Source organism: Gordonia rhizosphera NBRC 16068 (assembly GCF_000298195.1).
Taxonomy (GTDB): domain Bacteria; phylum Actinomycetota; class Actinomycetes; order Mycobacteriales; family Mycobacteriaceae; genus Gordonia; species Gordonia rhizosphera.
In genome coordinates, this window is the sequence record NZ_BAHC01000121.1 from 1 (window position 1) to 46,696 (window position 46,696).

Below are 46,696 nucleotides of genomic sequence, written 5' to 3' on the forward strand. Positions count from 1 at the left end.
CCGGAGCTGGATTCAAACGATTTGCCACCGCTTTGCACCTTGCGTCGCCTCGAACTGCGGGCGCACGATTATTTGTGGAGTGGCTGCGGCCACGGGTCGTCGGGATGACGACGGGACCTGCGACGGGTCGGCCACCGTCGATGACTCACTGCGGACCATCCGCGTGGAGGCCGTCATGTTCATCCAACTCATTCAAGGAAAAGTCGCCCACGCCGACGCACTCCAGAAGTGTCTCGACCGGTGGGAAGCGGACCTGATGCCGGGTGCGACCGGCTACCTCGGCACCACCTACGGCATCACCGACGACGGCACACTCGTCGCTCTCGCCCGCTTCGAATCCGCGGACGCGGCGCGACGCAACAGTGAGCGTCCCGAGCAGGTCGAGTGGTGGGCCGAGACGAAGAGATGCTTCGGCGGACTGGTCACCTTCATGGACTGCCCGGACGTCATGGAATGGCTGGGCGGCGGCTCCGACGACGCCGGCTTCGTCCAGATCGTGGAGGGAGAGCACTGCGACGTCAGCCGGCTGCGCGAACTACGTGAGAGGACCCAGACGATCGCCGCCGACCGCATCCACGAAGCCCGCCCGGAGATCATCGGTTCTGTCCTGTGCAGCGGCGTCGGTGACTCGTACATCGAGGCGGTGTACTTCACCTCAGAGTCCGAGGCACGCGAGCACGAGCGCATCGAGATCCCCGACGACCTGCGGTCGCTGTTCGAGGAGGAAACGAAGCTGATGGGCGACGTGGAGTACTACGACTTGCACCATCCGCACCTGGTGTCCGCGTAGGCCACAGCACTCCCCCCGTTGTCGGCAGATTGTGTGAATCCAGCTCCGATTGTCGGAGCTGGATTCATGCGATTCGAGGTCAACTCGGGCCGCCCGCCGTCGGCTACAACTGTGGTGCGCACTTATCGGGATCGGTTGTTGGTCTTTCTGCACGAAGTATGATATAAGGCATGGTGTCGGTCGCAGCAATCCTGATGGACGCGGGTGTTCGCGTGATCGGCGGCTCCCCCAAGCGCATCGAGTACCTCCATGACGGACACTCCGTCACTGCGCATATCGCCAGATACGACGCCCTGCCGCGGGCGATTCGTCGCGACGCCGGCCCCGACGAGCGGTTGCTGGTCGTCTGCGCGTCGGCGTCCGACCGGGCCCGGACCGCCGCGCTCGCTCGACCGCACACCGACCTCGTCATCGCCGAGCCCCGCGAAGTCGTGCTCAGCGGCCACACGTATCAACGTGCCGAACGCCCAAGTGCCATTCGCCCTTCGACGGCATACGGCCGCGCGGCGGTCGAACGTGTCGTGGCTTTGTCCACACAACCCATGCGACAGGCAGACATCGCTGCCGCGGCCGGGGTCACTCAGCAGGCAGTGTCAAAGATCCTCGCGCGCAACGGATTGACGGGTGACCATTTGACGGCGCCGGAGCGTGAGCGCGTTCTGGATGGCTGGATGGAGCAGTACCGGCCGACGGTGGAGCAGACGTATTGGTACGGGCTCGAGAGTCCGGCCGACCAGGTGCGAGCCGTTGTCGATTACGCGCGCGAGCTGACCGCGCACACGCAGATCGGCGGCGAGGTCGCCGCGGACCTGACCCGGCCGTGGCGCGTGCCCACCCGCGGCCTGGTCTACGCCGACGAACTGATCGATCTGATGCCGATCGGTCTGGTCGCGGCCGGAGCCGACGATGCGACGCTGGTGCTGCAGGTCAGCGAGGACCGGACGGTCGCGCGCACTGCCCGCTGGTGGACGAATCACGCTGGACCGTTTGGAGAGCTTGGCGACGTTGTGGATCCGGTTATTGCTCTGTGGGACTTATCCACAGGTCGCGACCCGGGCGACGGCGCAGTCGACGAATTGTTTGCTTGGATTGTCACTCATGGGGGTGGCGACCCTTCGTGACGCTCGCAAGCTCGCTCCTCAGGGATCGAGGGGACGCTCGCTCGGGTGAGCGACCGGATGGAGTCCCGCTCCCTGAGGTGCGAGGAGCGCCAGCGACGAGCCACGAAGGGGCCCTTCGCGGCTCGCAAGCTCGCTCCTCAGGGATCGGGGGCTTCGTGCTCAGGGATCGGGCCCTTCGTGACGCTCGCACGCTCGCTCCTCAGGGACCGGGGGACGCTCGGATCACCCAGCCCGATAATCAAACCCCGCAGAATCCAACTGCTTGACCAACGCCGGTTCGAGCACCTCCGCCGCCGTCGCGGTGAGGTGCGATTCGTCGCGGTAGAAGAGGATCTTGTTCCGCGCCGGGAAGCATGTGTTGCCTTCGCACAGAAGGTCATTCACCGACAGCGTGATGATGCGATCCTTGCCGCGACCCTTCGGCATCTCGAGGATCGGTTCGAAACGCGGGTAATCGTCGAAGGCGAAATCGCATTTGTTCCAGTCGTCCATCGCGCCCGACATGCAGTCGGCGATCTGGAAACCCGGGTACGGGGTGTCGGCGATGTAGACGAGCTGTGCACCCGTGAGGCGCAACGTCGTCAGCGTGTCGTTCCACGCCTGCTCGGCGGTCTCCCGTTTCGGCACATACGTCGAGAGCGACGACACGAAGATGATCTTCGGCTTCAGCGCAACGATCTGCTCGAGCGCATCCCGACGCCAGTCGAGGCAGTCCTGCTTCACAAAGGGATCGGGGAGCCCCCGCTGCTGGGGCAGATTCTGCGCTGGGCAGGCGGCCTTGGTGAACTGGTGGATCCGCCAGCCGTGCTGGGAGCCGATTTCGCGGATCGACTCAACCCACTGTTCGGCGTGACTGTCACCGAACAGGACCACCGGCGCACCGTCGTCGGGCCCGAACACGCACGACTGCGACGGCGCCCGATCCCCCACCGGCACCAGGCACGCATTCGGCTCGGGCCGGTCGTCATAGGCCTGGAACGGGTTGGGCACCACTGGCCCCGACATCTCGGTGTTCTCCACCCCGAACACCGACTGATAGCTCAGCGACGCGTTCGCCACGGTGTCCTGACTGGCCACCTTCACCGTGGCGACACCGACGCTCATCGTCGCCACGAGCCCGACGACGATGCCGGTCACCCCCACCGAGGTCGACGCCGAGGCGTTGCGCCGCAGTTCGGTGTTGCCGATGATCGGTTCCTCGAACAGCATCGTCGACGCGGTGGCAATACCCAGCGCCACCACCGACACCGCGAGCAGCGTCGGCCACGACGTGATGCCGGTCGCCTCCTCGAACAGCACGATCGCCGGCCAATGCCACAGGTACCACGCGTAGGAGACCCGTCCCAGAAACCGCAACGGCGGGGTGTCGAGTACACGGCCGACGAACGGGAGACCGGTCCCGGCCATCTGCCCGGAGGCGATGATCAGCGCCGCCGCTCCGGTGGGCAGCAGCGCGGCGGTGCCCGGATACGGCGTCTGCGCGTTGATCGCTATCGCCGCGTACAGCAATCCGGCGAGCCCGAGCCAGCCGATGACGAGCGCGATCGGCGTGTTCAGCTTCGCCGTCCGGCCACGTCCGATCAACGCGGGCGCGACCACGGCCAGCAGGCCGCCGACCCCGAATTGCCATGCGCGGCTGTAGGTCGCCATGTAGGCGGCGGCCGGATCGCGCGGCGTCAGCCAGATCGCCGCGAACAGCGACGCCGCGGACACCAGCCCGACGACGATGCCGACCGACATCCGCATCGGAAGCCACCGCCGCAACGGCGTCTTCGCGACGAGTGCGGCCGCGGCGAAGATGGTCAGCGGCCAGACGAAGTAGAGCTGTTCCTCGATCGACAACGACCAGAAGTGCGCGGCGAGACTGCCGTCCATCGCGCCGGCCAGATAGTCGGCGTTCTGGGCGATGAAATGCCAGTTCGCGAGCTGGGCGGCCGCGGCCAGCAGATCGATCGCCTGCTTGAACACCTTCAGCAGCGGCATGGTCAGCGCGGCACCGATGATCGACACCACGATCACGAGCGCCGCGGCCGGGATGATCCGCCTCGCCCGCCGCGCGTAGAACCCGCGGAAGGAGATGGTCTGGTTCTTCTCGTACTCCCGGATCAGGCCCCGCGTGATGAGGAAGCCGGAGATCACGAAGAACACGTCGACGCCGATGAAGCCGCCGGTGACGAACGGGACGTGCGCGTGAAACAGCACCACCAGCAGCACGGCGACGCCGCGCAGCCCGGCGATGTCGTCGAAGAACCGCGGCGCGGTGGTCTGGCGTCGGCCGTCGGTGTCGTCGCGGCGCGGTGGGGCGTCGGTCACCGTCCCGCGGTGTCCCAGGGAAGCATGATGTCGAACCACCCCATCGCCAGCGCCCCGATGAACAGGATCGCCGACGTGTAGCCGATGACCTCCCACAGGGTGATCCGGTTCCAGTTCGGCCCGATCGGACGCTGGTCGGTGAGGTGGATCGGCTCGTGGTCGTCGGGCAGGGCGTGACGGCGGAGTCGCCGGACGGGCGCGTCGGGCTCCGGCGATCCGGCAGCCTTCGTCGGCAACAGCACCTTGGCGAACTCGTACACGAGCGGTGCGACGAGATAGGTGTAGGCGAGCACGAACCCACACATCATCCAGAACTGCCATAGCCCGTACTCGGCAACATCGAGGATGATCAGCACCCAGAACGCCGCGAGCGATCCGCCGAGCACCAGAAGTCCGAGCCAGCTGATCGACCGCGCCAGCGAATTCGACTTGCCGACGGCACCGGTCGGCACCCAGCCGATCTCCCGGCCGATCAGCTTGTGCCCGATCGCGACCGTGTGCGCGAAGCTGTACGCGATCTGGATGCGCAACACCTCGAAGCGCCATCGGGTGCGTGAGACCAGCGGGAACAGCACCACATAGACCCAGAGCCCGAGCAGGAACGGGACGAGTTGTCTCGGCTGCACGTCGTCGGGGAAGAAGGCGGCCATGATGATGCCGGGCAGGAAGAGCAGGAACACATTCATCGCGGTGGTCAGGTAATAGAGGACGCCCGCCCAGTTCGCGATCATCTGAAGCAGCGACGCCCGACGCCGACGTTCGATCGCCGCATTCGTCAGCCGCGACAGCGACCCCTGACACCACCGGTACTGCTGGTTGAGGAAGCCGGCGAGGTCGGTCGGGCACAGTCCCCGCGACAACACGACGGGCACGTACCGGATCGCGTAGCCGGCCTGCTGCACGTGGCGGCCGGTGTGCAGGTCCTCGCTGTGCTCGATCTCCGCGAAGCCACCGACCTCCTCGAGGGCGCTGCGCCGGTAGACCGCCGAGGTGCCGACACAGTTCGCGGCGCCGATGCGGTCGCGGGACGGCTGCACCCAGCGATAGAAGTACTCCTGCGTGGCGCCGGCGGTGCGCTGGATCCAGTTCATCGCCTCGGTCGTCGCGAACGTCTGCGGGCTCTGCACGATCGCGACCTGCGGGTCGTCGAGGTAGGGCACCAGTTGCGCCAGGAAGTCGGGGCGTGGACAGAAGTCGGCGTCGAAGATGACGATCAGGTCGCCGTCGCTGACGGTGTAGGCATGCCGCAGGTTGCCCGCCTTGCGCAGGTGCCCCCGGTCGGGGCGCACGATGTATCCGAACCCGTAGTCGGCGGCGAGGGACGCGACGCTCTCGCGCGCGGCGTCGTCGAGGACGTGCACGGTGAGCGGTCCGGACCACCGCAGTTCGGCGATGTGGCGGTAGGTGGTGTTGAGGATCTCCAGGCTCTCGCCGCAGGTGGGCAGGAAGATGTCGACGCTGGGCGGCCCGTCGTCGGGGTCCCATTCGGCCACGGTCTCCTGATGCGAACGCCACGTGATCCGGCGTTTGTTGACCCCGGTAATCGTCGAAAATGTGGTTCCGATCACATTTACTGCGAGCACGAAAAGCGCCGGCCACAACAGCCGATGGTCGGTCGAGAATAGAAACAGCGACCACCCGGCAAGGACAAAAGCGGCAATCAGGAACAGCTGCACCCAGCGCATTTGCGGGCCGAGATATTCGTAGATCTGCTCGTCGGTGGGCGCCGAGACGGCCAGCGGGTTGGTTTCGGGCGCAGGCGGTTCGGCCTTTCGACGACGAACCTCCCCGACGGCCGGGGTCACGGCGTCGGGTTCAGCCTCCACCAAAGGCGTGGTTTCCACACCTTGATCCCCCGTGACCACACCCACCGGACAAGAATCCGGTACCGATAACGGCATTGCAAACCCAGAGACGGCCGATCGAAAGCCGAGCGGCTACCGTCATCGGGTGAGAATTCGGTTCGGCCTGATCGGCATTGCCTGCCTGGTGGTGGCGATTGTGGCCACCGGATGTGCGCAGCCGTCGTCGTCGGATTCCACCGATCGGACGACATCGTCGACGGCGACCGACGACGCCCACCAGGGCCGCGGACAGATCGTGCGAACCGAATCCGGCCTCGACGCCTGGGCCGCTGCCCTGCCACGGGGCACCCGGACCTCACGCATCACCTACCGCTCGACATCGGGCCTCGACGACACCGCCACCACCGTGACCGGGGCGGTGTTCGTCCCCTCCGGCGACCGACCATCCGGCGGCTGGCCGCTCATCGCCTACGCACACGGCACCACCGGCATCAGCCGCGACTGCGCCCCCTCCGACCAGCCCGACATGTTCGGCGACCTGCGGGCGGTCCGCGCCTTCCTCGACGCCGGCTACGCGGTGGTGACCACCGACTACCAGGGCCTCGGTGAACGGACCGACGAACCGGCGCCCCACCCCTATCTCGAACCGCGGACCGCCGCCTACAACGTGATCGACGCGGTCCGCGCGGCACGATCGATCGAACCCACGATCGGTGCCACCTGGCTCGCGGTCGGGGCGTCGCAGGGCGGCGCGGCGGCGTGGTCGACGGCCGAGTCGTACGCCTCCTACGGCGAGGGCAGCGGGGACCTTGTCGGCGTCGTCGCGTCGGCGCCGTTGCTCGACGCCCGCTACCTGGTGGACGGCGCACAGACCAAGTCGCTGACCGTCGCGCAGCGCTACCTCTATCCCCTGCTCGTCAATGGCGTCGCGCAAGTGAACCCACAGATCAATCCGGCCGACTACCTGCACGGAATCGACCCGCGCGATGCGGCGGCGCTGGCCTCCTGCGCATCGGGACGGACCGCGCTCGCCCGTCAGCCCGCACCCCCCGCAGCGTCAGCGTTGGTGGCGCCGTCGGCGGCCGCCGACGAACTGACCGCGGTGCTCGGCGAGTACGCATTGCCGCGGGTGAAGACCGAAGTGCCGATCCTCGCGATCTACGGCAGCGAGGATCAGGTCATCCCGGCCGACGTGATGGAAGTCACACTGCAGCGGGGCTGCGCGCTCGGGGATCGGCTGGTCCGGGTGCCACGCGAAGGCCAAGGTCATTCCCTGGATCCGGGCCCGACGATGCCGACATGGATGCGGGATCGGGTCGAGGGCCGTCCGGTCGAATCCGATTGTTGAGCCATTCGGAGGACACCGCGGTAACGCGGACCATGTGAATGCCCGCTATCGTGTCTCCCGTCAGATCCTGCATTGGAGATTTGTGGCGTCGACCGACGAGGCAAGGCAGGCGGGAAGAAGTCGGAGAGATGCAACCAATGTCGAAGGTGGTCAAGCGCGTCTACGGATCGGCGCCATTGTGGGCGTGGATCGTGATGGGCGTCTGTGTCGTCGTGCTCGTCGTCGGCCTGATCATCTCCGGTAACCGCACCGCCCCGACCTCGACCTCGTCGGTGGCCAACGGCATGGCGTCGACGGCGGCCGCACCCGCGACACCGGCCACGGTGGCCTTCATCGACGACGCGAAGGCCAATCCCAGCACACCCAAGACGTTGGTCCTGCTCGGCGACTCCACCGGCGCCGACCGTGACGGCTGGGCCCCGGCGCTCGGGCGCTCGATCAGCCGATCGCTCGACCGGCCCGTCGCCACCAAATACTGGAACACCCAGACCAGGGCCTACGGCGCGATGGTCGGCCTCGGCAACGGCACCAACGGGGCCGTCGGCTTCTGGAACGGCAGCGCCGCCGGCAAGGACGTGGACTACACGCTGCAGAATCTCGACAAGATCATCCAGCCCGATGTGACACCCGATTTGATCCTGCTGAACTTCGGCCACACCGAGGATCCGAGCAAGCCGCTCGCGCCGCAAGTGCAGCCGCTGATCAACGAGCTGCGCCAGAAGTACCCGAACGCCGACATCGCGGTGATCAAACAGAACCCGGCGAAGGGCGCAGATTCGTCCGACCAGCTCTCCGGATACGCCGCGGCCATGGATGCCGAAGGCATCCAGGTCATCGACGTCTACTCCGCCTTCCCCACCGACGAGGCCGCGCTGGCGTCGGTGATGAGCGACGACGTCAACCCCAATGCGGCCGGGCAGCGGCTGTGGACGCGGACGGTGCTCGCGGCGTTCGGATTGCCGGAGGCGCAGTAACCGCATCCGATGCGACAAAGCTGAGCGCTGAGACCGTTCGAGGAGCCTCACAGGTCGCGTGAAGACGCCTCACCTGTCCACCGTCGATCCACATGTGTATTCCTTGTGTCAGCGGTCACTCAGCGTTCCCTAAGCGCATGATTTCTATTGTCCGTGTACGTGAATACTGTTGATCTCGCGGCCACTGTGACATCCTCCGCGGCGATGCCGGGATTTCTCGACCCCGTCACTCTCCTCGGATACTTCGGGCCGTGGGCGTTGGCCGGCCTGCTGCTGGTCATAGCTGTGGAATCTGGCATCCTGTTCCCGCTCCTACCCGGCGATTCGTTGCTGTTCGTCGCCGGAATGGTGATCGCCGCAGGCGGCAAAGACGGGTTGCCGGCATTCGCGTCGCTGTGGCAGGTGCTGATCCTCGCACCGATCGCGGCGATCGTCGGCGCCGAGGTCGGCTACGTCGTGGGCCGCACCGTCGGTACCCGGTGGTTCGGTCCCGACAAGCGGATTCTCAAACAACGCTACGTCGACGAAGCACACGAGTTCTTCGATCGGCACGGTCCGATCACGATCTTCCTGGCGCGATTCGTCCCGATCGTGCGTACGATCACCCCGATCGTCGCCGGAGGCGCGGGCATGAGACACCGAGTGTTCTTGCCCTACAACGTGATAGGAGCTGTCACGTGGGCGTGTGGAGTGACCATGCTGGGATACTGGCTTGGTCAGTTCACGATCGTGCAGAAGCTGATCGAACCGATCTTCGTGGTGATTGTCGTCGTGTCGGTGATGCCGATGGCGGTAGCCGCATTAAACCGGCGCCGCAGATCATCTCGCCCGGGCCCGGTCACTGCCGTCGAAAGTTCCTTCAGCAGTTCGTGATCCACTGGTCGTTCAGATCATCGAGATCCCATCCGCTGCCAGATCTGCCACTGCGCTGCGCCGAACCCGGTCTCGTAGGGGCGCTGCAGGACGAGGTCGTAGCGGCCGGAGGCGCTGAGCTGCTCGGCTAGACGCACATCTAGGTCACCGGTCGGGCCGTAGCGCAGCACGACGGCGTCGAAGTAGCCGTCACGGATCGCCGCCTCGTACGCGGGCAGTCCGGAGAGGGTGGCGCCCTGCGGATCGGAGTACTCGAAGTACTGCGTACCGATCCACTGGTAGGGCTCAGTGACATCGCGCAGGTAGTAGCGGGGCACCTCATGTTCCTCGACAAGATAGCGTCCCGAGTCCGGCCGGACCATGGTGCGCAGCGTCGAGACGACCTCTGCGCTGTCCGGCCAGTCATGAAACTTGTGCACCGACTGAGTCATCCCGTTCCACACCAGCCCGATGCAGAGCGCGGCGACAATCCCGACCCACCACCACGAGCGGGTGCGCAGTAGACCCATCAGCACCACGCCGGCCAGCGGCGCCGCGAACCACAGCCCGAACCCCACATGCTTGTGCAGCGACACCGCCGTCTGCGCGACCATCTGGTTGACCGGTGCGGCCAATCCCGTCGCCAGCAGCACCGCGGCCAGCAAGATGCGCAGGAACCGCGGGGTCGTGTCGAGTGGGACCGGTGAGTTCGTCCGGCAGTACAGGACCGCCCCCGCACCGGCGATCAGCATGGCCAGGCCCACGAAGGCTGCGGCGTCCGACGCCACCTCCCATCGGGTGTCACCACCCGGACTCCGATGCAGGGTCGTGGAGAACATGCCGTCCCAGAGTTGCGGTGCGGCGGCCAGGAACGCCGCCGACAGCGCGGCGACGAGGCCCGTGACCGTCGCCGCGTGGATCAGCGCCGGGCGACGGCCGCGGTCACGGGCCACCGCGATCGCGGTGACCGCGATCGCCGCCGGGACGTAGAGCAACGCGGCGTACTTGGTGAAGATGGCGAGCACCAGGACGGGCGGCATGACCGCCAGCGTCGGGAGGGACGAGGTGGACCAGCGGACGCCGATCCACACGGCGAGTGCCACCAGCAGCAGAGCGGCCGCGTCGTAGGTCGCCAGGCGACCGATGACGAGCGTCGGTTCCGACACCGCGAAAACGAACGCCGCAGCTACCGCCACGGCGGGATCGAATAGCCGGCGGGCGACGAGGTAGAGCAGCGCGGTGGTCACCAGTGCGCAGATCAGGGACAACGCACGCGCGGCCTCGAGGCCTCCGACACCGTCGGCCACCGCCGCGGCCACCGGATACAGGAACGGCGCGCCGGAGAAGTAGCTCGGGTAGTCGTCGTAGGTCGGTGTCCCGTGCAGCCACAGCGCGAGTACCCGATGTCCGGCGAAGACGTACGTCGCCTCGTCCTGGAACGCGGAGTTCGACAGCCGCAAGGTCAGGGCGGCCTGGAGTACCAGGACACCCACCAGGGCTGCACCGGTCACTCGGCCGGTGTCCTCCGCTGCTCGCCGCATCGTCGGACATTGAATCACCTGCGTCGGTCAGGCGGCGCCGACGGTGGTGGAGAACGACGACATCGGCCCGGGCCGCGGCTGTGGACACGAGGCTTTGCCCAACGCAATCGTTGGGTAGAGTTGTGCTGTGGATTCCCAACGCGACCCCGCGGTTCGTGCGACCGCGAAGAAGACCGCAGCCGAGCCGCAAGCCTCGGCAAAGATGACCGCAGTGAAGAAGGTCGGCGCCGCCACCGCGCGGGTGGCGGCCGATGATCCGTGGGCAGCGTTCAGGGTCCAAGCTCTGACCAGCGTCTTCACGGGTCGCGAACTCGCGGATTTCGCCGGCGTCAGTCCGTCTCAACCTTCTCGATGGGCCTCGGGACACGAGCGGCCCGGCCCAAGCGCGGCGGCCGCACTGATCGACCTCGAGCACATCGTGGCGCGAACTCGACTGATCTGGGGCCCCGACGCGGCCCGGGTGTGGGTGACCAGCCCGAATGTCTATCTCGGTGGCGCACTACCGATCGATGTGCTGCGCATGGACGGACCCTCGCGCGTGCTGGAAGCATTGGATGGGGAAATGTGGGGCGGCGCGGCCTGAGCGATGCTGGTCTATCGGGTCTTTCCCTACCTGGATACCGCAGCCCCCGGCCAACCGGGACACCCGCTCTATGAGCATCGCCCTCAGCGCGGTGGCAGGATCGATCATCCCGACTACTACGTCTGGTATGTCGCCCGCCAACCCGAGGCCGCGTGTGGCGAGACGTTCGGCAACATGTCTCTGTGGACCGATGACATGTTCGAGTTCCCGAGCATGCCGGGCGCGCGCAGGGCGCTCGGAACCTACTCTCTCCCCGACGATCTGCGGATCTGCGATCTCGACGATCCTTCTCGACTCGCGGACCTCCGGTTGCGGCCGACGCAGGTCATCGCGCGGAATCTCGCGGCGACGTCGGCGTGGGGGCACCGGATCTGGTCGGAGCGAACACCGGCGATCGATGGCCGAAGATGGAACGCGGTGCAGTGGTGGTCGTTTCATCGGCCGACGTGGACCGTCGTGGCGAGCTGGGAGCGACCGAGGCTGGTGTCCGTTGACTCGCTGGATCTGACGCATCCAGCGATCGCTGATGCGGCGACCGCGCTCTACCGCGTTCTGTGATGGTGGTCCCCGGCTCAGCCGGCGGGCGACGAGGTAGAGCAGCACGGTGGTCGCGAGCGACGACATCAGCGTCTACGGTTTACCACCGGTGGGACCATGTATGGCATGGCCAAAACCACCTTGTACCTTCCGGATGACCTGAAGCGGGCTATCGAACTCGAAGCGCGCCGGCGATCGATTCCGGAGGCCGAGATCGTCCGGCAAGCATTGCGAAAAGCTCTGAGCGGTAACACACCTCGACCTCAAGGTGCGTTGTTTTCAGGCAATGAACCCATTGCTGAGCGTGTCGACGAACTGCTGGAGGGTTTCGGCGAGTGATCGTCGACACGAGCACTGCTGGCCTACTTCGACGCAGCTGAACCGCAACATGAAGCTGTCTCGATGGTGATCGATGCATCCGATGAACCCTTGATCGTCTCGTCGTACATCGTGGGCGAGCTCGACTACCTCGTGCTGACTCGCCATGGCTCTCAGATCGAGCGCATCGTGCTTGATGAACTGACGTCGGGTGCGTGGGAACTCGCCGTCATGTCGCGCGAGCGGTTGTCGGCCGCTTCGGCGATCGTTCGCCAGTATTCCGACGTACCCGTCGGTGTCGCCGACGCGTCGATCATCGTCTTGGCCGATGTGTATCAGACCAGGACGGTCGCCACTCTCGATCATCGACACTTCACCGTCCTCCGCCTCGGGGACGGTTCGGTGCCATTGATCATTCCGTAAACCGGGCTGCCGAAACCATCGCGATCACCCGCGCCCTCCACCCACACCCGGGCCCTCCGCCCCTCAACACCACCCGTGGCAGTATCAACGCGTGGCAACCCCGAAGCAGTGGTTAGAGGGCGCACGTCCGCGGACGCTGCCCAACGCCGTCGCGCCCGTCGTCGCCGGTGTCGGTGCGGTCCAGGTGCTCGGCGATGTCGTCTGGTGGAAGGCAGCGCTCGCGCTGATCGTCGCGATGGCGCTGATCATCGGCGTCAACTACGCCAACGACTACTCCGACGGCATCCGCGGCACCGACGACGACCGCGTCGGTCCGATGCGACTGGTCGGCTCGGGCGCGGCGTCGCCCGGCGCGGTCAAGCGTGCCGCGTTCATCTGTTTCGGCGTCGGCGCGGTGTGCGGGCTGGCGCTGGCGATCACCACCGCGTGGTGGCTGATCGTCGTCGGCGCGATCTGCATCGCCGGTGCCTGGTTCTACACCGGCGGCAAGCGCCCCTACGGCTATATCGGCCTCGGCGAGATCGCCGTGTTCGTGTTCTTCGGTCTCGTCGCCGTACTCGGCACCCAGTATGTGGTCAGCGACCGCGTCGACTGGGTCGGTCTGGTGTGTGCCGTCGCGGTGGGCTCGATCTCCACCGCTGTGCTGGTGGTCAACAATCTCCGCGACATCCCCACCGACACCGAATCCGGGAAGACGACCCTCGCTGTCCGGCTGGGCGATCCGTCGACGCGCATCCTCTTCGGTGTGCTGCTGTTCATGCCGGCAGTGATGACCCTCGTGCTGATCGCGGCGACTCCGTGGGCGCTGCTCGGCCTCCTGGCGTTGCCGCTGTTGTGGGCGGCGCTGCTCCCGGTCCGCCGCGGAGCAATTGGACCGCGACTGATCCCGTCGCTTGCGGTCACCGGTCAGGCGATGCTCGTGTGGGCGGTCCTCACGGCCGTCGGACTGCTGGTGGGATAGCCGCCCAACACGTGAACGGCTGATCGGGGATACTCGCGGAATGCGCGCGCCCGACCTCTTCCACGCATTGGTACTGCTCAATCTGTTGTTTGCGTGCGGGCTGTGGACGCTGCTGCGGCCGAGTCTGCCGGCGGCATCGGCGCTCACCATCGTCTCGACCGCGTGGGTGATCTGGAACAAGCCGCTCGAGGGTGACCTCATCGTCCCGATCATCGAACGTCACGGCGTGACCGAGTCCGACCTCCTGGCGCTCGCGGGGTTCGTGATCGCGGTCTGGGCCGTAACCCGGGTGACTCGCAGGCCGCGTCACCCCCAGCCGGTACAGCCGCGCACTGTCGACACGGGGACGTGGCGGATCGGTCCGCACGGCTGACGGCGATACCCCGGAACAGATCTTCCGGGATACTGGACGGGGTGCGCGCATCCGATCCGTTCCATGCCCTGATCCTGCTGAACCTGCTGTTCGCGTGTGGGCTGTGGACGCTGCTGCGCCCGAGCGTCCGGGCCGCTGCGGTGCTCGCCATGGTGTCGGTGGCGTGGGTCATCTGGAACGGTCCGATTGAGGGCGCGACCCTCATCCGCTTCACGTCAGGTCACGGGATCACCGAATCGGACCTGCTCGCGGTGGTCGGGCTCGTCATCGCAGGGGTGACGGTGAAACGGGTACAGTCCGAGCGGGAATCGTCGGCGCTGGCGCGCGATGAGCGATGACCCGGACACCGCGGTCGCGCCGGGCCGCGTCCAGCGAGTGGCATAACCTCGGGGCGATGTCGCCCTCGGCCCCCGCGGCCATCGGCACCTCGGACTCGGCCGGCATGACCCCGTCGACCCTCTGCGCGACCTCGTTCAACGTGATGTAGCCGTCCTCGATCGCGCGGATGAGCAGCGCGATCTTGGTACCGGCCGGCCGGCCGGCATCCTCGTACTTGCCCCGAATCCGTGCCAGGTGGGTCTGCACGGTGGCGGCGCTGATGAACAGGGCCTGACCGACTTCCCGTTTGGAGTCACAGACCAGCCACTGCGTCAGGACCTCGATCTCGCGGTCACTGAGCAGACTGGGTGTGCGGTGCTGACTGGGAAGGGGGTTCATCACGGCATCTCCTCACTGCTGAACGGGTCGAATCTCAATTCACAAAGATTCTTTGTAAGACGCTACGGACGCGGTCCGACAGAAAACAGCCATATCTTTGGGGGTCCCCCGAACGGGTGCCCCCAAAATATGGGGCTTGTGTCAGCTGAACGATTGAACCGAGCCGGACTGGTCGATCTCCGATCGGGTGCTCGAGCCGTCCGCCCGACGATGCAGCACCGACGCCGCGATCGGCCGATCCGGCGACGACACCCGGACGTAGATCTGACCTTCGTCGGCCCCGTCGAGGACGGTGGTCGCCAGCCCGCTGACCGCCTCCGCCACCCGCGGGTCGATCTGCGCCTCCGCGTCGGCCACGGTCACGTCCGGACGCGAGTCGTCGATGAACACCACCTCGACACCATGGGTGCGCGCCCGATACGCCGGTTCGTCGAGATCGAGCGTCGACATCAGCGGCGCCCGCAACCGATCCCGCAGATGTGCCTCCAACAGCGCACACTCCCGACGTTCCTCGGTCGTCAACTCCTCCCCCGAGGCGATCCGCTCCAACATCGGCCGCGCCAGGTGGTCGAGGGTCCGGACCTGACTCGCCCGTTCCTCGGCGGCCGCGGACTCCGCGGACAACCGCCCGACCTGGGTGATGGTCTGGGCGCGCAACTCGAACACCTCCTTGGCCGCGGGCCGCAGGGTGAAGGAGAACAGTGTGGCCATGATCAGCGGCGCGGCGTCAATGGCGACGACCGAAACAGCGGTACCCAGTGGCGACTGTCCCGTCGCATGCCCCCACACACCGAAGACGACGGCCTCCACGGCAAGGCCGATCCACGGGGCAACGCGTCGTCCGCGCACGATCATGAAGCAGTACACCCCGACCGCACCGGCGTGCGTCCAGACCATCAGCACCGACGTCGCCCACTCCGCCGGGGAGACCGACACCGCACAGACGCACGCGAGCGGACCGGATGCGGTCAACGCGACGGTCGGCCACGGTGGGAGCGGATCGCCGGGCACCACGATGATCGCGACCGCGGCGGCGGACAGCGCCAGACCGCCGACGATGACCGGCCAGATCGCGGACACGCCGGAGAATGTGGACACGATGGCAATCCATGTCGCAGCGAGGAAGCCGCCGAGGACGAACCACGCACCCGGCTGGCGCATCCCCAGAAGGTCGCGGACATCCTCGTGTTGCTGGGTCGGTTCCCCGCTCTGGCCGCCGGTCACCGGGCCCACCACCCCAAACTCACTCGGGTTCCGATTCCCGGGCGCGACGCGATCTGGGCGTGGCCACCGTCGACCTGGCTCATGCGGCCGCGGATACTGACCGCGATCCCCAGCCGGGACGCCGGCACCTGGCCAGGATCGAATCCGACGCCGTCATCGATCACCTCGACCCGCAGCGACGACGGTTCGGCGGTGACGGTCACCGTCGTCGTGGCGTGTTCACCGGCGTGCCGGCGACTATTGCGCACCGCCTCGGCGGTGGCGGCTGCCATCGCCGAGACCGCCCGGGCCGGAAACACCTCGGTCATGTCGGCCTCGAGAACGCTCACCTGCTGTGCTGGGTCGATCAAGGCGACGGCGGCGCGAATCTGACTGATCGCGTCGAAGGTCGTCAGCGTCGTTCTGACCTCTCCGGCGGCCGCCTGCTCGATCGCCTCGAGCGCGGTGCGCGCGCTTTGCGCGAGTTCTGTAGAGGCGCCCTGCCGTGACGCCAGCAGCAACGTCGACATGACATTGTCGTGGGTCAGTGCACCGAAGCGACTACGCTCCGCCGACCGTGCATTCGCGGCCGCGGCCTCGGCGGTCGCCTGATACGCCTGTGCGCGAGTGGCATCGAGGATCGCAGCCGTCCTGATCAGCATCACCGCTGCCGCGACGAACACCATCGAGAAGCCGATCGACCAGGCGATATCGGGAAGAATCGGGCCGTAGACCGTCGCAGGCCGGACCACATGGCTGATCCCCACGCTCGCCAGACAGGCCACCACCAGATACCCGAATGCGACGACCGCACGAAAAGCCAACGCCGCCGCGATCGCCGCAAGTGCGGGGAACTGCGCGAACCAGACCCCGTCGTGCGGACCGAGGAGCTGCCCGTTCCAGCCGATCCACCAGATAACCACCGAGACCAGATACCCAGCGGCTGCCGCAGCGGCGGCCATCTGCATGCGGCGGGCACTCCCGCGCCAGGCCAGCGGCCCGATGGCGATACCGGTACCGAAGGTCAACAGCCACGCCAGCACCGTCGACCAGGTGTCCATCAGCGACAGCGACGCCGCCACCATCGGGATCGTCATCACCGCGTAGGCGACGTAACCGCCGGATACGAACACCGAACTCAGGCGAAGTAACCGACGACCCGCCTGCTCGTCGCGTTCGTCGTGGACTCCGGTCAGCGGCGGACGCGCCGCGATGCGGACAGCCATTCATCCTCGATCACGCGTTGGTGCGGGCCGGTCGTCGGCACCGTCCGGAGCCGTTCGATCATGAAGACATCATCGCGCATCCGTCGGAACGAGGGCGCGCGATCCAACCGAGGTCCGAATCTTCGACAATGCGGCGATTGTCCCGTTTCCCCCGTACCGAACCCTCGTGAGCAGGGATTTTGGGGTCACGGAAACCGGTGATCCCCTATGCGGATTCGTCAGCTGAACGAACGAACGGCGCCGGACTGGTCGATCTCCGATCGGATGCTCGAACCGTCCGCCCGACGATGCAGCACCGACGCCGCGATCGGCCGATCCGGCGGTGACACACGGACATAGATCTGGCCTTCGTCGGCCTCGTCGAGGACGGTGGTCGCCAGCCCGCTGACCGCCGACGCCACGCGCGGGTCGATCTGTGCTTCTGTGTCGGCCACCGTCACGTCTGGGCGCGAGTCGTCGATGAACACCACCTCGACGCCCTGGGTCCGTGCCCGGTAGGCGGGTTCGTCGAGGTCGAGCGTCGACATCAGTGGCGCCCGCAACCGATCGCGCAGATGCGCTTCCAGCAGAGCACATTCCCGACGTTCCTCGGCCGATAGCTCCTCACCCGAGGCGATCCGCTCGAGCATCGGACGGGCCAGATGATCGAGGGTTCGGACCTGGCTCGCGCGTTCCTCGGCGGCCGCGGACTCGGCGGACAAGCGTCCGACCTGGGTGATCGTCTGGGCGCGTAGTGCGAAGACTGCTTTGGCCGTCGGGCGGAGGGTGAAAGAGAACAGGGTGGCCATCGTAAGCGGTGCCGCGTCAATGGCGACGACCGCGACGACGATCCCTACTGACGACTGCCCGATCGTCTGAGCCCAGATGGCGAACACAACTGCTTCCCCGATGAGACCGACCCACGGTGCGGCCAATCTGCCGCGGACACACATGAAGCAGTACACAGCAACTGCACCGCCATGTGCCCAGACCAGCAGTACCGAGGTCGCCCACTCCGCCGGGGAAACCGAGACGGCCAGGGCGCAGGCGACGGGCCCGGACGCGGCCAGTGCGACTGTCGTCCAGGGCGGGATCGGATCGCCGGGTACCTGCATGATCGCGACAGCTGAGGCCGAAATGACCAAACCTGCGATGATGACCGGCCAAATCGACGAAACTCCCGAGAACGTGTAGGCAATGGCAACCCACGTCGCGAGCAGGAATGCCCCGAGCACAAACCACGCTCCCGGCTGCCGCATCCCCAACAGGTCACGAACGTCCTCCCGTTGTGGGCCCGTGGTGCGCTCGCCGTCGATCATCGCGCCCACTCCACGCGAATCCGCGTTCCACCGCCGGGTCGCGAATCGACCTCGGCGACACCGCCGTCGATCTTGCTCATGCGACCGCGGATGCTGACCGCGATCCCCAGCCGGGACGCCGAAACCTGTGCGGGATCGAATCCGAGTCCGTCGTCGACGACCTCTGCGCGCAGGAGGGACGGGCCTGCCGTGATGGTCACCGTCGTCGTCGCCTGCTCGCCGGCGTGCCGACGACTGTTGCGCAGCGCCTCCGCGGTGGCTGCCGCGATCGCGGACACCGCGGCCGCAGGAAACACCGACTCGAAATCGGCATCACCGGGGACCGCCACCGGCTGTGCCGGGTCGATCAACGAGACAGCTGCGCGAATCTGACTCATCGCCTCGAAGGTCGTCAACGTGGTTCGGACTTCGCCGGCAGCGGCCTCCTCGACGGCGGCGAGCGCGGCACGCGCGTTCTGCGCCAACTCGGGCGACGCACCTTGTCGCGACGCGAGCAGCAGGGTCGACATCACGTTGTCGTGGGTCAGTGCGTCGAAGCGGGTGCGTTCGGCCGACCGAGCGTTGGCCGCCGCGGCTTCAGCCGTCACCTCGAACGCCTGAGCACGTGTGGCATCAAGGATCCCGGCGGTCCTGATCGCCATCACCGCGGCAGCGACGAAAAGCAGCGAGAACGCGACACCCCAGGCGAGGTCCGGGATCAGTGGACTGTAGCTCGACCCAGGTCGGACGACGTGACTGATCCACATGCTGCCTGCGCTGGCGACCACGAGGTATCCAAACGCGACGACGGGCCGAAATGCCAGCGCCGACGCGATCGCTGCAAGTCCCGAAAACTGCGCGAACCAGACCGAATCGTGGGTACCGAGGAGCTGACCGTTCCAGCCGGACCACCACAGAGCCACCGTGACGAGATATCCGATCGCCGCTGCACCGGCGGCAAGGCGGATGCGCTGCGCACTGCCGCGCCAGGACATTGGCGCAATCGCGAGGCCGGTACCAAAGGTCAACACGCATGCCAGCACCGTCCACCAGGCGTCCATCACCGAAGCCATCGCCATCACCGACGGGGCGGTGATCACCGCATAGGCGAGGTAGCCGACGGAGACGAATACCGCCATCAGTCGCAGGATCCGAAGACCCGCCTGCTCGTCACGCTCGTCGTGGACTCCGGTCAGCGGCGAAAGCGTCGCGGTATGGGCAGCCATCCATCCTCGATTGCGCGTTTGTACAGATCGGTCTTCGTCGGCGCCGGCCGTCCGGCCGTGGTGTACCGGCTGCGGATTCGGTTGACGTAGTCGGTGACGGTCTCGGCGGAGATGTCGAGTTCCCGCGCGACCCGAGCCGACGACTCCCCTGCCGCATACAGCTCGAGCACGCGGCGTAGCTGCGGGGACAGGTCGACGAGCCCCGGGTCGGAGTCGATGGCCGCGGCCCAGTCGATGCCGGGGACGGTGTCACCCGACAGCGCCCGACGCATCGCGGCGAGCAGTTCCTCCTCGCGGGCGTTCTTGCGGACCACGCCCATCACGCCGGCGCTGGCGGCCTGCCGCACCAGGAACATCTCGTCGCCAGAGGTGTAGACCAACGTCGGGATGTCAGCCTGTCGCAGGGTCTCGATGTTGGTGATCGGCGAGGTGCCGTCGCCGAGCCGCAGATCCAGCAGGGCCAGGTCGAGGTCGCACGTCACCGCGAGCAACGCCGCCACGGTCTCGGCGCCGGCAACGAGTTCCATGTCCGGCTGGTCGTCGAGCGTTGCGCGGAGTCCGCGCACGATCTGCTCGTGGTCGTCGACGACTCCGATTCGCCACTTTCTCTGGGGCTGGTCGGTCATGGCGACCATCATCGCGCATCGGTCGCGAAAATGACGCACGAACCATCCCGGGCCCGAATCGCCATTCTCCTGACGATCGTCCCGTAGTCTCGTGTCTCCGGGTCGAGTGTGGTCCGCTCGGGTGCCGTTGGGTATCACTCGATCGGGTCAACCGGTCGCGGCGAGGTGGCTATCCGGGATCGTGCGTCCGACTGCGTTCCGCGGACGAACGTGCGAACGCTCGACACTGCGGCGTGCCGGATCGACGCGGCGGGGTGTGCACGATCGACGCCGGGGTGTGCACGATCGACACGCGCGGAGCGTTCCGCGGAACGTTCACGACTACGCGGGCAACACGATCTCCTCGGACACCGGCAATCCGTCGACGGGATCGGAGGTCGGCGCCACGGTGATGTCGCGAATCCCGAGGTGTCCGAACAGGACTTCCAACGAGCTGAGCGACCGGATCGGCGCAGCCGAGTGATGCATCGACGAGGCCGGCCCGGTCCGGCGGAAGTACACCACCGCACCACGTGATTGGCTCGACATCAGGCGCAACGCGTCGTCGAGCCGCCGACGGCACGTACACGCCGACGACCCGAACAGATCACCCAGCGGACATTCGGTGTGGATCGACACGCTCACCGGACCGCCGACGGTCATGTCGCCATGCACGAGAGCCAGGTTGTCGGCCGACCCACCGACTGTGCTGAACCCGACGGCGTCGAACATCCCGTACACCAACGGAAGCCGCGCGGACACAGACTCGACGACACCGACCGGCCCGAGTCGCGCCAACGCCTGCAACGCGGACACCGTCACCACCGGATATCCGTATTCCGTTGCGAGCGCGAACACCTCACGACCACGCGCCGGCTCGGCCGGATTGGCCCGACCGCTGAGCCGGGTCAACAGCGCCGCCCCGACACCGCCGGCGGCGACCACCGCATCGACGGCCAGCCGCACCACCGACGAATCCGGACACACCGAGGCATTGACCACCGTGACATGGCCGGGTGAGGCGAAGCGTCGGCCCGGGTGGGCGTCGACAATCGCGGAGATCGTCGACGCCCACCCGGCATAGGTGTCACTGTCGTCCTGTCCCACCAGATCGACCGACAGCAGGTGCGTCGGCTTCAGGTGCGCGGTCTGCAGCTGCGCGGACTGCGCCAACTCACCCGACAATCGGGACCAGACCGCACCGTCGACGGCGACCGACACGGTGCCGCTCCCCCGGGAACACAACGCCACCAAACGTTCCGGCGTCACACCCTCCGCTGGCGCCACGAGATGCCCGCCGCCCGACGCCTCGTCGTCGTTGATGACGACGAGGGCGCCGGCACCGGCGAAGACCTCGGCCAGATCGTCCATCAGAACGCCTCGAACATCAGAACGCGGTCAGGTTCTCTTTGAGCGTCGAGCCGGTGTACTCCTCACGGATCAGCCCGCGCCGACGCAGTTCCGGCGCGAGACCGTCGGAGACGAGCGCGAGGTTGTAGCGGGTGGTCGGCAGGTAGAACAGGAATCCGTCACCACCTGCCTCCTCCATGATCTCGCCCATCTTGGCCGCCACGGTCGACGGCGACCCGATCAGACCCATGTCCTTGACCTGGTGGCTCTTCGCCACGACCTCACGCAACGACTCGTCCTCGTGCCCCTCGAACAGTTCCTTGATCGAGGTGTACTCGCCGTTCTGCTTCGACAGGTCGATGTCGCGGATCTTGGTGTCGGGATCGATGTTGCCGAAATCGATACGGCCACCGGAGGTGTAGGACATGTTCCACAGGTTGTACTCGATCGCCTCGTCGGATGCGCGCGAGGCCAGGTACGCCGCGTGCTTCTCCTGTGCCTCCTCGTCGGTGGCCGCGATCGTCGGGGTGGCGATGAACAGAAACTTGACGTCGTCGGGATCGCGCCCGTTGGCGGCGACGCGGGCGCGCATGTCCTCCCGGTACTTCTTCGCGGCCGCCGCGTCCCGGACGATCGCGATCTGCGTGTCGTCGTACTTGGCGGCGAGCGCGCGACCGGCCGGCGAGCTGCCGGCCGAGCAGACCGGGGTTGAGATCTGTGGTCCGGGAACGGTGTTCAACGGTCCGCGGCACTTGAAGTACTTACCGACGAACTCGATCGGATGCACCTTCGTGTGATCGGCGTACACGCCCGTGTACGGGTCGGCGATCACCGCGCCCTCTTCCCACGATCCTTGCAGCTGCTTGACGACGTCGATCCACTCCATCGCCATGTCGTAACGCTCGTCATGGTCGAGATGGCGTTCGTAGCCGAAGTTCTGGGCGACGCGGTCGGTGACGCTGGTGACGACGTTCATGCCCACCCGGCCCTCGGTCAGGTGATCGAGGGTGGTGAACGCACGCGCCGCCAGATACGGCGGGTACTGGATCGTGGACACCGTGGGGATCACACCGATGTGCCTCGTGGCACTGGTCATCAGCGGAACCAGCGGCATCGGATCGTTCTTGGGCGCCATGAACCCACGACGCAGCGACGTCTCCGCCGACTGCTTGTAGGAGTCCTCCACCATCGACGTGTCCTCGATGAGGATGTAGTCGAAACCGGCCCGTTCCAGACTCGTCGCCATGTCGACATAGATGTCGGGCTTCATCCAATCGGTGGCGTTGCTACCGATCCACGGACCGTCGCCGTTGACCGGACTCCACGCATGGATGCCGAACCCGTCGCCGAGAAACCAACCCAGATGGAACATGTCTTCACCTCTCCTGTAAGAAAACTTCGAAATAGCTCAGGCGGCAGCGGTTTCCACTGTCCTGAAGGCCTCGACCAATTGCCTGGTGTAGGCGTGTGACGGTTCGCCCAGAACCGTCGCGGTATCTCCTTCTTCCACCACGACTCCTGCATTCATGACGAGCAGTTCGTCGGTGATGAACGCGGTCGCCGGCAGTCCGTGCGAGATGAACACCAGGCCCAGCGAATGCGACCGAACATACTGTTTGAGCACGTTGAGCACCACGGCCTGTGCCGACACGTCCAGCGCGCTGACCGCCTCGTCGCAGATCAGGATGTCGGGCCGGACGATCAGCGACCGCGCGATCGACAACCGCTGCCGCTGTCCGCCGGACAGTTCGTGCGGATACCGGTCGACGAGCTCCGCCCCGATGCCCAACTCCTCGACGATCGCGTCGACGGCGTCGTCGGCCGCCGCTTTGTCCATCCCACCGAGGATCTGCGCCGGCGTGCGCACCGCCTCCCGGACGGTGTGGCGGGGATCGAAGGTGGTCGTGGTGTCCTGCGCCACCTGCTGAACCGCCCGCAGGAACTCCAGCCGCAGGGACCGGCGCCGCAACTGCCGCAGATCCCGGCCATTGACCAGCACCTGCCCCGATGTCGGGGTGCTCAGACCGACCAGCATCCGCCCGAGACTTGACTTGCCCGAGCCACTTTCGCCGACAATGCCGACCGAGCGCCCGGATTCGAACATCGCGGTCACCCCGTCGAGCGCCGTCACGTGACGCCCGTACGTCTTACGGACGTCGACGACCTCGATCACCGTGCTCATGCCGCCATCTCGTCGTGCGCGCCAACCGAGTCGAGGGTCGGGAGTTCGCGAAGCCCCGCCGATCCCAGCGTCGGCATGCACGCGAGCAGCCCACGCGTGTAGGGGTGGGTGGCCCGGTCGAGGTCACGGGATGCGATGGTCTCCAGCACCGTGCCGTGACGCATGACCATGACCCGGTCGGAGTACCGCCGCGACAGCGCGATGTCATGGGAGATGAACAGCAGCGCCGTACCCTCCTCCCGACTCAGACTCATCATCATCTCCATCACCGTGATTCCCAACGACGCGTCGAGCGCGCTGGTCGGCTCGTCGGCGATGAGCAGCACCGGTTCGGACGCCAACGCGATCGCCAGCATCACCCGTTGCCGCATCCCACCCGATAGCTGCCCCGGCACCGACGACATCACCCGACGCGGGTCGACGATGCCCACCTGTCGCAGCCGCTCCTCGGCGCTCGCCTTGCGCGCCTTGCGAGATCCGTAGGTGGCACGCGGCAGGACACTCAGCAGCTGATTGCCGACGGTGGCGACCGGGTCCAACGAACTCATCGCATCCTGGAAGATCATCGAGATCCCCTCCCGGCGAATCGGAATGCGATTCGGGGACGACTCAAGCAGCGGCCGGCCGGCCAGCGTCATGATCTGCGCCTGCACGGTCCCGACGGCTGGCGAGATGAATCCGCCGAGAGCGTTGGCGATACTCGACTTTCCCGACCCGGATTCGCCGACGATGGCGACCCGCTCCCGCTCGTGCACCGTGAACGACGTCGGGTGCACCTTCTCCACCCCCTGATAGGAGATGCGCAGGTCGGCGACCTCGAGGAGCGCGCTGCGTTCCGCCCGGGCTGCGAACTCGTCGGTCATGCCTGCAGCTCCGAGTAGTCGATGACGTTGTCGGTGCGGAACGCGTACCCGTCGACTCCGGTGGCGAAGGCGTTGAGCGGCTGGACATATCCGATGTAGATGGTCGGCAGCTGGTCCTGCAGCACCTGCTCGGCACCGTTCCAGTCGGTCCACGCCTCGTGGCCGAGCGGGTTGCCTGCGGAGTTGCCATCGGCGATCGCGGTGTTCAGCGGCGCGTAGTCGAAGTCGGGCCAGTTGATCGGCGACCCCGGGGTGTAGAAGAGCGACAGCACATACGAAGGCGACTGGACGACAGCGTAATCACGGCCGAGAGAGGCCTCGAAGGACTTGTTGGCCAAACCCTCCTGGAACACCGCCGAGTTGACCTCGTTGATGGTGACGTCGAAGCCCGCGGCCTTGGCGGCCGTCTGCACCTGCACGGCGGTCTCCTTGAGGTCCGGGACCGCGTTGTTGACCGTCAGGGTGAACTTCACCGGCGTGGTGATGCCGGCATCGCGCAGGATCTGCAGCGACTTCTGCGGGTCGGTCGTGTTGGCGTGCAGGTCATTTCCGTCCCAGCCGGGCAGGGTCTGGTTGAGGATCGTCGAGATCGGGTTCAGCCGACCGTGATAGACGTTGTTCATGATCGACTCGTAGGGCACCGCGCTGGCGAAGGCCTGACGGACCGCGAGGTTGTCGAACGGCGCCTTGGTGGTCAGCAGCGGGATATAGACGTAGGCGTTGGTCGGGACGTCGAAGATCTGCGCGGCACCCGAATCCGCGAGGTCCACCTGGTCGGCCGGACGTAGCTGGGTGGCGATGGCGGCGTCCCCGCTCTTCACCAGGTTGCTGCGTTGGCCCGGGTCGGCGACGACGCGCTGCACGATCCGCTTGACGGCCGGTTCACCGAGTGCGAAACCGGGGTTCGCCTCGTACACCATCTGCTGACCGGGGGTGTAGCCGGCAAGTTTGTAGGCACCGAAACCGAAGTCGGCGTTGTTCTTCGACCATTCGACCGCATACGGATCCTCGGCCGTCGCGTGCTCCTGCAGCACGGTGGAGTCGTAGATGTTGTACGGCGTGTTCGCCAGGAGCGACAGCATCGTGAATCCGTAGGCCGGGTCGTCGACGGTGATCTGCACGGTCGCATCGTCGATCTTGGTCACCTGCGTGTCGGGATCGGTGATCGCCGGCGAGCTGATGAACGGCACGATGGAGGTGTCCACCTTGAACTTGCGCTGCAGGGAGAAGATCACGTCGTCGGCGCTGAGGCTGTTGCCGGCGACGCTCCGGGCGTCGGTATTCAGGTGGAAGGTGTAGACCTTCTCGTCGGGGCTGACGTCGTAGCTCGAGGCGAGCACCGGTTCGAACTTGAACAGTTCCTGGTGGGCGGCCATCCCGTCGGTGCCGGCGACGTAGGGATTGCGGATGAGGGTGGCGCCGGTGTTCATGAAGAACTCGGCGGATTCGTATCCGGTGGCGCTGGTTTCGTAGCTGAAGCTCTGCGGCTGCGCGGCGGTCACGATGACCACGCCGCCCTCCTCGGCGGCGGGACTGCCACCGCATGCGCTGAGGAACGTCACGGCTGCGGCAACCGCCGCCAAGCCGGGGAGCAATCGGGATTTCAATCTCATCGGACGCAAATCTCCATTCGATTCAGTGATGTGATGTGTTGCTGGTCAGTTGACGGTCAACGTCGTCGTTGCTGGGAGATCAGCGTCGTGACCTTCGACGCCGCCCATACCGAATATGCGAGGGCGAGAACCGGGAACAGCGCGGGCCACCACCGGCCCACCGCCGCGTCGGGGGCGGCGCTGGAGAGCATGTTCCCCCACTCTGCCTCCGGCAACGGAATCCCCACCCCGAGGAATCCCAGTCCGGCACAGAAGATGATCGCCATACCGAAGATCGCCGAGGTGTTCTCGATCGTCGAGGCGATCGAGTTCGGGATCACGTGGCGAAGCAGGATCCGCGGCTCGGACTCGCCGCTCATCCGCGCGGCGGTGACATAGCCGTCGGTCCGGGTGCGTAGCACCTCGGTGCGCATCAGCCGCGCCTGGAACGGCATGAGCACCAGGCTCAATGCGCACGTGATGACCACCGCGTTGCGTCCGAAGAAGGACACGATAACCAGTCCGGCGATCATCACCGGCAGCGCCTGGACGAGGTCGATGATCCGACCGGTCATCGAGGCGAGCCGCCCCACCAGGCCCGACTGCGAACCGTACATACCGGCGAAGGTGCCGATGATCAGCGCGAGCACCGTGGCCAGCGCCGTGACCGCCAGCGCGATCAACACGTCGATCCGGAACGCGGTCAGCGTGCGCGACAGGACGTCGAAACCGTTCGAGTCGGTGCCGAACGGATACGCCCCGGACGGGCTTGTCGACGGGGTCCCGACGACATCGGTGGCCGGTTGCGGCGCGATCCACGGACCGATGACCGCCAACAAGATCAGCACACCGAACGGGATCAGACCGACGTACGGGCGAAACCTTACATACCAACCATTCTCGCGGCCAATCGTGCCGTCGACGGGCCGATCGGAAGCGGTGATCGTCATGCTCAGACCTCCTGGTTTCGGGACGCACGACGACGCGGGTCCAGCAGACCGGTGACCACGTCGGTGAGGAAATAGACGGCGAGACAGAGCCCGGCGGTCACGACCAGGAACGACCGCAACGCGTAGACGTCGGATGTGGTCACCGCGTCGACCGCGTACTGGCCCAGACCACCGAGCCCGAAGAGGGATTCGAGGACGACGGCGCCGCCGAGCAACAGCCCGAACATCATGCCCAGCATCGACACGGTGGCCGGCAGCGCCCGCCGGTAGATGCTGACCAGCACAACACGCCGTGGGGCGCCCGAGGCGATACGGAAACGGGTTGCGGGGCTATCAATTTCCTTGTCGAGCGCGAGGATCGTCGTCTTGACCATTATCGCGGCGTGTGCGAAGACCATCACCGCCACCGGCAGGATCAGATGCGAGACGTAGGAGTTCATCGCGGCCGTGTCACCGGCCAGGAGCGAGTCGAGGATCGGGAATCCGGTGACCTTGGGCGGTGCCATCAGAATCGGGTCGAGACGTCCGGAAGGTGCTGGAACCCAGTGCAGGACAGCGAAGAACAGGTACAGGAACGCGATGCCGACGACATATTCGGGGATCGCGCCTGCGGACCGGGCGTAGGTCGCGAGAACCCGCGAGACCGGGTTGTGGGGCCGGGTGACGACCAGGTGTGAAATGAGCAGGCTCACCACGGTGGCGAAGAACAGGCCGGTCGCCACCAGCTCGAGCGTGGCGGGCACCCGAACGGCCATGTCCTCGGCCACCGGGCGTCCCGTCGCGATCGAGTTCCCCAGGTCGAACGTCGCCAGGCTCTGCAGGTAGTGGCCGAGCTGGGTCAGCCACGGATCGTCGAGCCCGTAGCTCGCGCGAGCCTGTGCGAGCGCCTCCCCGGAGAGCCGTCCGCCCGAGGCCGAAACCAGCGGATCGCCTGGGATGAGCTTCACCAGGAAGAAGGCCAGCAGCACGAAAAGCAGGAAGTTGACGATGGTGGTCACCGCCGACCGGAGAATCCAACCGTAGGACCCCAACCCCGGGAGCAACGCGCCGACGTCGAATCTGGCCACCGATCTCTCTGACTTGCCGATGGCGATGGTGGTGTCTGCAGTCACACGGACCCTCCTGGGTGAACATCTGGTTCTGGTGGCCGGAGCTCCTCGACGAGCCCTCGACCCGAGCCGAGACACGATCGTCATCGGGGTTTGTTTCGGTTTCTGCACCCAGCAGTGACCGATCGATTGCGCGGGTTCACACGACGCCAGCAGTGGCATCCGCGCAGGTCAGAGGAATACATTCGATTGCACGCGCAGATATCCGCCAGTTGTGACGCTGGCGACTTGTCAGGACATGCAAGCTTTGGCACTCCTAACATTGAGGAATCCGAAAGTCCGATCGGGGCGGGCGACGATCTTCGAAGTTGGTAAGGCGATACCGTGGCTTTTTCCCATGCTGCTCAACATCCACGCGCGCACGGCGGGTCGGCGCGTGGCCGTCAGGTCTCGTCGCGCCGCGTCCGTGACCTCCTGCTCGCATCGATCCGCACCGGCAGCATCGACGCCGACGCACCGCTCGTCGAAGAAGAGCTGATGCAGATGTTCGACTCCAGCCGCGGGTCGGTACGCGCCGCGCTCGGTGAGCTGAGCGAGGCCGGACGGCTGGTCCGCCGGCCCCGGGTCGGTACGCGACTGCACCGCAAGGACCTCGGCATCCAGTTGGCGGACTTCTCTGGAACCAACGGTCAATCCGTCGAGATCAAGGTCACCGAGCAGCGCCTGGTCCCCACGTTCCCGCTGGTGAGCGAACGGCTCGACATCCACGACGACCATGTCCGGCTGGTCGAGAACATCTTCATCGCCAACGATGAGGTCATCGGTTTGCGCAATGCCTATTTCTCACCGCGATTCGACGCCGACCCCACTGCGCTGGTCGGCGAACCGCTGACGATGGCGAAGACCATCGCCGAGTTCTTCCGTGTCACCCCCGGCACCGCGTCGGTGTCAATCGGCGCGGAACTGTCCGACGACCGCACGAGCCAACTGCTCGGGATCGAACCGGGCCAATCCCTGCTGTCACGCGACGTGGTCTATTCCACCGCCGACGGACGTCCGTTCCAGATCGTGTTCGACCGGTTCCGCGCCGACCGGGTGCGGCTCGAATCGGACCTGGGACTGTCGGATTGGCCCGATCGACGGTGAGCGGATTCGATCCCGCCACAGCTTCTCCAAGGCTCTGACCTGCGCAATCACCCGTCGGTGTGGTGCGGTTCGGTCGGGGTCGGCCGCGCAATGTCGACGTAATTGTCAGGTGATCGGTCGGTAATTCCCGGCACGCAGGCTCGTCGCGGTCCGGATCACCCTACCGGTGGGGGTGATCCGGTCACCGCCTGCACCGAACACCTGATCACCACGAATGGACAGTGAGCACACCATGACCACTTCGACCGAAATCGATCCGGCCGAACTGCGCAGCGCATTCGGCGCCTTTCCCACCGGTGTCGTCGCGCTCGCCGGGATGACCGGCGACGACCCGACGGTACTCGTCGCATCGTCGTTCGCCGTCGGCGTGTCGCTATCGCCGCCGCTGGTGATGTTCGCGGTGCAGCAGTCGTCGTCGACCTGGCCGCTACTGAAGCAGGCACCTGCGCTGGGAGTCTCGGTGCTCGGCGAACATCACGCACCGGTGGTGCGACAACTCGCCGCCAAGGACAAGGCCAACCGCCTGGCCGGTGTGGCGACCACGGTGCGAAGCAGCGGCGCGGTGTTCCTGAGCGGTGCGCCGGTGAGTTTCGAATGCGCGTTGGAGAGCTCACACATCGCCGGCGATCACGAGATCGTCGTGCTGCGGATCATCGATCTGCTCAACGATCCGGCCCAGCAGCCCATCATCTGGCACAAGTCGTCGTTCATGCGGTTGAGCGCGTAGGACAACGACCCGCACTGCGGTCCGCGGAACGCCGACGACGCCGGGGTCCCCCAGTTCGTCCGCAATCGCGCGTATCGTCCTCGCCAGGCATATTCGCGACTGGAAGCGGGCTGTCATGGGCAGACACTCAGTACCTGACGACGGCACCTGGCCGGGTGACGCGATCACGGTCGATGCGATCACCGGACACAATGCGATGTCGGCCGGTGACGGCGAAAGTCGGCCGCGCCGAAGATATGTCGACCATGGGGCCTCGCACAGCCTCGACGACCGACCGGACGCGAGACCGTTCTCGCCTTGAGCGACACCGCGGGCGACGACGTTCCGCACGTCTATCTCGACCATCTCACCGATCAGCTGGACGGTGAACGCGCACGACAGGTAACGCTGACCGCGCGGGCCGAGACGATCGTGAAAACGGTACTCGCCCTGCTCACGGTGGTGATCGCGGTGTTGGCGTTCGTCTTCGGCGGCGCCGTCGAGTTCCGTCCGCATGCCGTGACCGTCGCGGTGGTGGTCGTCGCGATCCTCGTCGGGATCGGCACGCTCGTCGCCGGTACGTTTGCCCTGACCCTGCCACCGGCCGATGCCGGGACTCGGCTGGACACCCTCAACGGCATGGCGAGTGAGTACTGGTGGCTGACACACGATCCCGGCGATGCCCTGTTCACGGTTGCGCGCCGCAAGTTCGAATCGATCGCGGTGTTGCGCACCGCGAACCGGCAGCGAACGACATTGTGCCGCACGGCTCTCTACGGTCAGCTCGCCACCATGGCGGTGCTGTCGGCGGCGGTCATCGTCGAGATCATCGCCCGTGCATGACTTGGGCGTTCCGCGGAACGTCCTACAGGTCGTCGGCGGTGATCAGGCCGTCCTGGATGGCCCGCGCCACCAGCGCGGCCTTCGTCGGCGCGTCGCGGCCGGCCGCAGCATACTTCGCGCGAATGCGGCCGAGGTGGGTCTTCACCGTTCCCGGGGTGATGAACAGCCGTTTGGCCACCAGTGCCTGGGATTCCGTCTGAAACCAGCTGATCAGCACCTCCCGCTCACGCGGTGAGAGCATCGGCCGGTTCACCGCCTCGTCGCTGTTCATCGCTTTCGCCATCGTCGGCCCCAGATACGGCTGATCGGTCCGCGCGGCGTGGATGGCGGCGATGAGATGTTCGCGCCCTTCGGCTTTCGACAGATAGGTCACCGCACCGAGGTCGAGGCATTCCAGCACCAGACTGCTCCCGGTGTGCTGGGAGAACACGATGACGCGGTACCCGTCCTCGGACAAGCGATGCAGCGCATCAAGATCCGGAGCCCGCCCATCGAATTGGAGATCCAACACCACGACGTCGACGTCATGGTGTCCTTCGTAGAACGAGGCCGGACTGAGATAGGAGCCGGTGATCACGATCGGCGGATCGGCCTGCGCGCACCACCCGGCGATGCCCTCGTGGATGATCGCGTGATCGTCGATCAGCCCGATGTGGATCGGCTCGGTCATCGTGGCACACTCCTCACGTCGGCGGGCAGGGGCAGTTCGAGTTCGACCCAGGTGAGATCACCGGCGACGGCGGGGACGATCCCCATGCCCGCCTCGATGGCGTCGCGCGTGGCGCCCGGACAGTCACACACCACGCTGACCGTGATCGTCTCGGCGGTCGCGGTGAACACGATACGCGCCCGAGACCTCGCCCCCGCCAACGCCATCGACGCGATCGCCAGCAATTCGTCGCGCAATTCCGGCGGGACGTCGGGCAGGGTCGTGCCGGCGTCGACCGTCACCGTCACCCCGCGGTCCTCGGCCTTGCCGATCATCGGCTGCAGTTCCTGCAGCAAGGGGTGATCGGTGTTGTCGGACTGGGCGAACAGCCGACGCAGCCGCGCGCCTTCGATCAGCGCGGCGGCACGCAGTTGTGGATCGGTCGGATCGGTCACCGAATCACGCAGACGCTCCAGCAACGGCACCAACGACTCCGACAGTGCGGCGTAATTGGCCGCGGTATCCGCGGCCAGCGCCCGCTCCTCCGCCTCGGACGCCCATCGTCGAACATGCTGATCGTTCAGCGTTTTCGCGGTCTGTGCCGCAGTCACCAGTGACGTGGTGAACACGAGTGCCAACGCCTGCAGGAGCGCCACGGCGACGAAGCCGTAGCCGATCGAAACCACACTCTCCCGGTCCGGCAACAGGATCAGCAATGATGCCGACCCGATCACCCAGAGCGCCGCCAGCGCCGTGAGGCTGCGAGCGATCGGGAAACGATACGTCAGGGCGACGATCAACCATCCGAGAGTCCCCAGTGCCCAGTCGCTGCCGGAGTTCAGACTCGATGTGGCCAGCAATATCTGCTGGACGGGAATCACCGCGATGGTGGCGGCACAGCACGCCCAGATGATCGACGACGATACCGGGTGGGCGACGGCATACCCGGCGATCGCAATGCATACGACGCAGACAAGCAGGAGCAGCGCTTGGGCCAGTGGGTAATCCGTCTCACCCACAATCGCGCGCGGTGCCTGCGATCCGACGATGACCGTGGCGATCGCGATCAGCCCGTAGCCGAATCCATGCAGCAGTCGTTGGGCCGACTCGACACGGTCGTCGAGTTCGCGACTGCTCTCCGTCGTCGCCCACTGCAGGACGATCGTGGTCCCCGAGCCGGGCCGACTGTTGATGCGGGCCAGACCACCGATGTCGGACATCCGGCCGCGGATGGAGTTGCGCACGCCGAATCGTCGAGCGACGCCGTCGGAGCCGACGTCGAAGCCGATACCGTCGTCGGTGACGGTCACCGACCGTTCCGTCACCGTCACGGTCACCGACGATGCCCGCGCATGGCGATCGACGTTGGTGAGCGCCTCCCGGGTGGCGCCCTCGACGGCGTCGACGATGTCACCGGCGAGCCACAGCTCGTCGACGCCGTCCAGACGCGTCGGCGTCGTCACGTGGCAGCACAGCTCCCGCAGTCGCTCGACCAGATCGACCCGTTCGTCGTCGAGGGGCGACGGCGCAGCGAAAGCGTTGATGGTGGCCAGATCCCGGTCGACCTGCCGGGCCAGAACGTCAGGGTTGGTGGTGGCCCCCTGCCCGACCATCAGCAGCGTCGACGCCGCGGTGTCGTGCATGATCGCGCAGTGCCTTCGCGCCAGCCGGTGCCGGGCGATGGCGACCGACCGGCTGACCTCATCGTCGGCGGACGCGATGAGCATGCCGTCGGTCAGTGTCGCGGCCCGCAAGACAACCCGCCGGAACATCGCGACGAGCAGCCAATCGACAGCGAGGAAGTCGAAGCTGTACACGGTCCACGGGTCGGCAGCGCCCGGAACACGGAGGGTGCCGATGGCCCACGCGCCCGCGGTGACCAGCGCGGCGAGTGCGGACCAGCGTGTCGGGTGGGCGATGCCGAAGGCGATGATCGCCGTGCTGGACACTCCGAGCATCGGACTCACGTCGGTGATGAACGGGGTATCGGAGACGAGCCATGGTGTCTGCAGGAGGTAGATCGCGACCACGGTCACGTCGGCGACCGCCCACCGGACACCCAGACGGCGCGATGCGAGCCGGAAGGCCGACCACAGCGCCATCAACGAGCTCATGACCAGACCGCGCGCCGGCACGGCGGGTTCGATGAACGTGAACGCCGCAACCGCGATGCACACGAAGTGCAGGAGCAGCAGACCGATCCGCTCGGCTTGCCGGCTCAGGACGCGATAGGTCTCGCCGGGTGTGGCGTCACCCGGCGACCTCCGGCCCCTGCTCGACACACGCGTCCTCCGTCACGAAACCCTGTTCCGGGAGGTTATCTCGGGCCGAGAACACATGGGTGTACTCCGTTATGGGGATACCCGCGGTCACAGGCACTTCGGTAGGCTCGCAGGGGTGCTGAATCTGGTCATGTCGGTGGGCTCGGTGCTGCTCAGTGGCGCTGCGGGCGTGGCCCGGGCACCGGTGCCCTTACAGCGGGAGCTGACCACCGAGCTGCGCGAGACGAACGACGCGGCGATCGCGCTCCTCGCCGGGCTGTCGGTGCACCTCGAAGCCGTCCTGCACCACGTGCGGGAGGCCGAGTTCGAATGGTCCGGACGCGGCCACGACCCGACCCGATCCTCGCTGGAGGCATGCGCCCGCGAGCTGGCCGCGTTCAACGCCGATGTCGAGGAGATCGCACGCCACGCCGAGCGCTACCAGGACGTCGCGCGGCGCATCGACGGTGACGTCGATCCGTTCGCGGTGTCGGATCGGGCGGTGGGTGATGTTCAGGACGGCATCGTCGGGGTCGCGGGGCGGATCCAGCGACTGTCACGGTCGACGGCGAACTGATCCGCCGCCGACCGTGACCTGAGCGCTGAGACCTGGGCGCTGAGACCCCTTCGGACCTAGACCCCGGCCTCGATCTCCGGCAGGCTCGCCACCACGGCGGCCCGCAGATCCTCGGCGGTGGTGACCGTGTCGATCACTGCGCGCGACGCGTCGTCGGCGGTGTCGATGATCCCGATCAGCAGATATTCGGGACGCAGCCGACGGTCCCCGCGCTCGCGCGCGAACTCGACGGCCTTGGTGAACGCCTCGCGGGTCGGCGGAGCGAACCGCGGACGCATCCCACGGCCGCGCGGTCCGCGGCGCCCACGTCCCGGCTCCCAGGGGCCCTCGTCGTCGCCGAAGGCTGCCGGCCCGAAACCTCCAGGCCCGAACGGTCCGGGACCGAAGCCACCGCGTCCTCCGGGTACCCCGGGTCCGAAGCCGGGGCCGAAGCCGGGCCGGCCCATGTCCCGGGGGTCGAAGCCTTCGGGCCCACATTCGTCCTGCCACGGCCCACGACCCCGGTGCGGGCCATGCCCGTGTCCGTGTCCGTGCCGGTGGCCTCGGCCGCGTCCGCGGCCCTCGGGTCCGCCGCGTCCACGGCCGCGTCCCCGTCCACGGTCGGGGCGTTCGGCCCAGCCTTCGGACAGGTCCTCGCCGAAGCGGTCGCGGACCGCCGCGCGTACCTTGTCGAGGTCGATGCCGATGCTGCGCAGGGCTTCTCGATCCTCGTCGTAGCGTTGTGCCGCAGACTCCTCGTCGGTGAGGTCGGGAGTCGCGGTGTTGTCGTCGTGCTCGGCGTGGTACTTCTGCGCCGCCTCCCGTGCGGTCGCCAGGGTCAGCCCCTGCTCGGCGAGCAGTGAGAAAAGTGGCGTCCGGGCGTTGCAGAGCATGCCCAGGATGAGGTGGTCGTTTCCGAGCTGCCGGTGACCGAGGTCAGCGGCCTCCTGCGTGGCAAAAGCCAGCAGCATTCTGTCGTCGCGGTTGAATCGCTCAAACATTGTTGTTGTCTCCTTCTGGCCCGCTCGTGCGGGCTTCGCGATGTGCATGTTTCTGGTGCACGGCCTGCCGGCTGATCTGCAGAACCTCTGCGATCGACTGCCAGCTCCATCCGTTCGCACGGGCGTTGGCCACCTGGACGTCCTCGAGACGGTCGGCCAGGGTGCGCAGCGCCCGGACGGCGGCCAGACCCCGGGCGGGATCGTCGCTTGCTGCCGCTCCCGCGATGTCGGTGGGGTTCTGTTCGTCGTGCATGGTGTCAGGTTATGTTGACAATCGCGTCGTGTCAAGAATTATTGACAATGAGAACCCAGCTCCGCCCACCGGAGCCGGATTAATACGATCCGCTACTCGTTGAGAATCGACTCGCTGATGTTCATCCGCGCAGCACGCCGGGCCGGCAGCAGCGCGCCGACGATACAGAGCGTGCACGCGATCGCGACGAACTGCAGCGTCGACGGTCGCGGGGAGAACATGATGTCGATCGACGTCGTCGCCGTGAGGATCTTGTTCGACAGCAGGTGCAACGCGAGGCCGAGCACGATCCCGGTGACCGACCCGATCAGCGCGACGGCGGCGGCCTCGGCGACCACCATCCTCGACACGAACCGGCGCGATGCCCCCATGGCGCGCAGCACCCCGAGTTCGCGTCGTCGTTCGATCACCGACAGCAGCAGCGTGTTCAGCAGCGCGATCGCGGCGGCCAGCGCGACGATCCACTGTATGGCGACCGTGAACGACCCCGCCTGCTGCGCCTGGGCCTGCGCCGCCGCGAGCGCCTCGGCCCCGGAGTGAATGTAGATCGGTTTGCCGCCGGCCAGCTGATGCGAGCCCGCGATCTCCTCGAGCCGCTGCCGGATCTGGGCCTGGTCGGCGGCGGGGTCGGTGGAGACCTGCAGATAGGTGTCGCCGGTCCGGTCGAACCACGTGGCCAACAACGAGTTCGCCATGGCCGCGGTACCGGAGTCGATCGAGAGGTAGTCGACGGTGTCGCGGACGACGACATCGTGGTACCCGGTCGGTGTGGCGAGCGTGATGGTGTCCCCGACCCCCACGCCCAGCGTGCGGGCGAGCATATTCGACAACACGATGCCGTCGCCGGCAAGTATCTGCTGCAACGCTTGCGGATCGGTCTTGCGCATGAACGGGGCGAGCGACTCGGGCTCGAGGCCCTGCACCAGAATCCGCGCCTCCCCGACGTTGACGTTGGCCCACTGTCCGCCGACGACCCGGGTGACACCGGGGATCGCCGATACCTCGGTCTCGATGTCCGGGGGCAGGGCCGGTCCGGTCGGGATCGCGGCCGCGTCCGCCGACGACACGTAGAAGTCCGGATCGGCGAGCCCGTCGAGCGACGACGAGATCGAGCTGACCAGATTGTCCAGCGCTCCCGACGTGCCCATACCGACGGCGATCGCGACCGCCACGGTCATCAGCGTGGCCCACGCCCGACGCGGTGCACGCTCGGTGTTCACCGCCGCCAGCTGTCCCGGCCCGCCGAATCGCCGCGACAGCGCGACGACGCCCGCGACCAGCGGACGGGTCAGCGCATAGCACAGCAGCAGGCCCCCGACGGCGTAGACGACACCGGCCAGGATCGCCGGACGATCGGGCACGCGGGTCGCCACCAGCCACGACGCCACCAGTAGCGCGACGCTGACGATCCCGACGATCCACACGACCCGGCCGCGCTGCGCCGACGCGTCGGCCACCTCGCCGGCGGTCATCGCCTCCACCGGCGACACCGCGAACACCGACCGCGCGGCCAGCGATGTCGCCGCGACGCAAGCGAGGACACAGGCGATCACGGCGATGACCGGCGCATACACCGGCAGGTGATAGCTGACCGTGACGGTCATCGCCTCCATGTTCGCCTGGGGTGCGCGGCTGATCACCCACCGGCCGGCCAGCATGCCCAGCGGCAGCCCGATGAGCCCACCGGCCAGGCCGAGCAGCGCCGACTCCCCGAGCAGGTCGCCGACCATGTGTCCGCGCCGGGCGCCGAGCGCACGCATCATCGCCAGTGATCGCCGGCGGGACGCCACGGCCATGTTCATCGTGTTGAACACCAGGAAGCCGGCGATGACCAGAGAGATGGCCGAGACGAGCAGCGTCGCGTCGCGGGTGACCGAACTGGCCACCTCGGCCTGCTTGGCGCGGAAATCCGGGTCCACGACGACGGCCCGTCCGTCGACGACCCGCGACACCTCCGCCTTCAGCGCCGCGACGTCCGCGCCGGGCTTCGGAACGATGAGGATCGAGTCGAGTCGACCCTCCTGCGAGGTCAGCCGTTGCGCTAGCCCGAGGTAGGCGAATGCGAAGTTGCCGCCGTTGAGCACCGTCCCCTGATCGCCGTCGACCACCGAGACGACCCGCACCGCAACATCGTTGATCGTCAGCTGCTGGCCCTCGTACAGCCCGGTCGCCGCGCCGACGACGAGCCCGTCGGCCAGGTCACGTTCCCCGAGTCCCGACGATCCCTGGTCCGAAACGGCTTGCCGCAGTTCACCGGACAGCGCGGTCGCGCGGAAATCCGAACCCAGCAGCGCGATCTCGTGGCCGTCGACGACGACGGAGTCGCGGATCAGCGGCACCACCGATTTCGCGTCCGGCACCTCTCGGCGGATCTCGCCGGCGAGACCCTCGTCGATGCCGGAGTCCGCGATCGCTGCGACCTCCACCTGCGCGGAACCGGCGATGGCGGCGTTGACCTGACGTACCGACTCGGTGAGCGATCCGAAGGTGCCGAGCACCGCGATCAGCAACCCGGACGCGACGACGACCACCATCAGCGACGTGAGCACCCGCAGCCGGTGGGTGCGGATCTCGCGCAGGTTGAGGACCCGGATCCGCGTGAGCGCGGCCCCGATCGATGCGATCACGCGATCTTCCCGTCGCGCACCGTGATCGTCGTGTCGGCGACGGAGGCGGCGTTGGGGTCGTGGGTCACCATCACGACCAGGCGGTTCGGGGTGTCGTGGGCGACCTCGGAGAGCAGGTCGAGGACCGATTGGCCGGTCTTGGAGTCGAGGTTGCCGGTCGGTTCGTCGGCGAGCAGGATCGTCGGGTCCATGATCAGCGACCGCGCGATCGCCACCCGCTGCATCTGTCCGCCCGACAGTTCGGCGGGTCGATGATTGATGCGGTCACCGAGCCCGACCCGTTCGAGCAGTTCGATCGCGCGGGGTCTGGCCTTGCGCAGCGACTGGCTGTCGAGCAGGCGCGGCAGCGCGACGTTCTCCCACGCCGACATCGTCGGGACCAGGTTGAAGAACTGGAACACGAAGCCGACGCGGTGGCGGCGGAACGCGGACGCATCTTCGTCGTTGAGCGATCCGAGGTCGACTCCGTCGACGGTGATGGTGCCCGACGTCGGAGTGTCGAGAGCGCCGAGGACGTGCAGCAGGGTGCTCTTGCCGGCGCCGGACGGACCGACGACCGAGGCGAACTGCCCGCCGTCGAGACTCAGGTCGAGGCCGTCGAGGGCCCGTACCCGCTCATCACCCAAATGGTACTCACGCACCAGATCGACGGCTTGGACCAGTGGCACCCCCATGACGTCGCGCACAGCGCATAGTAAACCACTGCCGACCGAGACCCGACCGGTCTAGGAGGTCGTCAACGCCGCCGTCCAGTGCCCGTTGGCGAAGAACTCCTCGATCACCGCGGTCGCCTCGGTCAGGTCGAACCCCTGGGTGGCGAGCCAGTCGTCGTCGAAGTAGGTGTTGCCGTAGCGGTCGCCGGAGTCACACAGCAGGGTGACCACGCTGCCGGCGTGGCGGGCGGCGGCCATCTCGGAGACGAGTTGCAGCGCGCCCCACATGTTGGTCCCGGTGGACGCGCCGACCCGGCGGCCGAGACGGTTGCTGACGCAGCGCGCGGTGGCGATCGACGCCTCGTCGGGCACGCCGATCATCCGGTCGATGACCTGGGAGATGAACGACGGCTCCACTCGCGGGCGGCCGATGCCCTCGATCCGCGAACCGATCTCGGAGGTGAGCGACCCGTCGGAGGTCTCATAGGCGGGCAGGAACACCGAGTTCTCCGGGTCGACGACGGCCAGCCACGTGGGATGACGCCGGTAGCGCAGGTAGCGGCCCAGCGTCGCCGAGGTGCCGCCGGTGCCCGCCCCGACGACGATCCACGTCGGCACCGGGTGATCCTCCTCGGCCATCTGCGCGAAGATCGACTCGGCGATGTTGTTGTTGCCCCGCCAGTCGGTGGCGCGCTCGGCCATCGTGAACTGGTCGATGAAGTGCCCGCCGAGTTCGGCCTCGAGGCGCAGCGCCTCGCCATACACGTCACCGGGCCGCTCGACGAAGTGACACCGGCCGCCCTCGCGTTCGATGAGCGCGGACTTCGACGGTGACGTGTTCGACGTCATCACCGCGATGAACGGCACCCCGATCAGGTTCGCGAAGTAGGCCTCACTGACCGCGGTCGACCCCGACGACGCCTCGATGACGGTGGTGCCCTCGGTGACCCAGCCGTTGCAGATCGCGTAGAGGAACAGCGATCGCGCCAGCCGGTGCTTCAGCGACCCGGTGAGGTGCGTGCTCTCGTCCTTCAGGTACAGGTCGACGCCGACCTCCGACCCGGATCGGTCGGTCCAGCGCGACCACGCCGGCAGTTCGACGCGCAGCAGGTGGGTGTCCGCGCTGCGCCGCGCGTCGGCCTCGATCAGCCGGACCGCGTTCTCCGCCCACGACCGGTCGGCACGATGGTCGACAACCCTGGTCGGCTTCATGGCGGCATCAGTTTCCGCGCAGCTTGGCCTGCAGTTCGTCGTGGCGTTGCCGCCGGTCCGCGTCGACGGCGGCGATCTGCGAGTTCACCCGCAGTCGCAGCGACTTGAACAACACCATGCCCAGCGGCAGGGCGATCAGCACGGAGAACACGGCTGCGACCAGAAGCGGGATCTGCACCCCGACCAGGGCGCCCACACCCATGATGACGGCGGCGAGCGCGACCACCAGCCCGAGTCGTGCCACCGTGTACAGCGCCACCGAGAGCGCCACACTGCCGACCGTCGGCGGCTTGCCGGTGCCGGCGCCCTGGGCTGCGGTGATATCGGTTCCCTTGTCCTTGCTCACGGGTCCAGGGTACTGCCCGCGGATAACCCGATCATCGCGTCCCGACGGCACCCGATGCCCGGTTTGGCGCTTTTGCACTCTCTTTACCAATTGCTGACGGTTCGAGTACCCGGGCATTCGGCGTGTATCCATGGAGTCGACCCCGCTATTCATCGTTGCCGGCGGCGACAACACGTCGGCAGAGATCAAGTCGGCAGAGATAAGAGGACACCGTGACCATCATCGATACAGCCAGCACCACCGGCCTCATCACCCCGGGTCTCGCGAGCCAGCACACCCTGACCCCCGGCCAGGTCGCCGCCATGTTCAACGTCAATCCCAAGACCGTCGCGCGCTGGGCCAGTTCGGGGCTCTTGGGTTCGATCCGCACCCCGGGTGGTCATCGTCGTTTCCGCGAGTCCGACGTTGTGGAGCTGCTCAACCGCCGCACCCGCTGACCAGACCCGCCCGAAACGGGCGGTGACCTGATGTCATGGCACCCTCACGCGTACGCTGGTCTGTGTACGGGAGGTTGCCATGACATTTCTGTTTGCGGTGATCGGCATTGCAGCGATCGCGTTCCTGTTGTGGCGCGCGTTCGGCCCTCAGGCTGCCGACGCCGACGAGCGGACCGAGCGTCCGGTGCGACGGCCATCGGGGCCCGTCGGACCCGACGACGACCCCGATTTTCTGCGCGACCTGGACCGTCGTAGCCGCGGCGCCAACGGTCCCGACGGCGACGACGCCTGACCCGACTGCCGACACCCCCCGCAAGGCCGTCTTCCAGCCCAGCGACGCACCGCTGAACCCTACCTCGGGGTAGGGTAATCTCTCTCCATCACGCAGGAGGGCCCATCACCCATGGGCTGTCGGCGAAAGGTGCGCCACATCAACGAATCATGCGGGGGATGATCGCCGATGCCATCCGGTGACCACGGACCGGGGTCGATCTCCGACGACGACCCCAGTTTCGCACAGAAACTGGGGTATCTGTTCGAGCACTCCCGAGACGAGAACGGTGTCCCCTACACCGGCAAGAAGATCGCCGAGCGGGCCAACCGTCTGGGCTACTCGCTGTCGGACGCCTACATCTCACAGCTGCGCACCGGCAAGGCGCGCACGCCGTCGTTCCGCACCGTCGAGGCGATCGCGCGGGCCTTCGACGTCAGCGTCACCTATTTCCTCGCCAACCCCGAGGAGGATCTCGACCGGGTCCGCCAGCAGCGCGACTACGTCGCCCTGCTCGCGACGACCGGCACCTTCCTGTCCGGCGCGGATGTCGGACGGCTGGACCCCGACACCATCGACGTGCTGATCGACCTGCTCAAAGTGGTCAAGGCACGCGCGATCGATAACCCCGACCATACGAACGAGGGGCCGTCAGCCCCGCAGGATCACAGTCCCGCGTAGGAGTGCAGGCCGCTGACCACCAGGTTGATGGCGAACAGGTTGAACAGGAGCGCGACGAAGCCGGCGATGTTGATCCAGGCGGCGGCGTGGTTGCGCCATCCGGCAGTCGCGCGGGCATGCAGGTAGGCCGCGTAGATGACCCACGCGATGAACGACACGGTCTCCTTGGGGTCCCATCCCCAGAACCGGCCCCAGGCCGCCTCAGCCCAGATCGCGCCGCAGATGACGCCGAGACCGAACAGCGGGAACCCGAACACGACGGCCTTGTAGGCCAGCCGGTCAAGCGTGTCGGCGCTCGGAATCCGGTCGACGACGCGGCGCACGCCGGCGACGAATCCGGTGCCTGCAGCGCCGGGGTCCTCGCTCTCCGGGCGACCCCACCGCATCTTGATCAGGTAGAGGATGCTCGCCACACCCGACACCAGCAGCACCCCCGAGGACACCGAGATGATCGAGACGTGGATGGCCAGCCAGTAGGACTTCAGCGCGGGCACCACCGGCGCGGCCTGCGTGTAGAGCCACCGGCCGCCGATGAACATCAACAGACTGACCGGCAGCAGCACGAAACTCAGCAGCGGACGGTGTTCGGGTTTGCGCAACACCACCAGCCCGGCGACGACGCACGCGGCGCAGGTCAGCGAGATGAACTCGTACATGTTGCCCCACGGCGGGCGTCCGGTGGCCATGCCGCGCAGCACGATCGAGGAGATATGCGCGATCAGGCCGACGATGACGACCGGGTAGGCCATATTGCCCACACGCTCACCGAGACTGCGGCGGGGTGCCTCGTCGATCCGGCCGGGCGCCCGCTCGTCGACCGCGACCGACGACCCTGCGCCGGCGGTGACGAGCTGCGCCGACGACGCGAGCTTGCGGCTGCGTGCCCCGGCCAGCGCGGCGAGGAACAGGATCATCGCGAGCACGTAGACGGTGATCGCGGTGCCGAACAGCAGGTCGGAATACCGGGCCAGGGTCTCGTCGATGTGGATCGAACCGGTGTTCATCGCACTCGTTCTCCAGTTCCTCTTCCATCCGTCCGCGGACGGACCGGCTACAGACGCCGGGTCAGCCGATTGCGGGGCCGTCCGGCCGGGTCGTCGGGATCGGTCAGCAGACCCGCGGCCTGCTCCTCGAAGCCCTCGCCCCATCCGGCCTGATCGGTCCGCGCCAGGCCGGCGATTTCTACTACAGTACGTCGTTCGGTGGTGTTCGGAGAATCCGAGTCACCGGAGATCTGCGCGGTGACCGGCGTCAGCCGCGCCCAGATCCGGCGACGACGGATGAGCAGCGAGACCAGCAGCCCGCCCAGCATGGCGATCGCCGACACCAGTACCCACACCTGCGCCGGGTCGTGGGAGACCTGCACCGACACCCAGCGCTGGTAGCCGTCGAAGCTGACGACCGTGCCGTCGGGAAGGGTCTTGCTCTGCCCCATCGCGAGGTTGACCTGGGCCTGCCGTGTCAGCCGCCCCTGGTCGACGAGGGTCTGATCGAGCGCGTAGACGTTCTGTGGCTTGCCGGTGTCCAGACCGGTGTCGCCCTCGTAGATGCGGATCGCGACGTAGGGATCTTTCGGTTCGGGCCCTGAGGACTGCAGCAGCGTGCCCTGGAAGGACGCCGTCGGCGCGAACAGACCCTCGAGCGCGATCTGGTGTTTGCGGCGCTCGTCCTCGTTCGGGTAGAGACCGGCCGGGGTGTCGAAGCGGGCCGCACCCGACGACAGCATCGTCTGCAGTTCATCGGGGACGAACAGCACCGTCTGGGTGCGCTTCTCCCCGTTCGGGAAGGTGACCGTGAAGGTCGGCGCGAACCCGTTGCCGAGGACGTAGACACGGTCGCCGGCGATGCGCAGCGGTTCGTTGACGCGGATCGTCGTCGTCTGCCAGGTCGACGGATCGGTCTGTGTCACGCCCTCGGTGTAGCGCACGTCGGCGGTGTACATGTCGGGCTGCCCGCTGGGCAGGAAGGTCGCGTCGAAACTGTCGATACGAAAGCAGAACGGCGACAGGTCGGTGCCGTCGACGAGGTTGCCGGCGCGGAACGAGTCGTAGACCGCGGTCGAGGTGTTGCACAGGCCCTGCTCACCGTCGGCGACCAGGCTGCGGGTGCCCTCGTAGCCGTAAAGCTTGCCGACCGCGATCGACACGAGCAACGCCAGCAGTGCGAAGTGGAAGACCAGGTTGCCGAACTCGCGCAGATACCCCTTCTCCGCGGAGACCTCGACAGCGCCGTTCGGATAGGCCTTCGACGGCTCGCGCACGGTCGTGGTGGTGCGCCAGCCGCGCAGGTTGCGGGTGATGTGCGCGGCGACGGCCTCGGGGTCGCCGTCGACCTCGTGCTCGACGTGGCGCGGCAGGCGCTTGAGATTGCGCGGCGCGGCGACGGGTTTGGTCCGCAGGCTGTGGAAGTGCTCGATCATCCGCGGCGTCAGGCAACCGACCAGCGACACGAACAGCAACACGTAGATGGCGGTGAACCAGGTGCTGGAGAAGACGTCGAACAGCTGCAGCCGATCCATCCACTCGCCGAGAGTGCCGTGGTCGGCGATGTAGGCCAGCGTCTTCTGTTCGTTGAGCTCGCGCTGCGGCAGCAGGGCGCCCGGGATCGCGGCCAGCGCCAGCAGGAACAGCAACACCAGCGCGGTGCGCATCGAGGTCAGTGACCGCCACAGGTTGCGGGCCGGCCACCACAGCCGCCGTAGCGCCCAATGCGGCCGCGACGGCTCGGGCGGGGTGTCGATCTGCGGTGCCCCCGCGATGTCGGTGTCGGTCATACGGGCAGCTCCGTATCGGTGATGAAGGCGTCACGCACCCAGACGATGAACTGATCCCACAGCCCGGTCACCAACGCGACGCCGACGGCGATCAGCATCACGCCGCCGAAGACCTGGATGGTGCGGGCATTGTTACGCAGCCAGCCCAGCGATCGCAGCGCCCACGCCGACGAGAACGCGAGCACCACGAACGGGATACCGAGGCCGGCGCAGTAGGCGACGATCAGCGCGACACCCTTGGCGGCGGTCGCCCCCTCGGTGCCGCTGGCGGTGGCGATGACCGCGGCCAGCGTCGGGCCCAGGCACGGCGTCCAGCCGAGTGCGAACACCGCGCCCAGCAGCGGCGCGCCGACGATGTTGGACATCTGCCGGGGCGCGAACCGGAACTCGTGCTGCATCGCCGGGACCAGTCCGATGAACACCAGGCCCATGACGATGGTGACGACACCGCCGACGCGCTGCAGCAGATCCCGGTTCACCACAAAGGTGCTGGTGATGCCGAGGACGGTGGCGGTGGCGGCCACGAAGATGACGGTGAACCCGAGCACGAACAGGCCCGCGGCGATCGCGACCCGCGAGCGGCCACGTTTGGCCGGTTCACCGACGGTGACCGCGGGCGCTTCCGCCCCGACCAGGCCGGCCAGATACGACAGGTATCCCGGGACCAGCGGCACGACACATGGGGAGGCGAACGAGACGAGTCCGGCGATGACGCACGCGGCCAGCGCCAGCAGCAGCGGGCCGCTGGTCACCGTGGTGGCGAAGGTCTCGCCGATGGCGGCCTGGGGTGCGAGGGTCGTCATCGTCAGGGCCTGCCCGCGGTGGGTGTCGCCGAGCCCTGGGTGCTCGCTGCCGGCGATTCCGCCGCGACGTCACGCACGACCGCGCCGAGTTCGTCGGCGCTGACGGCCTTGAGGAACACCGCCGCCGGGCGGTGCTGCCGGTCGAGCACGACCGTCGTCGGGACCACCGCGGTGGGGGTGGTCATCGCGGCCAGCGTCATGCCGTCGAAGTCGTAGATCGAGGGGTAGCCGACGTTGCGGTCGGCGACGAAGTCCTGTGCCGACTGCCGGTCGTCACGCAGGTTGATGCCGAGGAAGGCGACGCCGTCGCCCTTGGTCTCGTCGTAGACGCGTTCGAGGTCGTCGGCCTCGGCACGACACGGTCCACACCACGAACCCCACACGTTGATGACGACGACCTTGTCGGCGAACTGCGGATCGCTCAGCGAGATGGTCTCGTCGGAGGTCAGCTCGGGGCCGGACAGGTCGGCGACCTGTTTGCGGTCGGCGACCGGATAGGTGATGACGGTCTGACCGCCCGGGGACACGAACTGAAAGGTGTCCCCCTGCGCGACCGCGTCGTCGCCGGTACCGCAGCCGGTGATCAGTCCGATCAGAGCTGCCGATACCGCCACCAGCAGGGAGAACCTTCGCACGTACGTCGTCCCTACGCCCCGGTTACCAGCGGGTCCGACGCCCCGGCCGGCTCGGAGTAGATGATGTCGACGAGGGCGTCGCCCTCGTAGATGAGGCTGGTCAGCGAGGCCAGCGAGCACTGCCGACGACGCGGGTCGTGCCACAGCCGCTGACCCTCGAGGAATCGGCGCAGCGTGTAGACCGGCAGCTGATGGCTGACGCAGACGGCCTCGTGGCCGCGTGCGGCGTCACGGGCCGTGTTCGCCGCAGCGAGCATGCGGTGGGCGAGCTGGATGTAGGGCTCACCCCAGGACGGGGTGAACGGGTCGCGCAGCTTGGGCCAGTGCCGCGGCTTGGAGAGCGCCCCGTCGCCGACGGAGACCTTCAGGCCCTCGAAGACGTTCTCGGCCTCGATGAGTTCCTCATTGGTCGTCACCGATAGCCCGTGGGCGGCCGCGATCGGTGTGGCGGTCTCCTGCGCACGCTGCAGCGGCGAGGCGAAAACCGCGGTGATGTCGTGGTCGGCGAGCGTGCCGGCGACCTTCTGCGCCTGGGCACGCCCGGCGTCCGATAGGCGGAACCCGGGCAGGCGGCCGTAGAGAATCCCGTCGGGATTGGCGACTTCGCCGTGCCGCATCATATGGACGATCGTGTTGGTCAACTGTTCTCCCCCGCTTGTGCGGC

General features: G+C 67.0%; 48 protein-coding genes. 19 read left to right on the forward strand and 29 right to left on the reverse strand.

Translation table 11 applies throughout. The features are described 5' to 3' along the window. Nucleotides 1-175: 175 nt before the first annotated feature. Both GORHZ_RS14600 and GORHZ_RS31665 read left to right on the forward strand, forming a co-directional pair. On the forward strand, nt 176-790 hold the full coding sequence (locus tag GORHZ_RS14600) for a hypothetical protein (RefSeq protein ID WP_040532071.1): 615 nt from the start codon (nt 176-178) through the stop codon (nt 788-790). A gap of 170 nt (nt 791-960) precedes the next feature. Continuing rightward, nucleotides 961-1,911, forward strand: a complete 951-nt coding sequence (locus GORHZ_RS31665) for a hypothetical protein (protein WP_006334256.1) — start codon at nt 961-963, stop codon at nt 1,909-1,911. A gap of 222 nt (nt 1,912-2,133) precedes the next feature. Here GORHZ_RS31665 and GORHZ_RS14610 read toward each other — a convergent pair whose 3' ends face one another. Both GORHZ_RS14610 and GORHZ_RS14615 read right to left on the reverse strand, forming a co-directional pair. Further along, nucleotides 2,134-4,224, reverse strand: a complete 2,091-nt coding sequence (locus GORHZ_RS14610) for an acyltransferase family protein (RefSeq protein ID WP_006334257.1) — start codon at nt 4,222-4,224, stop codon at nt 2,134-2,136. Further along, nucleotides 4,221-5,909, reverse strand: coding sequence for a glycosyltransferase family 2 protein (locus tag GORHZ_RS14615; RefSeq protein ID WP_245551431.1), 1,689 nt, complete (start codon nt 5,907-5,909; stop codon nt 4,221-4,223). Before GORHZ_RS14615 ends, GORHZ_RS14610 begins: the two co-directional genes overlap by 4 nt. Nucleotides 5,910-6,174: 265 nt before the next feature. Here GORHZ_RS14615 and GORHZ_RS14620 point away from each other — a divergent pair, with 265 nt between their 5' ends. The 3 genes from GORHZ_RS14620 (at nt 6,175) to GORHZ_RS14630 (ending at nt 9,224) form a co-directional block, all read left to right on the forward strand. After that, nucleotides 6,175-7,377, forward strand: coding sequence for an alpha/beta hydrolase (locus GORHZ_RS14620; protein WP_006334259.1), 1,203 nt, complete (start codon nt 6,175-6,177; stop codon nt 7,375-7,377). A 137-nt stretch (nt 7,378-7,514) separates the two neighbouring features. After that, complete coding sequence (locus GORHZ_RS14625; RefSeq protein WP_040532077.1) at nt 7,515-8,351, forward strand: SGNH/GDSL hydrolase family protein; 837 nt, start codon at nt 7,515-7,517, stop codon at nt 8,349-8,351. Between the two features lie 204 nt (nt 8,352-8,555). Continuing rightward, entirely contained in the window at nt 8,556-9,224 is a 669-nt protein-coding gene (locus GORHZ_RS14630) for a DedA family protein (RefSeq protein WP_006334263.1), read from the forward strand. A 17-nt stretch (nt 9,225-9,241) separates the two neighbouring features. Here GORHZ_RS14630 and GORHZ_RS14635 read toward each other — a convergent pair whose 3' ends face one another. Next, entirely contained in the window at nt 9,242-10,714 is a 1,473-nt protein-coding gene (locus tag GORHZ_RS14635; RefSeq protein WP_006334264.1) for a glycosyltransferase family 39 protein, read from the reverse strand. Nucleotides 10,715-10,871: 157 nt separating this feature from the next. Between GORHZ_RS14635 and GORHZ_RS14640 the strand changes: the two genes are divergently transcribed. The 7 genes from GORHZ_RS14640 (at nt 10,872) to GORHZ_RS14665 (ending at nt 14,277) form a co-directional block, all read left to right on the forward strand. Then, nucleotides 10,872-11,327 carry an antitoxin Xre/MbcA/ParS toxin-binding domain-containing protein gene (locus GORHZ_RS14640; protein ID WP_245551430.1) on the forward strand — a complete coding sequence of 152 codons (456 nt, stop codon included), beginning with the start codon at nt 10,872-10,874 and terminating at the stop codon, nt 11,325-11,327. A 3-nt stretch (nt 11,328-11,330) separates the two neighbouring features. Further along, the gene (locus tag GORHZ_RS14645; protein WP_006334266.1) at nt 11,331-11,885 is read left to right on the forward strand and encodes an RES family NAD+ phosphorylase; all 555 of its coding nucleotides are present in this window, start codon (nt 11,331-11,333) and stop codon (nt 11,883-11,885) included. A 105-nt stretch (nt 11,886-11,990) separates the two neighbouring features. Then, nucleotides 11,991-12,203 carry a ribbon-helix-helix domain-containing protein gene (locus GORHZ_RS30065; protein WP_157205191.1) on the forward strand — a complete coding sequence of 71 codons (213 nt, stop codon included), beginning with the start codon at nt 11,991-11,993 and terminating at the stop codon, nt 12,201-12,203. A 63-nt stretch (nt 12,204-12,266) separates the two neighbouring features. Continuing rightward, on the forward strand, nt 12,267-12,605 hold the full coding sequence (locus tag GORHZ_RS14650) for a PIN domain-containing protein (protein ID WP_006334274.1): 339 nt from the start codon (nt 12,267-12,269) through the stop codon (nt 12,603-12,605). 91 nt (nt 12,606-12,696) lie between these two features. Beyond that, nucleotides 12,697-13,566, forward strand: coding sequence for a 1,4-dihydroxy-2-naphthoate polyprenyltransferase (locus tag GORHZ_RS14655; protein WP_006334275.1), 870 nt, complete (start codon nt 12,697-12,699; stop codon nt 13,564-13,566). A gap of 40 nt (nt 13,567-13,606) precedes the next feature. After that, nucleotides 13,607-13,939: a hypothetical protein gene (locus tag GORHZ_RS14660; protein ID WP_006334276.1), complete on the forward strand. Its 333-nt coding sequence runs from the start codon at nt 13,607-13,609 to the stop codon at nt 13,937-13,939. Nucleotides 13,940-13,980: 41 nt separating this feature from the next. Then, nucleotides 13,981-14,277 carry a hypothetical protein gene (locus tag GORHZ_RS14665; RefSeq protein WP_006334277.1) on the forward strand — a complete coding sequence of 99 codons (297 nt, stop codon included), beginning with the start codon at nt 13,981-13,983 and terminating at the stop codon, nt 14,275-14,277. Here GORHZ_RS14665 and GORHZ_RS32060 read toward each other — a convergent pair. The 13 genes from GORHZ_RS32060 to GORHZ_RS14730 form a co-directional block, all read right to left on the reverse strand. Beyond that, on the reverse strand, nt 14,204-14,656 hold the full coding sequence (locus GORHZ_RS32060) for a response regulator transcription factor (RefSeq protein WP_006334278.1): 453 nt from the start codon (nt 14,654-14,656) through the stop codon (nt 14,204-14,206). The genes GORHZ_RS14665 and GORHZ_RS32060 overlap by 74 nt on opposite strands. A 141-nt stretch (nt 14,657-14,797) precedes the next feature. After that, nucleotides 14,798-15,880, reverse strand: coding sequence for a DUF8320 family protein (locus GORHZ_RS14675; protein ID WP_040532088.1), 1,083 nt, complete (start codon nt 15,878-15,880; stop codon nt 14,798-14,800). After that, the gene (locus GORHZ_RS14680) at nt 15,877-17,085 is read right to left on the reverse strand and encodes an ATP-binding protein (protein ID WP_006334280.1); all 1,209 of its coding nucleotides are present in this window, start codon (nt 17,083-17,085) and stop codon (nt 15,877-15,879) included. The genes GORHZ_RS14675 and GORHZ_RS14680 overlap by 4 nt, the downstream gene beginning before the upstream one ends. Nucleotides 17,086-17,303: 218 nt before the next feature. Beyond that, complete coding sequence (locus GORHZ_RS14685) at nt 17,304-18,383, reverse strand: DUF8320 family protein (RefSeq protein WP_006334281.1); 1,080 nt, start codon at nt 18,381-18,383, stop codon at nt 17,304-17,306. Then, entirely contained in the window at nt 18,380-19,588 is a 1,209-nt protein-coding gene (locus GORHZ_RS14690; RefSeq protein WP_051998913.1) for an ATP-binding protein, read from the reverse strand. Before GORHZ_RS14690 ends, GORHZ_RS14685 begins: the two co-directional genes overlap by 4 nt. Beyond that, nucleotides 19,555-20,214 (reverse strand): response regulator, encoded by a 660-nt coding sequence (locus GORHZ_RS14695; RefSeq protein ID WP_006334283.1) that lies wholly within the window; start codon nt 20,212-20,214, stop codon nt 19,555-19,557. Before GORHZ_RS14695 ends, GORHZ_RS14690 begins: the two co-directional genes overlap by 34 nt. A gap of 321 nt (nt 20,215-20,535) precedes the next feature. Continuing rightward, a complete protein-coding gene (locus GORHZ_RS14700; protein ID WP_006334284.1) occupies nt 20,536-21,564 on the reverse strand; it encodes a 3,4-dihydroxy-2-butanone-4-phosphate synthase in 1,029 nt (342 codons plus the stop codon). A 16-nt stretch (nt 21,565-21,580) separates the two neighbouring features. After that, nucleotides 21,581-22,915, reverse strand: a complete 1,335-nt coding sequence (locus GORHZ_RS14705) for an NtaA/DmoA family FMN-dependent monooxygenase (protein WP_006334285.1) — start codon at nt 22,913-22,915, stop codon at nt 21,581-21,583. 36 nt (nt 22,916-22,951) lie between these two features. Next, on the reverse strand, nt 22,952-23,725 hold the full coding sequence (locus GORHZ_RS14710; RefSeq protein ID WP_006334286.1) for an ABC transporter ATP-binding protein: 774 nt from the start codon (nt 23,723-23,725) through the stop codon (nt 22,952-22,954). Then, nucleotides 23,722-24,588: an ABC transporter ATP-binding protein gene (locus GORHZ_RS14715; RefSeq protein WP_006334287.1), complete on the reverse strand. Its 867-nt coding sequence runs from the start codon at nt 24,586-24,588 to the stop codon at nt 23,722-23,724. The genes GORHZ_RS14710 and GORHZ_RS14715 overlap by 4 nt, the downstream gene beginning before the upstream one ends. Beyond that, nucleotides 24,585-26,201, reverse strand: a complete 1,617-nt coding sequence (locus GORHZ_RS14720) for an ABC transporter substrate-binding protein (RefSeq protein WP_006334288.1) — start codon at nt 26,199-26,201, stop codon at nt 24,585-24,587. The genes GORHZ_RS14715 and GORHZ_RS14720 overlap by 4 nt, the downstream gene beginning before the upstream one ends. Nucleotides 26,202-26,257: 56 nt before the next feature. Beyond that, entirely contained in the window at nt 26,258-27,130 is an 873-nt protein-coding gene (locus GORHZ_RS14725) for an ABC transporter permease (protein ID WP_006334289.1), read from the reverse strand. A gap of 2 nt (nt 27,131-27,132) precedes the next feature. Beyond that, a complete protein-coding gene (locus GORHZ_RS14730; protein WP_006334290.1) occupies nt 27,133-28,242 on the reverse strand; it encodes an ABC transporter permease in 1,110 nt (369 codons plus the stop codon). Between the two features lie 321 nt (nt 28,243-28,563). On the opposite strand from GORHZ_RS14730, the gene GORHZ_RS14735 reads away from it, so the two are divergent. From GORHZ_RS14735 to GORHZ_RS14745, 3 genes are all read left to right on the forward strand, one after another. After that, nucleotides 28,564-29,325, forward strand: coding sequence for a GntR family transcriptional regulator (locus GORHZ_RS14735; protein WP_006334291.1), 762 nt, complete (start codon nt 28,564-28,566; stop codon nt 29,323-29,325). Nucleotides 29,326-29,557: 232 nt separating this feature from the next. Beyond that, nucleotides 29,558-30,052, forward strand: a complete 495-nt coding sequence (locus tag GORHZ_RS14740) for a flavin reductase family protein (RefSeq protein WP_006334292.1) — start codon at nt 29,558-29,560, stop codon at nt 30,050-30,052. 297 nt (nt 30,053-30,349) lie between these two features. Continuing rightward, nucleotides 30,350-30,874, forward strand: a complete 525-nt coding sequence (locus GORHZ_RS14745; protein ID WP_006334293.1) for a hypothetical protein — start codon at nt 30,350-30,352, stop codon at nt 30,872-30,874. Between the two features lie 22 nt (nt 30,875-30,896). On the opposite strand, the gene GORHZ_RS14750 is transcribed toward GORHZ_RS14745, so the two are convergent. Beyond that, nucleotides 30,897-31,544, reverse strand: a complete 648-nt coding sequence (locus GORHZ_RS14750) for a response regulator transcription factor (RefSeq protein WP_006334294.1) — start codon at nt 31,542-31,544, stop codon at nt 30,897-30,899. Next, nucleotides 31,541-33,805: a sensor histidine kinase gene (locus GORHZ_RS14755; protein WP_006334295.1), complete on the reverse strand. Its 2,265-nt coding sequence runs from the start codon at nt 33,803-33,805 to the stop codon at nt 31,541-31,543. The genes GORHZ_RS14750 and GORHZ_RS14755 overlap by 4 nt, the downstream gene beginning before the upstream one ends. 115 nt (nt 33,806-33,920) lie before the next feature. On the opposite strand from GORHZ_RS14755, the gene GORHZ_RS14760 reads away from it, so the two are divergent. Continuing rightward, entirely contained in the window at nt 33,921-34,361 is a 441-nt protein-coding gene (locus GORHZ_RS14760) for a hypothetical protein (protein ID WP_040532065.1), read from the forward strand. Between the two features lie 56 nt (nt 34,362-34,417). Here the strand turns inward: GORHZ_RS14760 and GORHZ_RS14765 are convergent, their stop codons facing one another. From GORHZ_RS14765 to GORHZ_RS14790, 6 genes are all read right to left on the reverse strand, one after another. Next, on the reverse strand, nt 34,418-35,341 hold the full coding sequence (locus tag GORHZ_RS14765; protein ID WP_006334297.1) for a Clp protease N-terminal domain-containing protein: 924 nt from the start codon (nt 35,339-35,341) through the stop codon (nt 34,418-34,420). After that, the gene (locus GORHZ_RS14770) at nt 35,334-35,594 is read right to left on the reverse strand and encodes a helix-turn-helix domain-containing protein (protein WP_006334298.1); all 261 of its coding nucleotides are present in this window, start codon (nt 35,592-35,594) and stop codon (nt 35,334-35,336) included. The genes GORHZ_RS14765 and GORHZ_RS14770 overlap by 8 nt, the downstream gene beginning before the upstream one ends. A 92-nt stretch (nt 35,595-35,686) precedes the next feature. After that, nucleotides 35,687-38,221, reverse strand: a complete 2,535-nt coding sequence (locus GORHZ_RS14775; RefSeq protein ID WP_006334299.1) for an ABC transporter permease — start codon at nt 38,219-38,221, stop codon at nt 35,687-35,689. Next, nucleotides 38,218-38,895: an ABC transporter ATP-binding protein gene (locus GORHZ_RS14780; protein ID WP_040532093.1), complete on the reverse strand. Its 678-nt coding sequence runs from the start codon at nt 38,893-38,895 to the stop codon at nt 38,218-38,220. Before GORHZ_RS14780 ends, GORHZ_RS14775 begins: the two co-directional genes overlap by 4 nt. A 51-nt stretch (nt 38,896-38,946) precedes the next feature. Beyond that, a complete protein-coding gene (cds1, locus tag GORHZ_RS14785; RefSeq protein ID WP_006334301.1) occupies nt 38,947-40,086 on the reverse strand; it encodes an L-cysteine desulfhydrase Cds1 in 1,140 nt (379 codons plus the stop codon). A gap of 7 nt (nt 40,087-40,093) precedes the next feature. Continuing rightward, on the reverse strand, nt 40,094-40,432 hold the full coding sequence (locus tag GORHZ_RS14790; RefSeq protein WP_006334302.1) for a DUF4229 domain-containing protein: 339 nt from the start codon (nt 40,430-40,432) through the stop codon (nt 40,094-40,096). A 212-nt stretch (nt 40,433-40,644) separates the two neighbouring features. Here GORHZ_RS14790 and GORHZ_RS14795 point away from each other — a divergent pair, with 212 nt between their 5' ends. From GORHZ_RS14795 to GORHZ_RS14805, 3 genes are all read left to right on the forward strand, one after another. After that, complete coding sequence (locus GORHZ_RS14795; RefSeq protein WP_006334303.1) at nt 40,645-40,869, forward strand: BldC family transcriptional regulator; 225 nt, start codon at nt 40,645-40,647, stop codon at nt 40,867-40,869. Nucleotides 40,870-40,948: 79 nt separating this feature from the next. Next, complete coding sequence (locus tag GORHZ_RS14800; protein WP_006334304.1) at nt 40,949-41,161, forward strand: hypothetical protein; 213 nt, start codon at nt 40,949-40,951, stop codon at nt 41,159-41,161. A 168-nt stretch (nt 41,162-41,329) separates the two neighbouring features. Beyond that, complete coding sequence (locus tag GORHZ_RS14805; RefSeq protein WP_006334305.1) at nt 41,330-41,821, forward strand: helix-turn-helix domain-containing protein; 492 nt, start codon at nt 41,330-41,332, stop codon at nt 41,819-41,821. On the opposite strand, the gene ccsB is transcribed toward GORHZ_RS14805, so the two are convergent. The 5 genes from ccsB to GORHZ_RS14830 are packed head-to-tail and all read right to left on the reverse strand — an operon-like array spanning nt 41,806 to nt 46,652. Next, complete coding sequence (ccsB, locus tag GORHZ_RS14810; RefSeq protein ID WP_006334306.1) at nt 41,806-42,825, reverse strand: c-type cytochrome biogenesis protein CcsB; 1,020 nt, start codon at nt 42,823-42,825, stop codon at nt 41,806-41,808. The two genes, GORHZ_RS14805 and ccsB, sit on opposite strands and share 16 nt — an antisense overlap. A 47-nt stretch (nt 42,826-42,872) precedes the next feature. Then, entirely contained in the window at nt 42,873-44,594 is a 1,722-nt protein-coding gene (gene resB / locus GORHZ_RS14815) for a cytochrome c biogenesis protein ResB (RefSeq protein WP_006334307.1), read from the reverse strand. Beyond that, on the reverse strand, nt 44,591-45,397 hold the full coding sequence (locus tag GORHZ_RS14820) for a cytochrome c biogenesis CcdA family protein (protein ID WP_006334308.1): 807 nt from the start codon (nt 45,395-45,397) through the stop codon (nt 44,591-44,593). Before GORHZ_RS14820 ends, resB begins: the two co-directional genes overlap by 4 nt. Nucleotides 45,398-45,399: 2 nt before the next feature. Further along, complete coding sequence (locus tag GORHZ_RS14825) at nt 45,400-46,032, reverse strand: TlpA disulfide reductase family protein (protein ID WP_006334309.1); 633 nt, start codon at nt 46,030-46,032, stop codon at nt 45,400-45,402. Nucleotides 46,033-46,043: 11 nt separating this feature from the next. Beyond that, entirely contained in the window at nt 46,044-46,652 is a 609-nt protein-coding gene (locus GORHZ_RS14830; protein ID WP_040532069.1) for a histidine phosphatase family protein, read from the reverse strand. Nucleotides 46,653-46,696 lie beyond the last annotated feature (44 nt).

Bases quoted from the DNA above. Each gene is read 5' to 3' on its own strand.
- GORHZ_RS14600 (WP_040532071.1), top strand. From the start codon at position 176: ATGTTCATCCAACTCATTCAAGGAAAAGTCGCCCACGCCGACGCACTC.
- GORHZ_RS31665 (WP_006334256.1), top strand. From the start codon at position 961: ATGGTGTCGGTCGCAGCAATCCTGATGGACGCGGGTGTTCGCGTGATC.
- GORHZ_RS14615 (WP_245551431.1), bottom strand. From the start codon at position 5,909: ATGCGCTGGGTGCAGCTGTTCCTGATTGCCGCTTTTGTCCTTGCCGGG.
- GORHZ_RS14625 (WP_040532077.1), top strand. From the start codon at position 7,515: ATGTCGAAGGTGGTCAAGCGCGTCTACGGATCGGCGCCATTGTGGGCG.
- GORHZ_RS14630 (WP_006334263.1), top strand. From the start codon at position 8,556: ATGCCGGGATTTCTCGACCCCGTCACTCTCCTCGGATACTTCGGGCCG.
- GORHZ_RS14645 (WP_006334266.1), top strand. From the start codon at position 11,331: ATGCTGGTCTATCGGGTCTTTCCCTACCTGGATACCGCAGCCCCCGGC.
- GORHZ_RS30065 (WP_157205191.1), top strand. From the start codon at position 11,991: ATGGCCAAAACCACCTTGTACCTTCCGGATGACCTGAAGCGGGCTATC.
- GORHZ_RS14650 (WP_006334274.1), top strand. From the start codon at position 12,267: ATGGTGATCGATGCATCCGATGAACCCTTGATCGTCTCGTCGTACATC.
- GORHZ_RS14660 (WP_006334276.1), top strand. From the start codon at position 13,607: ATGCGCGCGCCCGACCTCTTCCACGCATTGGTACTGCTCAATCTGTTG.
- GORHZ_RS32060 (WP_006334278.1), bottom strand. From the start codon at position 14,656: ATGAACCCCCTTCCCAGTCAGCACCGCACACCCAGTCTGCTCAGTGAC.
- GORHZ_RS14680 (WP_006334280.1), bottom strand. From the start codon at position 17,085: ATGGCTGTCCGCATCGCGGCGCGTCCGCCGCTGACCGGAGTCCACGAC.
- GORHZ_RS14685 (WP_006334281.1), bottom strand. From the start codon at position 18,383: ATGATCGACGGCGAGCGCACCACGGGCCCACAACGGGAGGACGTTCGT.
- GORHZ_RS14690 (WP_051998913.1), bottom strand. From the start codon at position 19,588: ATGGCTGCCCATACCGCGACGCTTTCGCCGCTGACCGGAGTCCACGAC.
- GORHZ_RS14695 (WP_006334283.1), bottom strand. From the start codon at position 20,214: ATGACCGACCAGCCCCAGAGAAAGTGGCGAATCGGAGTCGTCGACGAC.
- GORHZ_RS14700 (WP_006334284.1), bottom strand. From the start codon at position 21,564: ATGGACGATCTGGCCGAGGTCTTCGCCGGTGCCGGCGCCCTCGTCGTC.
- GORHZ_RS14705 (WP_006334285.1), bottom strand. From the start codon at position 22,915: ATGTTCCATCTGGGTTGGTTTCTCGGCGACGGGTTCGGCATCCATGCG.
- GORHZ_RS14710 (WP_006334286.1), bottom strand. From the start codon at position 23,725: ATGAGCACGGTGATCGAGGTCGTCGACGTCCGTAAGACGTACGGGCGT.
- GORHZ_RS14715 (WP_006334287.1), bottom strand. From the start codon at position 24,588: ATGACCGACGAGTTCGCAGCCCGGGCGGAACGCAGCGCGCTCCTCGAG.
- GORHZ_RS14720 (WP_006334288.1), bottom strand. From the start codon at position 26,201: ATGAGATTGAAATCCCGATTGCTCCCCGGCTTGGCGGCGGTTGCCGCA.
- GORHZ_RS14725 (WP_006334289.1), bottom strand. From the start codon at position 27,130: ATGACGATCACCGCTTCCGATCGGCCCGTCGACGGCACGATTGGCCGC.
- GORHZ_RS14740 (WP_006334292.1), top strand. From the start codon at position 29,558: ATGACCACTTCGACCGAAATCGATCCGGCCGAACTGCGCAGCGCATTC.
- GORHZ_RS14750 (WP_006334294.1), bottom strand. From the start codon at position 31,544: ATGACCGAGCCGATCCACATCGGGCTGATCGACGATCACGCGATCATC.
- GORHZ_RS14765 (WP_006334297.1), bottom strand. From the start codon at position 35,341: ATGTTTGAGCGATTCAACCGCGACGACAGAATGCTGCTGGCTTTTGCC.
- GORHZ_RS14770 (WP_006334298.1), bottom strand. From the start codon at position 35,594: ATGCACGACGAACAGAACCCCACCGACATCGCGGGAGCGGCAGCAAGC.
- GORHZ_RS14780 (WP_040532093.1), bottom strand. From the start codon at position 38,895: ATGGGGGTGCCACTGGTCCAAGCCGTCGATCTGGTGCGTGAGTACCAT.
- cds1 (WP_006334301.1), bottom strand. From the start codon at position 40,086: ATGAAGCCGACCAGGGTTGTCGACCATCGTGCCGACCGGTCGTGGGCG.
- GORHZ_RS14800 (WP_006334304.1), top strand. From the start codon at position 40,949: ATGACATTTCTGTTTGCGGTGATCGGCATTGCAGCGATCGCGTTCCTG.
- GORHZ_RS14805 (WP_006334305.1), top strand. From the start codon at position 41,330: ATGCCATCCGGTGACCACGGACCGGGGTCGATCTCCGACGACGACCCC.
- ccsB (WP_006334306.1), bottom strand. From the start codon at position 42,825: ATGAACACCGGTTCGATCCACATCGACGAGACCCTGGCCCGGTATTCC.
- resB (WP_006334307.1), bottom strand. From the start codon at position 44,594: ATGACCGACACCGACATCGCGGGGGCACCGCAGATCGACACCCCGCCC.
- GORHZ_RS14820 (WP_006334308.1), bottom strand. From the start codon at position 45,397: ATGACGACCCTCGCACCCCAGGCCGCCATCGGCGAGACCTTCGCCACC.
- GORHZ_RS14830 (WP_040532069.1), bottom strand. From the start codon at position 46,652: ATGATGCGGCACGGCGAAGTCGCCAATCCCGACGGGATTCTCTACGGC.